Raw genomic sequence first — 50,161 nt, 5'->3', positions numbered from 1 at the left:
CCCCTTGCGGGGCGCTCGACTTGCATGTGTTAAGCCTGCCGCCAGCGTTCGTTCTGAGCCAGGATCAAACTCTCAAGTTGAGAATTCAATCATTGGCATAGTCACGTCATTCTGAATCGACGAGAACTCACACCCATCTTCAATCAATGCCATCCGACATCGAGAAGACTGGTGTTAGTCTCTTGATAAAACGTGACCGCCAAAGTCTCTTTCACAAAGAACCAGTTAAGGTTCCTCACGAGCTCCGCCGCCCACGTTTCTCTTTCTCTATATTCAACTGTCAAAGAACAGACGGTCAAACCGTCAAAACTTCCCGCCGAAACTCGCGTCCCGACCAATCAGCATCCGCCAATCAAGGAAACCTTAAAACGAAGGACATCGTCGCCAGCAGCGCCGCCGCCCTCGTCAGTGATCGGGCTTATAGACCCCACCCCTCACATACGTCAACAGGCAATCGCAAAAAATCGACTAGATCGAACAACACTCTGAAAATACACACGAATTGGAAGCGAGAGTTATCAACAGGGCGAGATGGGCGGTATCGCCTGGGCGAAAATACCGGATTTCCGGGATTCCTGCGGCAACCGGAGCGAAATCGTCACCCGCTGATGCAAAGCCAGGGGCATGCAGCGGGCAGATCGGTGGCCGCCGAGGCTCAAACACGACGCGAAATGCGGTTGCGTCTGCAATCGAGGACGATACTGTTCGAGAGCGGCGATCCCGGTCCGCCGCCCCAGGCAATCGCCGGGCCAACGCTCCACGAACGATACACATTGCGACACTCGCTGAAAGGGTTCGAAAGATGATGAAAGGTTCCGACGTTCTGATTGCTGCATTGGAGAACGAAGGGGTCGACTGCATCTTCGGCGTGCCCGGAGAGGAAAACCTGCATGTGGTGGAGTCGCTGCGTAAATCCCGCATCAAGCTGGTTTTGACCCGGCACGAACAGGCCGCAGCCTTCATGGCCGCGACGCATGGGCGCCTGACCGGCAAGCCGGGTGTCTGCATGGCGACGCTCGGCCCCGGCGCCCTCAATTTTTCGACCGGCGCCGCCTATGCCAATCTCGGCGCCATGCCGATGATCCTGATCACGGGGCAGAAGCCGATCAAGACGGCCCGCCAGGCCCGCTTCCAGATCGTCGATGTCGTTGCCTCGATGCGGCCCTTGACCAAGATGACGCGACAGATCGTCAGCGTCGGCAGCATTCCGGCTGCCGTTCGCGACGCTTTTCGCGTGGCCATGGAAGAGCGACCCGGTGCGGTGCACCTTGAATTGCCGGAGGATGTCGCCGGCGAAACCATCGGTGAGGCGCCGATCATTCCGGTTCACCCGCTCGACCGGCCGGTGGCGCCGTCTGCTGCCATCGACCGGGCGGTTGAGATCATCCTTGCGGCCAAGCGGCCGCTGATCATGATCGGCGCGGCCAGCAGCCGCCCGCGGCTCGTGGATGCGCTCTCCGCCTTTGTCCGCCGGATGCGCATCCCCTTCTTCAACACCCAGATGGGCAAGGGCGCGGTCAACGGCGGCTCCAACCTCTATGTCGGCACGGCCGCTCTTTCCGAGCGCGACTATGTGCATGATGCCATCGATCAGGCGGACCTGATCATTTCCGTCGGTCACGACACAGTGGAAAAGCCACCCTTCCTGATGCGCAGCGAAGGCGGGCCGAAGGTTCTGCACATCGGCTACAGCTCGGCCAATGTCGAGCAGGTCTATCATCCCGACGCAGAAGTGATCGGCGACATCGGCACGACGGTGACCGCGATCGCCGATCGGCTCGGTGGCAAGCTCGATCCGGAACCGCTGCTGCTCAGCCTGCGCCAGACCATTCTCGACAAGCTCAACGAAGGCGCAGACGAAGACCGGTTCCCGGTGACGCCGCAACGTATCGTCCATGACGTGCGCAAGGTGATGCCGGAAGACGGTGTCGTCTGCCTCGACAACGGCATGTACAAGATCTGGTTTGCCCGGCACTACCGCACCCATGTCGCCAACACGCTGTTGCTCGACAATGCGCTCGCCACCATGGGCGCCGGCCTGCCTTCTGCAATGATGGCGGCGATGCTCTATCCCGAGCGCCGCGTCATGGCGGTGTGCGGCGACGGCGGCTTCATGATGAACTCCCAGGAGATGGAGACCGCCGTTCGCCTCGGCCTCAATCTGGTGGTCGTCATCCTCAACGACAGTGCCTATGGCATGATCCGCTGGAAGCAGGCCGTTGACGATTTCCCGGATTTCGGCCTGACATTCGGCAATCCGGACTTCGTGCGCTACGCGGAAGCCTATGGTGCGACGGGCTCGCGGGTCTCGAGCGCGGACATGCTGGTGCCGACGCTCGAGGCTGCCTTTACCGGCGGCGGCGTGCATCTCGTCGATGTGCCGATCGACTATTCCGAAAACATGCGCGTGCTGGTCGATGAGCTGCGCACCCGCTCTTAAGACCTGCTTTCTCCAGGCGAGTAACATAGACCCGCCAGCCGTTGCCTTAATCGGGCGACCGGCCTGACGGGCCCGTATCCAAAGGACACCCCGGCCTTCGTCTCACCATGGATCCTAATGTTGCCAATCAAGGCGGCCCCATGGCCGTGATTGGCAACAAGCCTTGCGCTGCCATCTTTTGGACTTATATTGCACTGCACTCGGCGCCTGTTTTTGGCCGAGTTTTTCTTGGCTGCATGCCGCCTTCACGCGAAAAGCCTCGCTCTTCGCGCACAACCGAAGGACCACTTCATGACTGTTTCGATAAACAATCTTGATGCCTCCACCACGGGCGCTTTGGCCCATGTCGATATCGGCGATACCGTCAGACGTTCCCGTCAAGCGATCGGCTACAGCGTTGACGAACTTGCGCTCACCTGCGGGCTGACCGACATCGAAATCACCAACATCGAGCTTGGTGTCGACACCGATCCGGCCAAGCTCCGTCGGATCGCCGCCGCACTTCAGTTGCCCCTAACCACCTTCCTGCTCAGCTAGGCCCAATGGGCGTCGCGTCCACACGAGACGCGACACCCACCCGGCGTTCTTGGAGCGATGCCAATCAACCTGTAAAACCCTGCGATAGAATCTCCTTCAGTAGCGCAAGCGGCGTGGGGCGACTTGGCACGCGCTGATGCAGGAAAACAATCCTGCGCTCGTACGAGGCGGCATCGGGTACCTCGACCAGGCAAAATCCGTCCCGTCCCAGGCCCTGCCAGGCCGGAACGACGGAGTTTCCCATCCCGTTGGCCACGAGCATGGCTATGGTTTCGAGCGCGTCCATGTCGCAACGAATGTCCGGATCAAGCCCGGCATCGGCGAGATATTGTGACGACAGCCGCCCGCCCCAGGATCCCGGATCGTAGCGGATGAACGGCGCCTGCCGGATTTGCTCAGCGATATCGTCAGGTTCCGTCGCATCCCTGCTGATGAACACAAGCGGTTCGCGGCGAATGACATATGCCGCCAATCCCTTTGGCAGCAAGAATGGCGGTTCAACCAGAACCGCGGCATCGAGCTCGCCTGCAAGCAACTGTTCGTAGAGCTGCAACGACGAACCGGGGCGCAGTATCAGCTTCAGGCTCGGCGCCCGACGGGAGAGTTCGTCCAGAACCTCAGGGAAGATGCCTGTCAGCGCCGTCGAGATCGCCCCGATTTTCAACTCGGCGGCAAGACCGCCGCCTGCAACGTCGTATCTGAGGTTTTCGACTTCCCGGATTAAGAGACGCGCCCGCGGCAACAGCGAAAGACAGGCCTCCGTCGGCTGGGCCGAATGGGCGCCGCGGGCAAGCAAAATGCACCCAAGGGCCCGTTCGAGCGATTGAATGCGCTGGCTGACGGCGGCCGGCGTCAACTTTTCCCGGCGTGCAGCGGCTGCGATGGACCCCGTTTCCACCGTGGCGACTAGGCTTTGCAGGAAGCGAATATCCACCATGAATCCTTATTCTCAGAGAAAGAATTACATAGTTTTTCTTAGCCTCTCAAGACGCTATCCCTGTGTCAACCGGAGACACAGGAGTTCCAGATGAAGTCGCTTTTCCATCTCGCCTTTCACGTCACCGATCTCGATGAGGCCCGCAGGTTCTACGGCGACGTGCTTGGTTGCGAGGAAGGGCGCAGCACGGATACCTGGGTCGATTTCGATTTCTTTGGCCATCAACTGTCGCTGCATCTGGGCAAGCCCTTCGAAGTCACGCGGACCGGCAAGGTCGGCAACCACCTCGTACTGATGCCGCATATGGGCGTGGTGCTGCGCTTGGCGGATTGGTTCGTGCTGGCCGAGCGCCTGGAACAAAAGGGCGTGCGCTTCGACATTCCGCCGGTCGTGCGTTTCGAAGGCGAGCCCGGCGAGCAGCGGACGATGTTCTTCCTCGATCCGAGCGGCAATCCCATCGAGGTCAAGGGGTTTGCCGATTTCGACAGCCTGTTTGCACGCTGACACCGGAGGCGGATGTGAAGAAGCCTATCGCCTTGGTGACGCGCATCGACCGCGCCGACGAACAGGCCTGGGTGGCCATCCTGGCCAGGCTGTTGCCGGAGAGCGAAATCGTGCACTTCCACGAGATGGACGATGCGCAGCGCGACGCCGCCGAAATCGCCATCGTTGCCAATCCCGATCCTGGGCACGTGGCGGCCCTACCCAATCTCAAGTGGATACACAGTCTTTGGGCAGGGGTAGAGCGACTGGTCGCCGAGCTCGGCCAGGCAGCGCCCCCGATCGTCAGGCTTGAAGACCCCGAGCTGGCTCGGGTCATGGCGGAAGCGATCCTTGCCTGGACCTATTATCTTCACCGCGACATGCCCGCCTACCGCAGGCAGCAGGCGGCGGCAATCTGGCGGCAGCATCCGTACCGCCGGCCAGGCGATCTCACGGTCGGGATCCTGGGCATGGGGCTTCTCGGAAAAGCAGCGGCAGGAAAACTGACGGCAGCCGGCTTCCGGGTTACGGGCTGGGCACGGTCGCCGCAGCAGATAGACGGCGTCGATATGGTCAGCGCCGAGAGCGGCCTCGATCGGCTCTTGCGGACAAGCGACATAGTCGTCAGCCTGTTACCGCTGACATCAGAGACCCGCGGCCTGCTCGATGCCCGTCGCCTCTCATCCATGAAAACCGGCGCGCGCCTCATCAATTTTTCCCGCGGGCCGATCATCGTCGACGTCGACCTGATCGCGGCGTTGGACGCTGGGCATATCGCGCATGCGGTGCTCGATGTTTTCGACGCCGAGCCTTTGCCACCCACGTCGCCCTATTGGCGGCATGACAGCGTGACGGTATTGCCGCACATTTCCGCGCCGACCGACAGGAACACGGCCGCCGTGATCGTCGCTGATAATATCAAGCGGTATTATGCGACCGGCGCCCTGCCCGCAGCCATCGATATCAAGCGCGGGTACTAGCCGCGTCTTAGTGCCTCGAGCCCCGCGTTCAGCGCCACATCGTCACCATGCTCGAGGCCGAAGAGGACGTCCAGCAGCGGGAAGGTGCTGCGATAGAAGCGGATCTGGTCCTGCATCGCATCTATCCCGGGATAGTATGGGTGCATGAGCGCGAGGAAATCGTCGCCCAGGCCGGCGGAAAGGCTGGCGAGGTCATGAGCAGGGTCGCCGATCGAGCATCCCGCAAAGTCGATAACGCCGGAGACCTGGCCGTCGTCGACGAGAATGTTTCCCGTGCCAATGTCACCATGAATGATCGCCGTGGCGAGCGTGCGCCAATACTTGTCTTTTATAATCAAGTTTATCACGCGGCAAGCGTGTTCCTGCGAAAACACATCGCATAGGAGTGTCACAGTGCCAAGCCGCAGGGGGTTGTGCGCCCGATGCCCTAGCCGTTTCGGAAGCTGGCGCCCACGAAGCTCAGCGCTTCGGGCAAACCGCTGCGCCAATAGGCCCAGTCATGGCCGCCCTCCCGTGCGATGAAGCGGTGCTCCACGCCAAGCTTTTGAAGCTTCAAATGGAGCTCGGAGTTGCCAGCGAAGAAATCGTCACTCGAACCGCAATCCATATAGAGCGCTGTCTTGCCGATTTGCTCGGCAGGGATCGTCTCGACCAGATCGAGTACGCTGTTGTCGTGATAGGCGGCATTCAAGCGGCCCTTGCCGGCAAGCCCCAACCCCCACGCCTTGCCATAGCGACGGTCGTATCCCGACTGGTCCATCTCGACGACCTGACCGTCTGTTCGAAATGCCGCGCTCAGCGCCGCAGCGGCGGAGAACATCTCAGGCCGTTTGAATGAGAAGGCGATGGCCGCATAGCCGCCCATGGAAAGGCCGAGAATCCCGCGCCCTTCCTTCTCCGGCACCGTCCGGTAGGTGTGGTCGATGTAGGTTACGAACTCCTGAAGGAACATGTCCTGCCAGCGGTAACCGCCGTCAGCGTCGTTCATGTAGTAGGTGTTGAATCTGTTCTCCTTGTCCCGGCGCCCTTCCGGCGTGACTGCGATGAAGGCCGGCACCTCCCCGCTTTCGATCATCCGGTCGAACACCCGGTCGGCTCCGCCGAAACGATACCAGTCGGTATTTTTGCCTTTGCCCCCGCCATGCATGAGATAGATGACGGGGTAGGAGCGGTTCCCGGCCTCGTATTTCGGCGGGAGATAGACGGTATATTCGACATCCTTGCCGAGAATCCTGCTGGGCATCTTTTGCCCTTCGAGCACCGTGCCCGCGTTGGCCGCCCAGGAATTGGCCAAGGAAACGAGCGCGAGAAAGCCGGCAAGAACGGTCGTTTTGAACATCGAGTTCCTCCTGTCTGCAGGCTTGGCAAATAGGCGGAAGGAAGTCGTTGTCAAACAAAGCCCCTCACCCGAAAGCGAGGGACATTGACCGCAAGCCATGAAAGCGGCGGTGCGAGCCGCGCTATCTTGCGTCGTGAAAGATGATGCCGACAGTGTGGCGCAGGCCTGACCTGACACGGCTGACGCCATGGCGCAGGTTGACGCGATAATTGCCCTTCGTGCCTTGAACCGGCCGGTTGTGAACGGCAAAAGCCACGGCATCACCTTGGCGGAGGGGAACGACCTCGACCCGGCTTTGCATGCGCGGACGCTGCTCCGTCAGCACGAATTCACCGCCCGTGAAATCCTTTCCCGGTTCGGAAAGAAGGATCGCGACCTGTATCGGAAAGGCAAGATCACCATAGAGGTCCTGGTGCAGGCAATTGAAATCGCCGGGCACATATTGCAGCAGCAGCGGTGTTGGCCGTGTCTGGCCCGCATCGTGGCACTGCCTCAGGAATTCCCGGTGCTCCGCCGGATATCTCGTCTCGATCCCCATGCGACCGTTCCATTGGTTGGCAACGTCGGCGAGGCGCGGATAGAGCGCAGTGCGAAGACCGCCAAGCAGATCCGGCAACGGATACTTGAAGTAGCGATATTCCCCCTTGCCGAAACCGTGCCTGGCCATGTGGATATGGCTGCGGAAATGCTGCTCGTCCTTGTAGAGCGCCGAAATCCGTCGGCAGTCGTCCGCCGACAGAAGCTTTTCCATGACCGCGCAGCCATAGCCGTTCAACGCGTCCGAAATCGCCTGCCAATCGTAAGCTGCGACATGCGTCTCCACAGCCTGTTCGGTCCGATCTGCAATAGCCATTGAAATGCGCGGATTCATAGCATCGCCTCCTTGGCGATCAGCGTGCGCTTGCGCTCTATGCCCCAACGGTAGCCGGCGAGTTCACCGCTGCTGCGCACGACACGGTGGCATGGAATGGCCAAAGCGATGACATTGGCGGCGCAGGCGTTGGCAACGGCGCGCGCGGATGTCGGTGCGCCAACGCGGACCGCCAGCTCGGCGTAAGTGATCGTCGTCCCCGCCGGGATCGCGCGAAGCGCCTGCCAGACACGGCGCTGGAGTGTTGTCCCGCGGAGGGCAAGCGGGAGATCCAGACCCTCGCCAGGGTTATCGATGAAGCGAAGGACCTTCGCCAGCTCGGTGCGAAGTCCGGCTTCGTTCCGGTTCAATGCACGGCCAGGAAAACGATCCGCAAGATCTCGCTCCAGTTGCTCCGCGTCAGCACCGATCAGGATCGCACAAACACCGCCGACGCTGCGCGCGATCAGAACACAGCCCAACTCTGCTTGTGCAACGCCATACTCCACGGTTGTGCGGTTAGCGACGTCGACGGCTTGCCGCGGTCGCGGGGTGTGCGTCCGGTTGTCGATGAGGTTCATGAGACTAACTCCTTGTTCCGTTCCGTTCTCTTCACCGACCCTAGAGATGCGTCGCCTTGGCCGAACTCCGCTCCTTGCTTTCAAATCGAAAAGACTTGTCTCCTGCAGCGCCGCCCGCATCGCATCGATGGTCCCTTATTGGGCGCGGCGGAAGGTCAGATTGATGCGCATGCGGCCAAGGGTCTCGTGTTCGCCGTCCTTCAACTCTGTGACCCCGTGATAGAATAGGCGCGACCGCCCACCCCAGACGACGACATCGCCGTGACGCAACGCGTATTTGCGGATTGGGTCGGTGCGGTTTGGTCCGCCAAACTGGAATGTGGCGGGGAGCCCGAGCGAAACCGAAACGATGGGGTGCGAGAAATCGCGCTCGTCCTTGTCCTGATGAAGCGAAAGCCGTGTGCCCGGTTCGTACCGGTTGATCAGGCAGGCATCGGGTCTGAAATCCGGATAGCCTGCTTCGGTCGCCGCCGCGATGGCAAGGTCGAGGAAGGACGATGGCAGCGGCGGCCACGGCTTGCCGCTCTCCGGGTCTAGCCGGTCGTAGCGGTACCCGCTCCGGTCCGTGACCCATCCGGCCGCCCCGCAATTGGTCATCGCAACCGACATCGTGTAGCCGCCCGGTGTCACCATGTGCCGGAACGGTGCCTCAGCAATGACCGATCGCAGTCCCGGCAGGATTTGCCCCTCAAGCGACAGCGCAAAGCCGCGAAGCAGCGTCGCGCCTTCGGCCATGCTCTCGCGTGACGGTTCGACGGCAAGCTTGGCGAATAGGTCAGTCATGGCGTCTTTCCGGAGAGAAAATTGGTGATGTCGGGATGAAGGACAGGGCGGTAACCGGCCCGAAGAACCCTGACGGTCGAAGGCGGCGTCAGAATTCCCTCAGCGATGATGCCCATTTCCGGGCTCAGGTAACCCGCCTCGGTCCAGCGGAAACAGCGCCCGGATGCGAGCGTGAAGGCAAAGCCGGATGCCACCACCATCGTCCCGTCTGGTAGATCCCTGACTGGCGACGGCAACGGATGGATGCGCTTCTGTCCGCGTAGAACTCGTTCGCTATGGAGCACCGCATCGAGTTCGCCCGCCGAAGGCGACGCCATCAAGCCGCCAGTCCAGGCGACTCTGAAGACTAGAGCGGCCTCCCGTCTGCAGAAGAAGCACGGGCGGTGCCCCGCCGCCAGCGCCACGGCCTCGTCGAGGAAGAAAAGCTCGGTCCAGCTTCGGCCGGCCATGACGTCGCGCCGGCGATCCCCGTATTCGCAGGTGCAGATCAGCCACGCCTTGGACGTCCACCGCCGCCGCAATAGGGTTTTCGTCTCGGGGTCGTGGATGATGCCGCGGTTGCCGGTGAACAGGCCGCGCTGCGCGATAGCGATAATGTCGCCGAATGGCGTCACGCGATTCTGGAGGGGCTGGCGAACGCTATTCATACAGGCGGATCTCCCCGGGCCGCATTACGTCGGAAATGATATCATCGAACGGGCGGGCGATATGCAGCCCGACGCACCGCTTCGTCGCCGTGAAGATAACCATTTGGGCGCGACACCGCGCGGCGGCACCCATTAAGCGGCTCCACGGGCCGCCTCGCGGTCGAGCAAGGCGCGCTTGCGTTCGACGCCCCAGGCATAACCCGACAGCGCTCCATCATTCCGCACCACCCGATGGCACGGGATGACAACGGCGAGGCTATTCGCCGCGCATGCGCCAGCGACGGCACGAACCGCCTTCGGCTGCCCGATGCGACGGGCAATTTCCGCGTAGGACACCGTCCTGCCGACCGGAATTTCCTGCAGGGCCTGCCAGACCCGCTGCTGGAATGCTGTCCCGCGAACATCGAACGGTAGGTCGAGGCCGATGCCCGGGGCTTCGACGAAGCCGACCACCTGTGCGACAAGCGCCTCGTAGTCGGCATCGGCGCCAATCAGCTCCGCCTTCGGAAAACGGTCCTGAAGGTCGCGCACAAGCGCCTCCGGATCGTCTCCGAGCAGGATAGACGCGACACCTTTCCGGCTTGATGCGACGAGGATCGCGCCGAGCGAAGTCTGGCCGACGGCAAATCGGATTTCCTCATCCGCGCCGCCTGCGCGGTAGCGTGCCGGCGTCATGCCGAGAATATCAGTCGAGTTCTCGTAGAAACGACCGCTCGAGTTGAAGCCCGCTTCATAGATCGCCTCCGTTACGCTGTTGCCCGCTTCCAGCCCACGACGAACCTTGGCAGCTCGATGAGCAGCCGCATAGTCCTTTGGCGTCAAGCCGATCGCTGCCTTGAACAGCCGATGGAAATAGCTCTGGCTCTTGCCGACGGCAGCGGCCAGATCGCCCAAGGCCAGCTCTTCATCGCTGTCTTCGATCAGCCGGCAAGCCCTAACGACGATGGCAGCGTTTGCCTCATCGCTGGATGGGCCGTCCGGGTTGCACCGCCGACACGGGCGAAAGCCCGTCGCCTTCGCGCCTTCAAGCGTGTCGTGCAATTGGACATTCTTGGGATTGGCGATGCGTGAAGGGCATGAGGGGCGGCAATAGACGCCGGTGGTCGTGACCGAATACCAGAAATGCCCGTCGGAAGCCTTGTCGCGGCTGACGATGGCGACCCAGCGCGGGTCGCGCGCGACTGGGACCCTGGTCGCGGCAGCTGCGGTTGGGAATGTCGTCGCCATATTCATCGTCGGACGCTCCTCATTCCGGTCGCGCCTGGGAGGTATCCGGGTCGCGGCCTTCAAGCTCAAGATTGACCACCACTCGGGCGATCTGCTGCTCCAAGAAGCTTCGCCAAAAAGGCTGGGCCACGCCACCCGTTTCCTGTGCGTGGCGTGGCACCCAATCGATCAGGCCGCTTTCATCAATCCGAGTTGCGTCAGGGCCGCAACCCCGTCGTCGAGACCGATCTCCTCGACGATCTTGCCGTTGATGACCTTCAGAACCGTCGTCCCCGTGAAGCGCATCTTGCGGCCACTTCCTGCCGGCAGACTGCCGGCCAGGAAGTCGTCGAAGGCAGCGCCGGTATGGGTGCCGCCGCCTTCCCATTGGCCGACGACATAGTCGCCTTCGGCGATGAGGTCGGCCGTGCCCCAGAAGTTCAGATCCGGGAACGCGGCACGGAAATCGGTCATGAAGGCTTTGATATCATCATGGCCGCGGCGCGGTTCATGCAGGGAATATTTCAACAGCATGTCTGCAGACGCGATCTCGTTGACGATGGAAAGATCTACGTCGCGACCCCAAAACTCTGTGAACCATCTGCTGACCACCGCCTTGTTGTCTTCTTCCTTGCTCATTGGCTTTCTCCTCGAATTGACACGGGCTCGACCGTCGATAACGCCGGTTGCCTGCGCATAAAGGTAGCCTGAGCTACGGCGCCCAAAACTCCGGTTCTTACCCTTCAATCGAAACCAGTTCGCAATTCCGAGCGCCGGCTCAGCCCCGCGCGATCAGACGAACGCTGTGGTCGTCCCGAAGCGCAATCAATTGCGAAGACGGCGGCAGGCTGTAGACGTCATGCTTTCCGAATTCTCTGGGGTAGTAGTCATAGCCCGGCGGCGGTTCCGGTGTTTCACGAGGATCCACCGGGCTTTGGCCCGTCAGCTCGGTGACCGGATCGAGGATCGCCCCGATCAGGCGGCGGGTATAGGGATGCTGTGGTTCGCTGAAGACCCGGTCCCAGCTGCCGGTCTCGACGATCTGGCCGAAATACATCACCGCCACGCGGTCGCTCATATGTTCGACCACGCTCAGGTCATGGCTGATCATGATGTAGGACAGATCCAGCCGCTCCTTGAGTTCCAGCAGCAGGTTGATGATCTGGGCGCGGATCGAGACGTCGAGCGCCGACACCGGCTCGTCCAGCACCACGACCTTAGGGTTGAGGATCAAAGCGCGGGCAATGCCGATGCGCTGGCGCTGGCCGCCGGAAAATTCGTGCGGGAAACGCCCCGCCCGCTCCGGTTTCAATCCGACCAACTGCATCATCTCTTCGATGCGTCGCGCGATCTCCTTGCGGTCGGAAATCCCGTGCAATCTCAGCGGTGCCGCCAGCGACGTGTAGATCGTCTGACGGGGGTTGAGCGACGCGTACGGGTCCTGAAACACCATCTGCGCCATGCCGGCACGCTCGAGCCGGGAGGGCCGCGCCTTGCCGGTGATCGATCGCCCTTCGAAATAGATCTCGCCCGCGGTCGGCTCCTGAAGTCCGAGGATCGAAAGCGCAAGCGTCGACTTTCCGCAACCGGATTCGCCGACGATCGACAGGCATTCGCCCCGGTTCAGCGTCAGGCTCAGGTCGTTGACCGCGCGCAGAGTGCGCTTCGAGCGGCCGAAGACGCCGTTGCGCACCGGGAAATGCACGCTCAGGCCGTCGACTCTGACCAGTGGTTCGTTGTTATCACTCATGGTTGAAACACTTCACGAAGCCATCATGGCTGAGGCCGGTTGGCGGTGGAATTTCGGCGCTGCAGATGGACGTCGCCCTGTGGCAACGCGGCTGAAAGCGACAGCCCGGCGGAAAACTGGCGATGGAGGGAACCGTGCCTTCGATCTCCTGAAGGCGCTTGCGCCCTTCCAGCCGGCGCGAGCCCAGATGCGGCAGCGATCGCAACAGGCCGTCGGTATAAGGATGGGCCGGAAGGAGGAACAGGTCGGCGACCGGCCTCTCCTCGACCAGGCGCCCGGCATACATGATGCCGACCCGGTTGCACATATTGGCAATCACGCCGAGATCGTGGCTGATCATCAGCACTGATGTGCCGCGTGCAGCGCAAAGCTCCTTCACGAGTTTGAGGATCTCCGCCTGCACCGTCACGTCGAGCGCCGTCGTCGGCTCGTCGGCGATCAGCAGATCCGGATTGCAGGCAAGCGCAATGGCGATCATCACCCGCTGCCGCATGCCGCCGGACATCTGGTGCGGATAGTTCTTCACCCGCTCCTCCGGCGCCGGGACCTGTACGTTGCCGAGTGCCTCGATCGCCAGTCTTTCGGCTTCCTTCCAGGTGGCACCCTTGTGCAGGACAAACATCTCGGCAATCTGCCGGCCGACCGGAGACAACGGGTTGAGCGCGGTCATCGGTTCCTGGAAGATCATGGCGATGCGCTCGCCCCGAAGCCGCCGCAACTCGCGTTTCGAAAGCTCCCTCAGGTCCCGACCGTTGAACTTCAGCGAACCGCCCGTGACGGCGAGCGGCGCACGCAACAGGCCGATGATCGAAAGCGCAGTGATGCTCTTGCCGCAGCCCGATTCGCCCACGAGGCCATAGGCCTCGCCGCGCCCGATCGAGAACGACACGTTGTCGACGACGTTGTGGCTGACCCGGCCCGATACGATATCGAGGCGCAGATCCCTGACGTTCAGCAAGTTCTCGGTCATAGCTGCCGCGCCCTCATATGCGGGTCCAGCCAATCGCGTAGACCGTCGCCGAAAAGATTGAGACCGAGAACCGTCACGAAGATCGCCAGCCCCGGAAAGATCGCCGCCCAGGGCGCAATGACGATGAGTTCGCGTGCATCCGTCAGCATGTTGCCCCAGCTCGGGAACGGCGGCTTGATGCCCAGTCCGAGATAGGAGAGTGCTGCCTCGGCAAGGATCGCATCGCCCATGCCCAGCGTTCCGATCACCAGGATCGGGCCGATCATGTTGGGCAGGATCTGCGTGATCATGATGCGGATGTCGCCGTAACCGAGCGTCTTTGCCGCCTGGACATAGCCCTGCTTCTTCAAGGACAGCGCCGAGCTTCGCGCGATGCGACAGGTCCATGACCAGTTGGTCAAGCCTAGCGCGATCAGCAGGCTGGAAAGGCCGGGCCCAAGGATCGCCATGATGGCGAGCGCGAAGATCAGGCTCGGGATCGCCAGCATCAGGTTGGTGAGCCCGGTGACAAGATCGTCCCACCAGCCGCCGAAATAGCCGGCCGAAATGCCGAGCGCCAGGCCAATCAGCGTGTTGATGACCTGCGAGCCGATACCGACGGCAAGCGAGATGCGGGCGCCGTAGAGGATGCGGCTGAGAACGTCACGCCCTTGCGCGTCGGTGCCGAACCAGAACTGTGCGTCCGGCGGCAGCTCCGCATTCATCAGGTCCGCGTCGAGCACTGGATCGGTCGGCGCCAGCCAGGGCGCAAGCAGCGCCGCTGAGATGATGACGAGACAGAGGACGCCACCGATGAGGAGATTGAGCCGTATTCTCATGGATCTATCCGTGGCTGATGCGCGGATCGATGACCGCGTAAAGAATATCGACGATGGTGTTGATGAGCAGGAACCACAGGACGATGACGAGGATCGCACCCTGAACCACCGGGATGTCGCGCAGGCTGACGCTGTCGATCAGCAGAGATCCCAGCCCCGGCCAGGAGAACAGTTTTTCGACCACCACCGCCTGACCCATCATCGAACCGAACTGCAGGCCGATGGTGGTGATGATCAGCACAAGCACGTTGCGAACGACATGCCAGGTGACGAGGCGAAAGCCGTTCATGCCTTTGGCTCGGGCGGTGCGGATGAAATCGGCGTTCATCACGTCAAGGACGGCGGCGCGCGTCGTGCGCGCCAGGAGTGCCATCGGCGCCACGCCGAGCGTCAAGGCCGGCAGGATCAGGTTCATCGGCCCGCCGTCGCCGTAGCCGAAGCTCGGCAACCAGCCGAGCGTCAGCGCGAACAGATACATGCCGAGCAGCCCGAGCCAGAACTGCGGCAGGGACAGGCCCGAGATCGCGCCGATCATCGTCAACGTGTCGATGATGCTGCCCGGCTTCAAGGCGGCGATGAAACCGAGCGGTACACCGACGAACATCGCGATCGCCATCGCCGCGAATGCGAGCTTCAAGGTCGGCCACATGCGCTCGCCGATCAGATGGGCCACCGGCTGGCGGCTGCGGAACGATGTTCCGAGATCGAACCTTGCGAGATCGGAGAGATAGGCGCCGAACCGCACATAGAGCGGTTGGTCGAGACCGAATTCACGTGTCATCTTCTCGACGATCTTTGGGTCGCCGCCGCCCTTGCCATTGGCTGTCAGGCTGGTGGCGATGCTGCCCGGCACCACGCTGAAGATCACGAAGATCAACAGCGATATCGCGATGACTGTCGGGATCACCTGCAAGATGCGGCGCACGACGAACTGAAGCATTCATTTCCTCCCTCGCGGCGCCCATCAACGGATGCGCGGGCGATAGTCCTCCGGCACATGCCACCGAGCGATAGGCCACTCGGGCCAGATCATTCCGGCGGGTTGCCGCATCGTAAGCGCTGACTTACGTTATCGACAGCATAGGTGCCCAGATACCAGTGGAAAGGTCCCCGATACCGCGACGACGATATCGGGGCGCCTCCATCAACGTCCGGCTGGGACGGTTTCGTCCACCCAGAGCTTTTCATAGGACTGGATCGCCAGCTCGGCGGAGTTTGGCTGCAGCCCATGCAGCCAGGGCTGGTAGGCCATCACAGCCTTGTTGTAGTTGAAGAACCAGACCGGCGCTTCTTCCTGAACGAGGTTGTTGGCCTTGCGTAGCAGCTCGTTCTTTTCCTCGTCGGTCTTGGCGACCTTGGCGGCCTCGAACAGCTTGTCGAAGTCCGCGTTTGCGAACTTCTGGTAGTTGCACGCAGCCTGCGACGTCTTGGAATAGAAGCACTGCATCGCCGTCAGGGCGTCCGGGCCGCTCTCCGACGACCACATGAAGGACTGGAAATCGCCTGATGGCACGACTTCGGAAAGCACCGAAGCCTCGACCGGTTTTGCCTTCACCCGGATACCGACTTTTTCCAGCATCGGGATGATCGCCTCGACGATCGTCAGGCCCCAGCTTTCGTTCTGCGTCGCTGTCAGCTCGACGTCGAAGCCATCGGCATAACCGGCCTCAGCCAGCAGTGCCTTCGCCTTCTCCGGGTCGTAGGCGTAGGGTTGCGCGTCCTTGTCATAGGCCGGCGACGATGTCGGCAGCCAGCCGCTCGCGCGGTAGGCCTTGTCCTTCGCCAGCCGTTTGATGATCAGGTCGGCATTGATGGCATAGTTGAACGCCTGGCGAACACGCTTGTCCTTGAACGGTTCGAAATCGAGGTTGAAGCCGACATAGCGCGTATAGACTTCAGCGACTTCGAGAAGGCCCTTGGACAGTTCCGGATCGGCCTGATAGGCGACGTATTGCGACGGCCCGAGCACGGAGACGTCGACCTCCTTGTTGCGGAAGGCGACGTCACGCGCCGAGGCATCCCCCATGATCAGGATATTGATCTTGTCGGCGTAGGGCTTGTCTTTTTCGTAGTACTTTTCCCACTTTTCGACCGTCAGGCGCGAGCCGGGCACATATTCGGCAAACTTGTAGGGCCCGAGGCCGATCGGGTGGCTCTGGAAGCCTTCCTTGTCGGCTTCCCCAGCCGGGTAGATCGCCGTGTTGTTGCGCATGAACAGGAACGCCGGATCGACCGGGTCTGTCAGGGTCACTTCCAGCGTGAAATCGTCGACCTTCTTCAGGCCCGAAATCGCCTCTGCCTTGCCGGCCATGTAGTCGGCGCCGCCCTTGATGTTGGCGATGTAGCGCGAAGGTGGATAGGCCTTGGCCGGATCGGCCATGCGGGTGAAGCTCGAGATGATGTCGTCGGCCGTCATCTGCTTGCCGTTGTGGAAATAGGCGTCCTGCCGCAGCTTGTAGGTATAGACCAGCTTGTCGGCGGAGACGTCGACGTCGGTCGCAAGCGCCAGCACCGGAACGTTCTTGTCCGCGTCCCAATCATAAAGGGTGCGATGGATCGCCTTGGCGTAGAACTCGTCCTGCGTCTGCGGCGACGCCTGGATGTCGAGCGTCGAGAAGCTGTCCCCATAGGGCGCCACGAAGTTGACCGTTCCGCCGGCCCGCGGCGTGTCGGCCGCCTGCACCGAAGCCACCCCTGCCAGCAACGCTGCGGTCAATGTCGAAAGTAATGCTATTTTCTTCATCATTCCCATATCCTCCCCACTTGTTGTTCTGCGTATGGATGAACAAAACCGCGATCTCATCCGACCTCCCGGATCGGTTGAGATGCATTGAGCCGCTCTTGCGGCTCCCTCTCGCCCTTCGTCAGGCGTTCTGTCGCTCGAAGACCACCTCGCCGCCCCGGATTGCCAGGGTGCAGCGCGTGTCGTTGAGGATGTCTTCGGGGCTCGCCGTCAGCATGTTCCTGGAGAACACCGCGATATCGGCAAGCTGTCCCGGGATCAGTCGTCCCTTGACGGTTTCGAGCTTCTGCGAGAACGCGCCGTATTCGGTATAGACCTGCAAAGCCTCCTCGATGGAGACCCGCTCGCGAGCGTCCATCACCGTGCCCTTGGCGGTCTTGCGCGTCAGCATGCTGTAGATATTGGGGAACGGGTTGGGATGACAGACCGGCGCATCGCTGCCGGTCGCAGGCTTCAGCCCCAGGTCCTTCCAGGTCTTCAATGGATAGCTCGACAGCGCCCGCTCCTCGCCGAGCACCGAGACGTAAGCGTCGCCGAAATCGTAGATGAACACCTGTTGCGGACACGGATATATCCCAGCCTTCACCATGCGCTGGTGCTGCGCGTCGCTGGAGAAGCCACAATGCTCGATCCGGTGACGGCGATCCGCATCCGGGATCGCCTCAAGTGCCTTCTCGTAGGCGGTGATCAACTGACCGATCGCAGCATCGCCGATCGCATGGCAGGCCAGTTGATATCCCTTGGTATGCGCGTCGAGTACGAGCGCCTCAAGTTCCACATCCGAAAGGATCTGGACGCCGGTATTGTTGTCATCGCCGAGATAGGGGCTGCTCATCCAGGCGGTGCGGCCACCGGCCGAGCCATCGAGGAAGATCTTGACGGCACCGACTTTCAGCATGTCGTCGCCGACACCCGAAACGAGACCGGCCTCGTAACTCTGCGGCACGATCGAAACGTTGGGATCGCCGAGAAGAACGAGCCAGGTGCGCACTGGCAGCCTGTTGTTCAGCTTCGCCAGATTATAGGCCCTGATCTCGTCGAAGCCTGCGACCTGACCGACGGCCGCGTCCATGATGCTGGTAATGCCGTAGGATAGAAGCAGATTTCCGGCGCTTTCGATCGCATCGATCATGTCGTCGGTCGAGGCTTTCGGGATCGCCGCACGAACCAGCCCTTGCGCATTTTCCGCGACCAGGCCCGTCAGGACGCCTGCGACCTGTTCGATCAGGCCGCCTTCCGGCACGGTAGTCTTCTCGTCGACGCCGGCAAGGCGGAATGCTTCCGAATTGAAGATCGACACATGCCCGCAGGCGCGCACCACCATGACGGGATGGTGCGGCGCAACCGCATCGAGTTCCGCGCGAAGCGGATGGCGACCGGTGTCGAGCTTGGTCTGGTCATAACCCCGCGCCCGGATCCAGGTACCGGCCGGCGTGCTTTCGGCCTGATGTTTGATCGCGCCGAGCAGGCTTTCGAGAGTGGGGGCAGCCTGCGGCGTCGCGTCGACCCAATTCAACGTCAGGCCGACGGAGATCAGGTGCAGATGCGCATCGTTGAGACCGGGGGTCGCGAATTGCCCTTGAAGGTCGAGTAGCTGCGTGCCAGCGCCGCGATAGGTTTCCATTTCCTGCCTGGTGCCCGTCGCCAGGACCTTGCCCTGCCAGATTGCCAGGGCATCGACGACGCCCTCGGCCATACCGCACCAGATCACACCATTGTGCACGATCATGTCGGCGTGAAAACTCTGTCCCGCTGGCATCTAAGGCTCCTCCCCTCCGCCGTCACTGCAACGTAGAGTCAGGTTTGATGACAAACCGGCTCTCGGCACGACCCATGTCTCCCGCCCGCATCGGTTGCGTGCCGAAGCTGGATCGTTATCCATTCCGGTGCGGCGTTCCGATGGGCCACAAGTCGTGCAGTCGGGGATGCTAGAGAAAAGGAAAGCGGCCCGCCAATGCATAGAATTTCAGGCGCTATGAAATAATTGCATAACAGCCCTGGGTAGATCCGTTGAACGTCCTCAAGCCTGAAGGACCTTCGCCCCTCGGCCGCACCGATGAAACACTTCGCTGTGGAGACCTTGAGAACGGTTCGTTGCGCGCGAACGTCGATGCTGAGACGGGAAAGTGTCCAGCGTGTCGTTTTGCATGCCAAGGCGGCATCACGCCTTTGCCGAACGACAGCGGCGCGCGTCAAAGATGACGCGCGCCGCTGTAATGTGCTTCAGTCGTGGTTACGAGCGCTTTTGCAGCGTCGCATAGACTACGTTGCGGTTCTCCCCGAACGTCACGTGCGACTCGAAGTTGGTGCCGTCGACGCTTTCGTTGACGATGCGCCACATGTCCGATTGCGAGCGCAACAGCAGCGCCCAGTTCATGAACGTCTCCATATAGCCGTCGACGCCGATGTCGGTCGCGAAATTGGCGAAGAGGAAGACGCCGTTGGGTTTCAGCATCTGCAGGCATCGGCGGGTGAGCTTCACTGCCACGTTGTGAGGCAGGTAGTCGTAAAGCCCCGCCGCATAGACGAAGTCGAACTTGCCGAGCTTGTGAGCCCGGGTGAGAATGCCACGGACGGAACCGTCGATCGCTTCAACGCTGGTTCCTCGAAAATCCCTGGTGATCGATCCGACACTGAGCGGGTCCTGGTCGAGCGCGACCCAGCGCTTTATCCGCCCTTCCTGCAGCGCAACCGACCGGTTTGCCTCGCGCAGATGCCCGGCGGCAATCGTCAGGATCTCTGCCTCCCCGTCGCGTGTCGCCGCGATCTCATCGACATGTTGGGTCAGCAGGTCCCGCCGTTCGCGCACAGCAACCGACGACGAAGCGTCCTTGGTATAGTCGTAAAGCGCCTTGCCCACCGGCGACGCCTTGGCGATCTCGCCGGCAACGCTTGGATGGCCGTAGATGAAGTCGAGCAGTTGGGCGTCGCCGGAATAACCCCGCGGCTTTTCGCTGGACCAGCGGGTAAAAGGGTCCTGCAGGAAAAACTCCGACACCGGATGCTTTTGTGCGATCGGAATCAGTTCCTGCCATACGCTCGGATGAAACTTCGCGCGCGTCTCGTGAAGTGCGGCCGCCAAGCGATGTATTATCTTCCTGGGGTCCAGTTCCTGGGCAAATTGCTGCTGTGCAATTTGGAGAATCAGGGCGAGTTCGGCTTTTCCTGTTGCAAACTGCTCATCATAAAACTCACTTTTTGACGAAGTGAACTCGGTTGCGATTGATTGGGGAGTAATAAGACTTTCGCCATCGAATACGATTTGAAGCTGGCTCACGCAAAACCCATCCGTTAATGCTTTGTTAACAATGTGGGCAAGAATGCGCGAACTGCGTCTCGAATTGCAAGTTTTTGTAGAGTATATGGTAAATACTGGCGGACAGTACCCATTTGGATACACCCCTGCACCGGCCGTCAGTCTCGGCTAATTTATCAAAATTTAATGGGCGTCTTCTACTATGTCGTTGAGGCCGCTTGTGCTTGTTGTGGTATCCAGTGAATGGCAAGCGTGGAGCGTCTGAAGCAACGTCCAGAGATGGAAAGACGAGACCAGATTTCCGTTGAGCGCGACGCAATTCCCCGGACCGGTGCATGAAGCAAACCTTGGCCGACGTCGTTGAGATAGATCTGCACAAGCAGCCACTCAGGCCGCTGCCGGCGGAGCTGCGCTTGCTCTATCGCCAGGAAGGTGAAACGACCCGCAGGGAAGCGACGAGAAAAGGGCTCTGGATCGCCGTCGCGGTCTATCTGCTGTTTTCGATTACCGACCTGCTGCTGATCTCGGATGTCGCCCGCTACACGATTGCCTCGCGCTTTGTCGTCGGTGCAGTTGCGCTTGCCGTTCTGGAAATCCAGGTCCACTTCAACGTCAAGACGGACTGGCTGGACAGGACCTGTTCGGGCGCGCTTGTTTTCGGTTATCTCGGCTGGCTCATTCCGGCAATGATGACCGCATACACGCAGGACATGTCCTACTACATGATCTTCGGTGCGATCTTCATGATGGGCGCCAACCTGTTCTTCATCTTCCAGTTCCGCCTTTCGGTGATCTCATCGAGCATCATCCTTGGCGCATTTTTCCTCGATCTCCTCTATTTCTCGCCGCAGAACCCGTCCTACCAGCTGGCGTTCGGCACGTTCTACGTCTCCTGTTTCGTGTTCACCTCCTACGTAAACTGGAAGCTCAACCGCGAACGCTACAAGGTCTTCCTCAATGCGTTCGAGGCGAGGGTCCAGCAGCGGGAGGCGACCGAGCGCGGCAAGGCGCTGCTCAGGCTCTCCAACACCGATTCCCTAACCGGTCTCGACAATCGTCGGGCGGTAGACCAGAAGCTGCGGGAATACTGGAGCGACTGGCAGAAGTTCGGCGACCGTTTCGCCGCGATCCTGATCGACGTCGACTTCTTCAAGAAATACAACGACTGCTATGGCCACCAGGAAGGTGACCGCTGCCTCATTCTCGTGGCCAACACGTTGAGGGAATCGATCGAGCAGTTCGACGCGTCCATCGGCCGATACGGCGGCGAGGAGTTCATCATTCTTGCGCGCATGGACACGCGCGAAGAGGCCGCCGATCTGGCCGACGCCATCTGCCGCACAGTGCAAGACCTTGCGCTGGTGCACGGGCAACGACGGGATGGCACGTCCATCGTCACGGTCAGCGTCGGTGCCGCGTTCACCAGGCATCAGACGGGCTCGAAGCTCGAACGGATCATCCACGAGGCGGACCGGGCGCTTTACGCCGCAAAGGCAAGCGGTCGCAACTGCGCCAAGGTGTTTGATCCGAACGACCCGCAAACCAGCGACGAGAGCGAGAACATCGCGGCGCTGTTGAAGATAGCGACCGACCAGGATCTCGTCTCCCTCGTCTATCAGCCGATCAAGAATGTTGCGACAGGCCGCGTCGAGGCCGTCGAAGCGCTGATGCGGCTGAGAATGCTCGATGGGACCGCCGTTCCGCCCAGCCTTTTCATTCCCGTTGCCGAGCGTACCGGCGCCATCATCGACCTCGGACGCTGGGCGATCCGCACGGTCTGCCGCGAGCTTCTCGCCAACGATCATGTGCCTGTCGTCAGCGTCAATGTCTCACCGATCCAGCTCAAGACGCCGGGCTTCGCCACATCGGTTGCCGCCATCCTTGGTGAAACGGGAGTGGCCGGCGGCCGGCTCGCTTTCGAAATTACCGAGGGCCTCGAGATGGAGATGCACTCGGACGTGCTGCGCTGCATCAGCGACCTCGAAACGCTGGGCATCCGGATCTGGCTCGATGATTTCGGCACCGGCTTTGCCGGCCTTTCCTGGCTCCGGCTGATCGATTTCGATACGGTCAAGATCGACCGCTCGTTCCTTCATGACTGCGGCACGCCAAGGGGCAAGGCGATGCTGAAGGATATCATCGGCCTGGTCCGGAACCGTGGCCACAAGATCCTGGTGGAAGGTGTCGAAACCGAGGAGCAAATGGCGCTGGTGCGAGAGTTCCGCATCGACCATGTTCAGGGTTTCCATGTCGGCCGCCCGGCTTCCGCCGCGAGCTATCGCACGGCGGCGGATACCGGATCGCGCCCGGCGAGCCTCGTCAGACCGGGATAAAGCATGTCGCCCGAAAGTGCGCAGCGGTTTCGGGACAACGACACGCAAAAGAACAAGAACGTAAAGTGCAGAAAGCGAACCCTAAGGATCGCGACGCGCTTTGCTGCATGTTTTTATCCTTAAATCGCATTCGATTTAAGGATAAAAACATGCAGCCATTCAAAGTGCTACAGCGACCTTACCGCGTCTAAAAAGACGCGCGGCACTTTAGCGATCGATTCGCTCGGCTGACCAAAAACCGCCCGCCTCCTCGTCGAACACGCCGGCACCGCGCTCAAAACAGCGATTGCTGGGCGGGCTCCGGCGGACCGAGGCGCACGCCTTCGAGCTCCAGCATGCGGATCTTCGATGTCGAGCCGCCCGGAGCCGAGAAACCGCCAACCTTGCCGCCGGCGGCCAGCACCCGGTGGCAGGGAATGATCAGTGCCACCGGGTTCCTTGCCATCGCCTGGCCGACATCGCGCGCGGCTTCAGGGCCGACGCCGAGTTCCTTTGCCAGGGCACCATAGGTGGTGGTCTGTCCCCAGCCGAGCCTGCGCGCGGCAGCATAAATCTGCTTGAAGAATGGGTCCTGCCCTTCGAGGTCGAGCTGGATACCGGAGAAATCGACCTGTTCACCATTGAAGTAGCGTCGAACCGCGGCAACCGCTTCGGCAACTTCCGGCGTCGGCGTGCCCGGTTCGCCGGCAGCAAGCCGGCGCAGAAGCAAGCGCTCGGTATCCTCAGCCTTCTTGGTCGGCAGTTGGAAACGGGTGATGCCGTCGCCGTTCCAGGCGATGCCGCAGAAGCCGGCAGCGGTTTCGAAGATAAGATAGTTGTGAACTGTCTGCGCCATCTGACCGTCCTCGCATTTTCATACTCGATGAAAATCGTGCGGAAGGCGTTCGAATTCAACCCGTTTCCTGCGCGCAGCCGTGGTCGCCAACAGATTGCGCGCCATGCCGGCGCCGGATAATCCTCCCGCAGATGGCCAAGGGCAGCAGCGCTATTTGGCTTCTATCATCTTCGCCCAGCTTGCAGCGCGCTCAGCGGACTCGATCAGCACCGCTTTCGGCGCCTTGTACCATTCGTTTTCCGGCAGACCGCGCCGGTTGCGCACGAAGGCGATCGCCGCATCCAGCGTCGGAAACTCGGTCGGCAAGGTCAGGTGCAAAAACAGCGACACGACAATGACCGAACGCGAGCGTCCGCCGCGGCAGTTGATGAGAATGTTGCCCATCTCCCGGCGCGGATAGGACGGCTTTTCCGGCAGCACCTGCTCCAGTGCCGCACGCAGGATATAGTGAGCGGCCAGCATCTGCGTGTCGGGATTACCGCCACCATCGATCAATCCGATCTTGTAATAACGGATCTCGCCCGGGCCATAGACGCTGCCCTCGTGATCGGACACCAGCTGCGCCTGCCGGACGAAATTGAAATCGAGATTGACGGCGCAGTTGACGACGGTGGTGATGCCGTTCTGTCGGAGCAGATTGAGATCGCTCGTGCCCTCCTTGCCGGCGATGTAGATATCGACGCCATAAAGCGGGTGCTGTTGGTAGACGAGGCTGAGCTTGGCAAGTTCGGCAGACGGTTGCGCCTTCGTCTCGGGTTCCTGGCTGATGTTCAACTGCTGTCTCCGCTGTCTTTTCAGTTTGCCGCCGCGGCAATGCGTTTTTCCGAGATCGCCCGCGCAACGCGCCGCAATGTCGGATAGTTGGCGCCGGCGCCCGTCGCAATGTAGCCCGGGCACATGAAGTCGGGCGCATCCGCCGGCACCTTGCCCAAGGTCAGCGGCTCATATCGGCCGCCGGCGTTCTTCAGGATCAATGTCGCCGCCGCCACGTCCCAGGAGTTGACGCCAAAGCCGGTCGCAGCATCCGCCCAGCCCGCAGCCACATGGGCGATGCTGAGAGCGGCACTTCCCGGCCGCCGAAGGGTCGAAAACGTCTCGACGAATTCCCCGAGATTGGCGAGTGCCATTTCCCGGCCGTCGAGGCGAAAGTCACGGGAGACGGGATAGCCGGTGATCAGCGTTGCCCGGTTCTCTTCCTCGACCGCTTGCGAGGAGATACTTGCTCCATTGAGATAGGCTTGTTCGAGATCGGCAGAAAACATCAGGTCAGCGACCGGGTCATAAACGACGCCGGCCACGACGCCACCCCTTTCGACGGCGGCGATAGACACGCACCAGAAGGCCAGTCCGCGCGCGAAATTCGAGGTCCCGTCGATCGGATCGACATACCACTGGATGTCGCCATCGCCCACCTGTCCGCCCTCTTCGCCGAGCATGGACGAATTGGGCTCGTGCGCAAAAATGAAATCGCGAATGGTGACTTCGGCGCGCTTGTCATGGATGGTCACGACATCATGCAGGTCGCGCTTGTAGTCGACGACCATGTCCGACCGGAACGCGCTCAGCAGCGGTTCGCGCACGGCATTGGCCGCTCCACGGGCAATCTCGACGAGGCGCTTCGACCGCTCCAGTCGTTGTTCGGGGTCAGCCGCCGGTGAGGTCGCTGCGGGAAGGCGCTTTTCCATGTCGTGCGTATCCATTCTTATCGAGAAAGTGCCGGCGCGCCACCCGGTGGCGCACCGGCTTTTGTTCACTTGGTGTAGTTCACACGCCAGAAATCCTGCCACTCCTCGCGTCGGTCAAAGTCCTCAAGACCGGTCGAGGAATTGTAGCCGAACAGGCGGTCGGCGACCGTCATCAGGCCGGACGGCTCGTCGGCCGGCATCTTGATGTCGATGTTGGTCGGCAGCTTGCCGTCCTTCATCTGCGGCGCGATGCCTTCTTCCGTCAGGATGTAGTGGATGAACAGCTTTGCCGCGTTCGGGCTCTGCGTCTTCGTCGCAATCAGGCCAAGCTTGACGTAGCTCCAGCCGACCCAGGGATTGAGATCCTTGCAGATGCCGAGCTTGTACCCCTTGCCCTCGTTGTCGCGGAATTTTGCCGACGAGAGCAGGCCGAAGAAGGGCTCCTTCTGGCCGGCAGCACCAACGGCTTCGGCCACTGGATCATCGCCATCGGTGACGAGCGGCGCGTTCTGCGCCAGTGCCTTGATCCAGGCGGCCGACGCGCTCTTCTCCTCGGTCGCAAGGTCCTTGCCGAAATGGCTCTTGTAGGCACCGGCAACCTTGTCGTCGGCGTGTTTCTCCATCTGGTTGAACCAGTCGGTATAGGTGCCCTTGGTCAGCGGATCGACGAGAGCAACCTTGCCTTTCCACTTCGGTTCCGTCAGCTCCCAGATATTGGCGACCGGGCATTTGTCGTAGGCTTCGGTGTTATAGGCCCAGACGTTGGCGTTGGTCGAAATCGCCAGCGGATTCTGGAACTCCGCCGGGATTTTCGCGATCATGTCGGCCGGCAGGTAGCTTTCGACGAACTCCTGCGGCAACAACTGCGCGAGTGCTGCCGGCGCGTCAGTGATCAAGGCGACATCGCCCTGAACGTTGCCCGCCTGGCTCTCGCGGATGATCATTTCCAACTGGCTGTTCGCCGACACTTTGACGCCCGTCGCCTTGATACCGTATTTGGCCGTAAAGCCTTCGGCCATCTCGACGATCTTGCCGGTGCTGTCATAGACGTTGATCGGCTTTTCCGTCTTGGCCGCGGCAATCAGCGCGTCGAGATCGAGGCCGTCGGCGGCATGGGCTTGCGCCGAAAGCAGGCCGGCCGCAACTGCGACCGCTGCCATCGTCATATCACGCACTCTCTTTTTTTCCGTTTTCATCGCTTCCCCTCCCAAGGAAACAGCACTCGGTGATCGGCACCGCCCGTCGCGTCATTTTCGGTGGTTTATTCTCCAAAGGTCCTGCCAGGCCTCGCGCTTGTCGAGGTCGTCGCCGGCGGTCGCGGCATCGAAGGCCATCAATTGATCGAGATACTTCGCGACGCCCGAGGGTTCATCGGCCGGCAGGCCGATCGTCGAATTGCCGGAGATCTTTCCGTCTTCGGTCTGGGGTGCAATGCCCTCTGCCGTCATCAGGTAACGGACAAACAGCTTGGCGGCATTCGGGCTCTTGGTCTGGCCCGCGATCAGGCCGAAGCCCGGATAGAGAAATCCGGAAAACGGCTCGACGCCGGCGCAGATACCGAGTTTAAGGCCCTTCGTGAGGTTGTCGCGATACTTGGCCGTCGAGGTGATGACGAAGAACGGCTCGGCTTGTCCCGGGGCGCCGGCGGCGTTGGCGACCGTTGTCGAATCCGCCAGAAGCGGCCCGTTTTCCGCAAAGGCCTTGACCCAGGCAGCTGTGGCACTTTGGCCGTTCGTCTCCAGCTTCTTGCCGTAAAGGCTTTCATAGGCCCGCGCGACATCGGCGTCGCGATGCGTCTCGATCTGATTGAACCAGTCGGCATATAGCGGCTTGTCGAAGAGATCGAGCATCGCCAGCTTGCCGCGCCACTGCGGCTCGGTCAGCTGCCAGATGTTGGTCACGGGGCACTTGTCGTATTTCTCGGTGTTGTAGGTAAAGACGTGAGGGTCCGAGACAACAACAAGAGGATTGCGCTGCGCTTGCGGAATATCCTTGGCGAGATCCGGAGGCGTCCAGCTGGTGGCGATACCTTCCGGCAACAGCTGTCCGATTGCCGATGCCACGTCAGTCGCGACGCTCACGTCGCCGAGGATATTGCCGGCCTGGTGCTCGCGGATCATCAGCTCCACCTGCGTGGCTTCGTTGACCTTCTTGCCCGTCGCCTGCACGCCGTATTTTTCCGAGAACTCCTTGGCCGTATCGACGATCTTACCGGTGACGGCATAGACGGTGATCGGCGGCTCCTTCTTTGCCGCCTCGATCAGGGCGCCGAGGTTGAAGGCTTCTTCAGCCTTCGCCGGCCCACAGGTCAGTGTCATGGCAGCAAGGCTACCTGCGACCGCCCAGGCTAATGGGCGGTCGCGCAACGCGCTGCGTTTCATTTCCATCATGTCGTCACTCTCCCGGCTGAGCCATCACTTCTGGTAGTTCACCCGCCAGAAATCCTGCCAGGTTTCGCGCGCATCCCAGTCGTCGAGGCTCGTGTCCATCTGGTAGGGCAGAACCTGGTCGAGAACCTTGCCGATGCCCGAGGGTTCGTCAGCCGGAAGTGCCACATCGGTATTGGTCGACATCTTGCCATCGACCGCCTGCGGCGCGATGCCTTCCTCCGTCATGACGTAGTGGATGAAGAGCTTGGCGGCGTTCGGGCTGTTGGTGCCCTTGGTGATCAGGCCGACGCCCGGATACATCCACCCGAGCCATGGCTTCAGATCCGTGCAGAGCCCGAGCTTCATGCCCTTCTCCGCATTGTCGCGGAACTTTGCCGAACTCATCAGGCCCATGAACGGCTGCGACTGGCCCGGCGCTCCGACGGCATCGGCTGCCGCGGCGTCGGCATCGGTCAGCAGCGGCGCGTTGGCGGCAAGCGCCTTCACCCAGGCCGCCGTCGCGCTGCCATCGTCGAGTTCCAGGTCCTTGCCGTAGAGCTCCTTGTAGGCGGCGGCGACCTTGTCGTCGCCGTGCTTTGCCATCTGGTTGAACCAGTCGACATAGGACGCCTTGCCGAGCGGGTCCTGCATGGCGACCTTGCCCTTCCACTCCGGGCCGGTCAGCTGCCAGATGTTGGTCACCGGGCACTTGTCGTAAAGCTCGGTGTTGTAGGCCCAGACGTTCGCGCTGGTCACGACCGTCAGCGGGCTCTGGTACTGCTGCGGGATCTTCGACGCCATGTCCGGCGGCAGCCAGCTCTCGGCAAAGCCCTGCGGGATCAGCTGCGCCATCGCTGCCGGTGCATCGCTGATGATCGAGACGTCGCCCTGGATATTGTTGGCGCGCGCCTCGCGGATGATCATTTCCAACTGCGCCGTCGCCTTGACCTTGGAGCCTTCGGCGGCGACGCCGTACTTGGTCGAAAAGGCCTTGGCCATCTCGACGATCTTGCCGGTGCTGTCATAGACTGTAATCGGCGCTTCCTTCTTGGCCGCCTCGATGAGGGCGTTGAGGTCGAAGGCGTCCTCAGCCATCGCCTGCCCGGTCAAAAGCCAGGCAAATCCCGTGGTCCACAACAGGCAGCGCCTTTTATAGTCTGCCCTTCCATTTTTCCGAAAATGCATCGACTGCTCCTCCTCAGTAAGCGGTGTTCGTCTTTCGGTTGACGCGATCAGTGATATCGTCAGTTGAGCTTCGCGTTGCGCAGCAGCTTGTCGGCTTCGGCAATGCGCTGGCCGTCCTTGTCGAAAACGTGCAGCGCCTCCGGCGGCGCAAAGAAGCGGACCTTTTCGCCCAGTTCCAGTCGCGGCAGCGCGTGCGTCGTCAGGAACAGCGTGTGGCTGTCGCTCTTCAGCTCCAGGATCCAGCTGCCGCCGGTCGGCAGTATGCCGGTGACCACCATCTTGCCGCTGAAGCTGCCCTGCGGAATGTCCTCCTTCTTCGTGGCATAGCTCAGCGCTTCCGGGCGGATGCCGACGGAGCCGATGCCGCGCAGGCTCGGATAACGGCTCGCCAGGTAAGCTTCCGCCTCCTTGGCGACGTCGGACGTACCTTTCTTGTCGAAGGACAGGATGTTGATCGGCGGGCTGCCGACGAATTCGGCGACAAAGCGGTTGGCCGGGCGGTCATAGATGTCGTTCGGCGTGCCCATCTGCTGCAGCGTGCCTTCGTTCATGACGGCGATCGTCGTTGCCAGCGTCATCGCTTCCCACTGGTCGTGGGTGACGAAGACGATCGTCGTCTTGAATTCCTTGTGCAGGCGCTTGAGTTCGGCGCGCATTTCGAGCCGCAGCCGCGCATCAAGGTTCGACAGCGGCTCGTCGAGAAGCAGCACGCCGGGATTGACCGCGAGCATGCGGGCAAGTGCCACGCGCTGCTGCTGGCCACCCGAAAGCTGCGACGGATAGCGGTCGCGGTACTTGGCGATGTCGAGCGCCTGCATGACCTTTTCGACACGGGCCTCGCGTTCCGCCCTCGGCAGCTTGCGCAGCCGCAGACCAAAGTCGGTGTTGCGCTCTATGGTCAGATGCGGCCAGAGCGCGTAGCTCTGAAACACCAGGCCCATTTCGCGCTTTTCCGGTGGCACGAAGACGCCGTCAAAGATCGAATCGACCACCCGGTCACCGATGCGGATCTCGCCGCCCGACAGGTTTTCCAGCCCCGCGATCATCCGCAATGTCGTCGTCTTGCCGCACCCCGATGGGCCGAGCAGGCACATGAACTCGCCGTCGCGGATTTCCAGATCGAGGTTGGAGACGGCATTGGCGGAATTGACGCCATAATTCTTCTGGGCGCCGCGCAGATTGATAGTGGGCATCAGCTTCCGAGTCCTTCTGCAAGATTGGTCTTGGTCAGCTTCTGGGCTGCCAGAGTTCCGAGATAGGCGATGGCGGCGATGATCAGCACGACCGCGTTTGCCGCCTGGGTGTAGTGGTAGTCGACGAGCCGCAGCGAATAGGTCGTGAGAACGTCGGTGCTGGGCACGGCGAGGATGACGAACAGGCTGAGGCCCTTGATGCCGGAGATGAACGGCAGCAGCACACCGGTGACGAGCGAGCCCTTCTGGATCGGGATGACGATCGACATCATGCGGCGGAACCAGCCGGCACCGGCGATCTGGGCCGCCTCTTCCGGATCCTTGCCGAGCTGGGTCATGGCCGAGATCCCGGCGCGCGAGGCGTAGGGCATCTGGTCTGCCATCAGCGCCAGCACCAGGATGGTGACGGTGCCGTAAAGTGCCGGCATCGGGCCTCTCGGAACCGCAAAGAGCGAGAGATAGGCGGCAGCAAAGGCAATGCCCGGCACCAGATAGGGCAGGAACGTCACCTGGCGCAGATAGACAGACAGGGCTCTGACCGGCGTGCGGATGACGACATAACCGACGAGCAGGCCGAGAATGCCCGAGGCGATCGAGGCGAGGCCGACGATCATCAGCGTGTTCTTGGCGGCCGCCCAGAGATCGGGGCTCAGGAGCACGCCGGTCTGCAGCGCTACGGTATGAAGGTCTCGGCCGATCCAGTAGTCGAGCGTGAAGTTGTCGAGGGTGAACTGTGCCGGCAGCTTCATGACCGTCGACAGGAACAGGGTCAGCAGAGGCAGACCGACGCTCAGCATGAAGATCGTCGCGGCGAAACCCGTTGCCGGAAGCCTGAGCTTGCCGAGGCGGCTTTGCCGGTTCATCGAGCCCTTGGAGCCGATGGTGACGAAGCGGCGCGCTTCACGCACCAGCCGCGCGTCGATCATCAGGGTGATGATGCCAATCAGCATGATGGAGGCGGCGACGACACCGGCGACACCCGTCTGGCGCGAGGCGATGCTGCGGAAGAGCGAGGTGGAGAGCACCTCGAACTTGACGGGCAGGCCGAGCACATAGGGCACGCCGAATTCGCCGAGGCACTTTGCGAAGATCAGGATCATCGACGACATCAGCGCCGGGCGCATCAGCGGCAGGATGATCTGCATTGCCACCTGGTAGCGCTTGGCGCCGAGGATGCGGGCGGAATCCTCCAGCTGGGAATCGAAGCGCCTAAGCGCCGAGCCGAACAGCAGAATGACGAAAGGCGTATAGTGCAGGGCGAGAATGATGGTGATCGGAAAACGGCCATAGGCGACCCAGTCCGGCGGCGTCCAGCCGAGAGCCTCGAACCAGCCGGGCTGGCCGCCGACAGTGCGGTTCTTGAACAGCGTGGTCCAGGCGAGCGCGAACGTCCATGCAGGCAGCATGTAAGGCACGATCAGGGCGGTCGCGAACCAGCGCCTTCCGAACATGTCGGTGCGGCTGATCAGCCAGGCGAGAACGGTCCCGATCAATAGCGACAACAGGATCGCACCGACAGCAACCGACAGCGTATTGAACAGCGGCCGCCAGAAGAGATCGACGGAGACAGGCGAGGTGAACGTCCGGTCGAGATAATAGAGCGTCAGGTCGCCAAAATCCTTGCCGAGCCGTCGCTCGTGCCCGAATTGCACCTGCACGGCATCAAGCACGATGGAGATGATCGGCACGACGATCAGATAGGTAAAGAGCAGTGCCGTCAGAACCCCGATCAATGTCGTCGGCTCACGGGAGGCGACCTTCAACCGGTATCGCCAGACCTGCCAGGCCGAAGGCACAGCGGCCTCACCGCCCGCGGCCCGAGGCGCCTTCGCTGAATCACTTAGAAAAGCCATGCTCTTTCCCCTTGAGACCTCGCCTCGCAACACGATCCGGCTATGCGCCGGCGCCTTGCGGACGAGCAAACATGCGAACGGGGAGATCAGGGAAAGCCGCGCAGGCAGCCGCCCCTGCTCCATGTCGAGCAAGGCAACCCGCCGCGAGAACGCGATATCTCGTCATCGATCCAATCCTCCCTGTTCGCGACCGACCCCGATCAACGATCCTGTCCGGATCGGGCCCGACGGCATCCGGCCACTCCTCAGAAGCCGGCGCCATCATCACGAACATAGACGGAACAAAAATTCCATTTCGTCACCGCCTATGGAATGCATGATCCATTGAGAGGTCGCGCTTGTCAACAAAAAAATGCACACGTGCGCAACGATTTATCGCTTTGATTTTATTGCTTATTTTTCTCCGATGGATCCGCTTTTTTCGAACACGTGGTCATTGCCTCGCGACTGGCCAGCGAAGACGCTCCGGCCGCATAGGGAATGGCGAACTAAAACAGCCGGATTTCCGGCGGGCGCGCAGCACTCAGGCCAATCACCTGCAGAGCCAAAGGATACTTTTTCGTTGGAATGAACCGGCATTTGTGGCCCAGATAGCCGCGAGCTGATTCTTTGGGGGAAACCATGGCACGAGGGTTCGTCACGGCCGAGGAGGTCGCAAAACGCGCGGGTGTTTCACGCTCGGCCGTCTCGCGCACGTTCACGCCGGGTGCCAGCGTCTCGCAGCCTGTCCGGCGCAAGGTACTGAAGGCGGCGCGCGAACTCGGCTATCGAGTAAATCGGCTGGCCCAGGGGCTGAACAACGACCGCTCGAACCTGATCGGCGTCGTGGGCACCAACCTCAGTGCGCCCTTCATTTCCAAGCAGCTCGATCTCTTGAGCATCGGCCTGCTCCGGCGCGGGCTCCAGTGCCTGCTGTTGAACGCCGCCGATGCGCGCAAGGATATCGCGCCGCTGATCGAGCTGCTGTTTGAATTCCGCGCCCAGGCGATCGTCGTGCTTTCGGGCGAGCCGCCGTCCTCGATCGTCGATGAGTGTATCGCCAATGGCGTCCGGCTGATCCTGGTCAATCAACGGCTCGATCGCACCGATACCAACATGGTGCTGAGTGACGATTCGCACGGGGCGGACCTGGCCGCACTCCGGTTGATCGCGGCCAAATGCAAGAAGGTTGCGGTCGTCTCCAGTGCCAGCCAGACGCCGGCACAGGTTCGGCGAGCGACTGCGTTTACGCAGCGGATGCAGACCGCCGGGATCGAGGTGGTCGCCTGGTCGGACGGGCCGACGAGCTACGAAAGCGGCTATCAGGCCGGTTGTGACCTCTTGCGCGACAAGCGGATTGACGGAGCATTTTGCGTCACTGATCTGCTGGCGCTGGGTTTCCTCGATGCCGCTCGCATCGAAATGCATCGCCGTGTGCCGCAGGATGTGTCTGTCGTTGGCTTCGACGATATTCCCCAGGCGAGCTGGAAGAGCTATGAGCTGACCACCATCGAGCAGTCTCTATCGACATTGACCGCGAACGTCCTGACGGCGCTCGAAACCGATGAGCCCGCGACCCGGCTGCAGGTGGTGCCCGTGTCGATGATCGAGCGCAAGACGGTGCGTTAGTCCCTCCTCCAGGCGCGCCTCTCGAAATCAGCCGGCCTGTCGGATGCGGCTTTCGATCAACAGGCCGCTGTCGTCGAGGATCGGGTGCGCGACCGATGCGATATGGGCGTTGATGCGTTTGAGGTCGCGCAGCATATCGAGGTGCAGCGAACTGGTTTCGATGCTTTCCGCCCGCCCCTCGCGCAGGCGCTGCAGGTGCCGCTCGGCCGATTGGCGCTCAAGGCGACGGACGTCTTCCTTGACCTCCACCAGCCGCCGCGCCAAAGCCGCATCGCGGGTGGCAAACACCGTCTGCGCCATGCGCAGGTTGTCGAGCGTGATCGCAAACAGCCGTGTCAGCTCCTCGTGGCCATCCCTCGAAAAGGTCAGGCCCAACGCAATCTTCTTTGCGAGTTCGGCCAGCAGGCCCTTCTCGATGATATCGCCGATATGTTCGAGATTGATAGCGTAGTCGACGACATCCATTGCTCGCCGGCGGTTGTCTTCGCCGATATCCGCATGACCAAGGCGCGAGACATAGACCTTGATCTGATGCTGCAGCCGATCGACCCGGCCTTCGAGCGTGCTGATGCCCGCGAGCTTCGCAGGATCCGCATGCTGCAGCGCATCGCTTGCCTGCGCCAGCATGCTTTCGATCAGATCTCCGACGCTTAGGACTTCGCGGCTGGCGCCGGCAAGGGCTGCCACCGGCATCGAAAGCTTGTCCTCGTCGAGATAGCTCGGCGCGTCCGGCGTCTGCTTCGGCTCCGGCAACAGCCGCGCGGTCATCCGGGCGAGCGGTCGCGACAGCGGCCATGCAAGCACCGCCAGCGCCAGATTGAAGACGAGATGCGCATCCACAGGCAGCTTGTCATGCGACAGCGGCAGGATATCGAGCAACTGTGCCGAATAGCCGGCAAGCGGCAGCGCCACCAAGCAGCCGATGGCGCGCACGATGAGATTACCGATCGTCACGCGTCTCGCGCTGATCGGCGCATGCAGCGTCGCCAGGACCGGCGGCACGGCGCCGCCGAGATTGGCACCGAGGACCAGGACGATGATCAGCCCGGTCGAAATGCCGCCCGTTGCCGCGAGCGACAGGATGAGGACGACGATGGCGAGGCTCGAGGATGCCAGGATCGCCAGCATGGCCGCGAAAATGAGTGCGACCGGCCAGGCATTGTCGAGCATCGCCAAAAAGGCCGAGAGCGCCGCAGATGTGCGCACCGGTTCCGTCGCAAGACCGATCAGATGCAGCGACAACAGCATGAGCCCGACGCCGACAAGGGCGGCGCCACCGCCTTTTCGCCCATTCGACGTTCCCCGTGAAAGGATGACGCCGACGAGGATCAGCAGCGGTGAGAGCCAGCCGATGCCAATCGACACGATCCACGCCGTCATCGCCGTTCCGACATTGGCGCCCAGAAGCACGATCTGCGCCATGCGCGGCGCAACGAGATTGCGTTCGGCGAAGGATGCGATCATCAGTGCCGTCGCAGTCGAGCTTTGCAGTGCGATCGTCGCAACCAGTCCGGCGAGGAAGGATCGCAAACCGTCGCGCGTGCCGGCGGCCAAGCCGGCCTTCAGCCGGGCGCCGAAGGCGCGCTGCACGCCATCCTTGACCTGCGAAAGCCCGAACAGCAGCAGCGCCACGGCGCCAACGAGATTGATGCTGACGATGGCCGATTCCATGGGTGCACTCCGGTCGGACGGTCCTTCGGTTCGTTACTGCTCGAAGCCCAGTTTCATTGTCTGCCGCGGCGCAGTTCCTCGCGGAACAACTGTTGGAATGCGGCGTATTTCTCAAAGCCCAGATCGCTGATCAGCCGCATGACCGTGGTGGTCGAAACGCCGGCCCGCTCAGCCACTTCCCGTGCGCTCGCAAAGGCGATGTCATAGGGATGGGATAGCGCGAACTTCGCGACTTCGAGCCGCCCGCCCTTGAGCCCGCGGGCACCGAGGCGAAACGCCTCCTTCAACTCCGGGACGCTTGCCGGCGGTTTCACCCCTCGACCGGGTAATACAAAAGACTGCTGGTCCATGGTCAAACAACCTCCTTCGCTTCTCGCTGCAAGGTGATCTCGATCTGCCGCGCACCCACTTCCGCTCGGTCGAGAAAGGCGGCAAACGCGCCCAGGAAGATCGACAGGAAACCGGCGACAGAGCGGTCCCACCCCTCATCCGGCTCTCGGCCGAAGCGCTCGGAAAGGGCGCGGTAAAGACGCAGCCGCTCGGGCGATATCGCAGGCAGCGCCAAGTGACCCGCCTGGCGCAGGCAGTACCAGTCGGCGATGACATCGATCATGCGGCAGGCAGCAACTTGTTCGGCCGAAAATCCGGACTTTTTTGCAAGCGCGTGCAATGCTTGCACCACCACGTCGGCATCAAGAAGTTCCGCGCAGATACCTGAGAGCGTGGCGCCCGAGACGCGGCTCACCACATCCTGCGGCCACTCCTTGGGAAAATAGCGGTGGCGAACCAAAGCCAGCTTATGAGCCCGCAGGAAAGCGCCGTAATCCTCGGCATTGAAGGCGGCATCGTCCGTCTCCCCTAGCCGCTCCGTCTCGCGGCGATAGGCCTGCGCCAGACGCGGATCCACCGTCTTCGCCGACAGCTCGACGGTATCGACGACAATACCGCCGTTCACCGTCTGAATGATCTTGAAGGCTGGAGGATAGGCGACGAGCGAGGGCACTGCCACATTGGTCAACTGGCGCTCGCCGCGGGTGCGTCGCGTTACACCCTCGACATGAAGGTGGCCGCTGAAATGCACGGTCAGCCCGGCGCCCAGCAAGGCATCGGTGACAGCTTGGCGCGGCGTGCGGCGGGCGATGTTGGTTTCCCCGAAGAGCACTCGCTCGGCACCGGTCGCGCCGTCGAATGGATCGAGCGCCGGGTAATGCGAGAAGGCGAGCACGGTCTTGCCCAGCGCCTCTGCCCGCGCGCAGACGTCTGTGATCCACGAGACGATGAAGGGTTTCAGGCGCAGCATGGCGTTCCAGCCGGCGGCGGTGCTGTCGACAAAGGCTGCTTCCTCGCCGCCTACGAACGTGCCATCCCGTGGCTCGAACACATTGGCGTCGATCATCAACAGCCAGATTCCCGGTTCCGGCTCGACCAGATAGGAGGCATCCATCAACGAATATCGGTTGCTTCCATCCGGCGAAACCACCTCGTAACGCCGACTTTCGATATCGTCGGACAGGCCGAACGGCGTCTCCCAATGGAGATATTCCGGCTTGCGGAAATAGCCGCAGGCAGCCATCGGGCCGAGGCCGGTGGGATATCCCTCGCAATACATGCGCGGAGTGACGATCGCGCCCGCCGCCGTCGACGCAGGATCGCTGGTCACCCAGACGCTGGCGCCATCCTGGTCGAGGAACTCCTTGGTGTGGTGGCGCCCCGTCGGACCGAAAATGTCGTGATTGCCGGGAAGGGCATAGAAGGCGGTGCCGTATGCGTTGGCGTGCCGGTCGAGGATCCGGCGCAGGCTTGCGGTCGTCTGCCGCTGACCGTCATCGGTGTAATCACCGAGCAGGACGACGTGCCGGATGCCCCGATCCCGCACCTCGTCCAATGCCACTGAAAGTGCCTTGGCGCTCTCGTTAAAAACACGGGTCGACTGCCGCGTTTCGGCCCAGCTGCGAACCATCATCCGCTGCCCGTCGATGCTCATGCCGGGGAAATCGAAATCGCCTTCGAGATCGTGGAAATGCGCGTCGGCGATGACGGCGATACTGGCTTGGCTGCGCTTCAACATCAGTCCCGCCCGGATGTCTTGCCGGCGATCATGTCGATCCATTCAGACGCCCGGCGTGCCGCCTCGTAAAGCATCGGCTTCGGTGTCTCGAACCACTCGTCGGGACGCAGTTCGCGGTATTCACGAATGTGGGCGACCGCGGCGTCAAGCGTCGGGAAAAGCTCCGGCTGCTGTTTGTGCAGGAACAGGGCCACGAGCGAGACGGATCGGCTGCGTCCGCCGCGGCAGTTGACCAGCACATTGCCGCCATCGGCGAAGGGATAGGTTTCGCGCTTCGGCATCGCCTGGCGCAATGCTCCGTCCAGGATGTAGTAGGCGCCGAGCATCATCGTATCCGGACTGCCTTCGCCGTCGATCAGGCCGAGCTTGTAGTAGCGAATGTCGGCATAGCCGCTCGGCCGCAGATCGCCACCATCGTCAGCCTCCCTCTCGCGCACCCAGTTGATATCGAGATTGATCGCGCAGTTGACCACCACCGAAATGCCGTGGTGCTTCAGCAATTCGAGATCGCGTGCGCCGTCGCTGCCGCCGATATAGAGATCGGATTTGTGCGGACCGATCCCGCTTGCGATCAGACTGATCGCCGGGCGCGCATAAACAGGTGCATCCATGCCGTTTCCTTTCCAGATCGGGCGACGCCGAAAGGCATGCCACCCAGAATTCGCATTGTCGGCGCCCTTGGCAGAGCCGCTCAGGCGAGCTGCAGTTCGGCAACGACGTCGCCTGCCGAGGCGATCGGTATCCGCGATGCCCGGCTTATCCCACCGGCGATGCCTGGCGCGGATGCCAGAACCGGCCCGCCGCCGCGAAGGCTACCGATCTCCATGAAGGGACAGACATCACCGCCGGCCTCGGCGACAAGCAGCAATCCCGCCACGCAGTCCCAGGAGTTCATGTGCAGTTCGATATAGGCATCCGAACGACCGTCAGCGACATAGGCAAGCGCCAGCGCGCCCGAGCCTGCCCTGCGGACATTGGTGCCGAGCGCCAGCAGATCGCGGATCGTTTCGAGATAAATCTCGTTCGACACGCGGCCGGACCAGCCCATTTCCACCGACGCCGTCTCAAACGCCGTGGTGGCGGCGACGGCGATCGGCTGACCGTTGCGGGTCGCGCCTGAACCGCGCCGGGCGAAGTAGAGCTCATCCAGTGCGGGATTGTAGATGGCGCCGATCTCCGCCCGACCATCCTCGATATAGGCGATCGAGATGCAGAAATGCGGGATGCTGCGGGCAAAATTGGCGGTGCCGTCGACCGGATCGACCACCCAGAGACGATTACTGATCGATCCGCCGCCCTCCTCGCCGAAGAAGGCGTCGTCAGGAAAGTGCTCGGCGATCGCCTTGCGGATATGCGCCTCGGAGGCGGCATCCGTCTCGGTCAGAAAGTCCTGCGGCCCCTTCATCGAGAAGGCGCGCGTCGCGCTGTCTTCAAAGCCACGGAGCACAAGCGCTCCGGCCGACAGGATAATGTCTCGGCAAAGGCTCGCCCGACCCTCAAGATCGTTCGAATAGAATGGTCTTTCCAGGTTCATTCGGGCACGACTCCTTTGCACACGCGAGCATCTTTGCACACGCGTTCAATGGTGACAAGCCTCATTCTGGACCAGCTCGTGCGACGAATGCCCTGCTCGCCGCCAACGAACGGTTTCGAACAATGCAGGCGGGATGCAGGCGATATCGGCGGCTGTCTTCGATCCTCTTGACCGTGCGGCGAATGCGAGCCGGAAGCGAGCCGCCGCGTCGCACGGCCCGGAACGATGCCGGCGAGGCGCATCCGATGCGCGCCCTCGGCGCTTGTCCTCAAAGGTGAGTTTACAAAAGTATTATTATATGATTTTTTGAAACTGCTGCGAGGAGAGCAGCTTTCTTTGGGAGGAAATCATGAAATTCGCCAAAGCACTCGCGAGTGCAACGATCCTTGCTGCCTGCACGTTTGGCAGCGCATCTGCCGCAGATCTCGTTGTCGGTTTTTCGCAGATCGGCTCGGAGTCCGGCTGGCGCGCTGCAGAGACGACGCTGACGAAGCAGCAGGCTGAAGAGCGCGGCATCGACCTGAAATTCGCCGATGCCCAGCAGAAACAGGAAAACCAGATCAAGGCGCTACGCTCGTTCATCGCCCAGGGTGTCAACGCCATCCTGCTTGCCCCCGTCGTCGCCACCGGTTGGGACGAGGTTCTCGAGGAAGCCAAGGACGCGGAAATCCCCGTCATCCTGCTCGACCGAACCGTCGATGCGTCCGACGAGCTGTACATGACCGCCGTCACGTCTGACCTCGTGCATGAAGGCAATGTCGCCGGCAAATGGCTTACCGACACGGTTGCCGGCAAGCCGTGCAACATCGTCGAACTCCAGGGCACGACAGGGTCTTCACCGGCGATCGATCGCAAGAAGGGCTTCGAGCAGGCGCTTTCCGGCCACGACAACCTGAAGATCGTCCGCAGCCAGACCGGCGACTTCACCCGCACAAAGGGCAAGGAAGTCATGGAAAGCTTCCTCAAGGCCGAAGACGGCGGCAAGAATATCTGCGCGCTCTACGCCCACAACGACGATATGGCGGTCGGCGCCATCCAGGCGATCAAGGAAGCCGGCCTGAAGCCGGGCAGCGACATCCTCGTCGTTTCGATCGATGCCGTGCCGGATATCTTCCAGGCGATGGCCGCGGGCGAAGCCAACGCCACCGTCGAACTGACCCCGAACATGGCAGGCCCCGCTTTCGACGCGCTCGCCGCGTTCCAGAAGGACGGAACAAAGCCGCCGAAGTGGATCCAGACGGAATCGAAGCTCTACACCCAGGCCGACGATCCGATGAAGATCTACGAAGCGAAGAAGGGTCTCGGTTACTGATCCCAGGCGCGACCGGCGTCGACGCGAACCGTCGGCGCCTGTTGTCACAAGCCAGACGATCGATACTGCGGAGTTGGACGACGGAACGGGCTCGCCCGCCTCGTTGTCGCCGCGGGCTCGATGTCCGGTCGGCATGCTTCGCTCGAGCACGAGGATCGAGGTGAAGCATGCTGATTTTCGGAACACTGAAGTAATGCGGCGTGCTCGACTGAGTGCGCCGCGTTCCAGTCAGGGAGGGATCATGCAGACCATCGGCGACAACCTGCTTTCGGCGACCCGGATCGACAAGGTCTTTCCCGGTGCGAGAGCCCTGGACAAGGTTGACTTTCATTTGCGCAGAGGCGAGGTCCATGCGCTTCTCGGCGAGAACGGCGCCGGCAAGTCGACGCTGGTCAAATGCCTCACCGGCGCGTACCGGCGCGACGGGGGCATGATCCTGCTCGACGGCGTCGAGATCGATCCGCGCGATACGTTCAATGCGCAGAAGCTCGGCATCGGCACCGTCTATCAGGAGGTCAACCTGCTGCCGAACCTGACGGTAGCGGAAAACCTTTTCCTCGGCCGACAGCCGCGCCGGTTGGGTTTCGTCGATGTCCGCGCCATGAACCGTCAGGCGCGCGCACTGCTTGAAAACTACGAGCTCGACCTCGACGTCACCCGCGCGCTCGACAGCTATTCCGTCGCCATACAGCAGGTCGTCGCGATCGCCCGCGCCGTCGATCTCTCCGGCAAGGTGCTGATCCTCGACGAGCCGACGGCAAGTCTCGACGCCCACGAAGTCGAGATACTGTTTCGCATCATCCGGCGACTGAAGGCGCGTGGCCTCGGCATTGTCTTCATCACCCATTTCCTCGAACAGGTGTACGAAATCTCCGACCGCATCACTGTGCTTCGCAACGGCCAGCTGGTTGGCACCCGAGACACGGCGTCACTCGAGCGGCGCGACCTGATTTCGATGATGATCGGCCGCGAGCTTGCAGCGGAAATCCGCTCTGCGCGCGAAGGAGCGGATCTCACCGGATCGGTGCGCTATCGCTTCCGCAATTTTGGCCGCAAGGGCCACGTCTCCCCCTTCGACCTCGATGTGAGGGCGGGCGAAGTTGTCGGCATTGCCGGGCTTCTCGGCTCCGGCCGCACGGAGACGGCCGAGATCCTCTTTGGTGCCCATCGCGCCGACAGCGGCACGGCTGAAGTCGACGGCAAGACCGTCCAGCTATCGTCGCCGCGCCAGGCGATCGCGCGACGGTTCGGCTTCTGCCCCGAGGACCGCAAGACCGCGGGCATCGTCGGAGATCTCTCGGTGCGCGAAAACATCGTGCTCGCCCTTCAGGCGCGACGCGGCTGGACCCGTCCGATCTCCCGTACCGAGCAGAACCGCCTGGCGGACCACTATATCAGGGCGCTCGACATCCGCACGGCCGATCGCGAAAAGCCGATCCGACTGCTTTCCGGCGGCAACCAGCAGAAAGCCATTCTTGCCCGTTGGCTAGCAACGGAACCCGAATTCCTGATCCTCGACGAGCCGACGCGCGGCATCGACGTTGGCGCGCATGCCGAGATCGTCCGGCTCATCGAGGGTCTGCGCGAGAAAGGCATGTCGCTGATGGTCATATCGTCGGAGATCGAGGAACTCGTTGCCTACAGCACGCGCATCGTGGTGCTGCGCGACCGCCAGCACGTCGCCTCGCTCGAAGGCGATCGGATCACGGCGGACCAGATCATCGAGGCCATCGCATCGGCGAATGAACGGGGAGCGGCATGACAGCAATACTTAGGGGCTATGCGATCAGGCTCCTACCGCAGCTGATAGCGCTGGCGGTCATTCTCCTGATGGTATCCTTCGTGTTCCCGAGCTTCTTCCGCCTCGAAATCCAGAACGGCCGCCTCTATGGCAGTCTCATCGACATCCTCAACCGCGGCGCCCCTGTGGTTCTGCTCGCGATCGGCATGACCGTCGTTATCGCCACCAAGGGCATCGATCTTTCTGTCGGCGCCGTGATGGCGATCTGCGGGGCAGTCGCCGCCTCGTCGATCACGTCGGGCCACTCGCTGGCGATGACGCTTCTGATCACCCTTGGCACCGGCATTCTCTGCGGTCTCTGGAACGGTATCCTCGTCGCCATTCTCGATATCCAGCCCATCATCGCAACGCTGGTTCTGATGGTCGCCGGGCGCGGCATCGCTCAGCTCGTCACCGAAGGCGCGATCCTCACCTTCAACGATGAGGGGCTGATTTTTCTTGGCAGCGGCTCATTCGCTTGGCTGCCCCTGCCCGTGATCATCTGGCTGATCTTCGGCATCCTGGTAGCGCTGATCGTGCGAAAGACGGCGCTTGGCATGCTGATCGAGGCGATCGGCGTCAACCGCCAGGCAAGCACGCTATCCGGTGTGCTGACGCCGGTGCTGCTGATCGCTGCCTATATGCTATCAGGCCTTTGTGCCGCGATTGCCGGCATTATCGCCGCCGCCGACATCAAGGGCGCCGACGCCAACAATGCCGGGCTCTGGCTCGAACTCGACGCCATTCTTGCCGTCGTCATCGGCGGCACCTCGCTTCTCGGCGGCCGCTTCAGCATCGCCGCCTCCGTGCTCGGCGCCATCATCATCCAGTCGATCAACACCGGCATCCTGCTTTCCGGCTTTCCGCCGGAATTCAACCTGATCATCAAGGCGGCGATCATCGTCTTCATTCTCGTGCTGCAGTCGCCACCGGTTCGAAACGCCTTCACCTTTGTCGCGCTTCTGCGCGCCAGCAGAAAACCGACGGAGCGGCAAGCGCGATGAAACCCAAATACCTGCCGCTGACCGCAACCATCGTCATCTTCGTCTTGAGCTATGCGCTTTGCGTGGCGCAGTATCCCAACATCCTGTCGACGCGGGTCATCGGCAACCTGCTGACCGACAACGCCTTCCTCGGCATCGCCGCCGTCGGCATGACCTTCGTGATCCTGTCCGGCGGCATCGACCTTTCGATCGGCTCGGTGATCGCCTTCACCGGTGTGTTCCTGGCCGTCGTGCTGGAGAATAGCGGCGCCCATCCGCTCGCCGTCTTCGCCATGGTGCTGTTGATCACGACGTTCTTCGGAGCGGTAATGGGCGCCATCATCCACTATCTGGAGATGCCGGCCTTCATCGTCACGCTCGCCGGCATGTTTCTGGCCCGCGGCATGGCCTTCGTGCTGTCGATCGATTCCATCGCCATCAAGCATCCGTTCTACAGCACGTTGAAGGGTTTTTATTACAAGCTTCCCGGCGGCGGCAGGATCACGCTCATCGGTGGGCTGATGCTGCTCGTCTTTGCCATCGGCATCCTCATTGCCCACCGCACCCGCTTCGGCACCGACGTCTATGCCCTCGGCGGCGGCACCGCCACCGCCAAGCTGATGGGCGTACCGGTCGGACGCACCACCATCATGATCTACGCATTGTCAGGTTTGCTCGCGGGCCTTTCCGGCATCGTGTTCTCGCTTTACACCTCGGCCGGCTACTCGCTTGCGGCCGTCGGCGTCGAACTCGATGCGATCACTGCGGTGGTGATCGGCGGCACGCTTTTGACCGGCGGCTCCGGCTTTGTTGCCGGGACCTTCATCGGTATCCTCATCCAGGGCTTGATCCAGACCTACATCACCTTCGACGGCTCGCTTTCCAGCTGGTGGACGAAGATCCTGATCGGCCTGTTGCTGTTCGTCTTCATCCTCATGCAGAAGGGCATCGTATACGTGTCCCGCAACGAACAGCGGCACGTCTAGGAAGGGCATGGGTGCACCTCATGCTGCCAGGAACCTTCGCAAAGCAACCTGTGAAACGCTCAAGCCACGGCCATGTCGTGGACGAGCTCGGGCGCGCGGTGGTCGGCGGAGAGTTCTTAGCCGGCGATATTCTGCCTGGTGACGTCGAGCTGGCGGCACGCTTCAAGGTGTCGCGCACCGTGCTGCGCGAGGCAATGAAGACGCTCGCGGCCAAAGGTCTGGTGTTCCCGCGCGCGCGCATCGGGACGCGGGTCATGCCGCGGGCGCATTGGAACCTGTTCGACAGCGACGTGCTTTCCTGGCATTTCAGCGTTGGCGTCGACGAGGAGTTTTTGAATCACCTGAGCGAAATCAGGCTGGCGCTCGAACCCTTTGCGGCAGCGCTTGCGGCTGAGCGCGCCACCGACGCCGACATCGCCCAGATGATGCGGCTCGCCGTTGCCATGGGCAATGAAGACCACAGCGCCGAAACGCTGGCCCATGCCGACCTCGAATTCCACCTGCATCTGCTCGAAGCGTCCCTCAACCCGTTCATGCGCACGGTCGGCAGCCTGATCGAGGCGGCACTGATCGGCGTCTTCAAACTCACCAATCCTTCCGCCGACCGCAGCGAAATCGACCGCGTCGCCGTGACCCATATCCGCATCGTCGAGGAAATTCGCCGCGGTGACGCCGAAGGCGCACGACATGCGATGGAAGACGTGATCCGGGCTGGCCAACAGCGGCTGATATCGGACCTGACGATGCGACAAACCAGGTCATCATAGCGCGCAGGGGATACCGAGTTCGGTGTCCCCGACCCCTGCTTACTCGTCGCCGCCCCATTTGCGAAACCTTTAAGATTCTGGCGCATAACGTCCCGCAGAATCCAGGAGTTGACGGTGGAAGCGCTACATACCCCGACGATCATGATCAGCTCCTTCGCGACGTTGGTGGTCTTTGCAGTCTTCTTCGCACTCGCGTCACGCCAGGAGCGCAACAGCCTGGAACTGAGGCTGTGGTCCTGCGCATTTCTGGTCGCCGCACTTGGATTTACCCTGCTTGCCTTCCGAGGTCCGGGTTATTCCTTCGTCCCGGTGACGCTGGGCAACGCCCTGACGGTTCTGGGCTTGGCGCTCATCTGGCTCGGCCTGCGCGCCTTCGACAATCAACCGCTGAAGATCGCGTCCGCATTGGCCGGGCCGGTGTTGTGGTTGCTGGTCACCGGTTTTTCCGATTATGTCCAGAACAATGTCACCAGCAGGATCGTGCTGTTTTCCGCGCTGATCTTCGTCTATTCGGCGATGATCGCGGTCGAGATTTTCCGCTCCGACAATTTCCGCAGGCTTCCAAGCTCTTACATCGTCGCATTTCTCTTCGCCACGCATGGCCTGTTCTATCTCGTGCGCATCCCGCTGATCTTCGTCTGGCCGCTTTTCGGCAACACGGCGTCGGGCGCCGAACAGCCGATATGGTATCAGCTGCTGACCTTCGAACTCTTCATCCACAGTCTTGCGGGCGGGTTCTCGTTCTTCGCGCTGATCAAAGAAAGAACGCAGTACAGATACAAGCTGGCGTCGGAAACCGACGCCCTCACCGGTGTGCAGAACCGGCGCGCTTTCATGGCGAGCGTCGACGCCTATCTGGCGACAAGACCCGATGATGGAGCGTTGATGTACATGGACATCGACCACTTCAAGGCGATCAACGATCGCCATGGACACGCTGTCGGCGACAAGGTGCTCATCGAGTGCGCGGCGGTCATCTCGCAAGCCGTTGGCGGCAAGGGCTTCCTCTCGCGCATGGGCGGCGAAGAGTTTGCGGCCTGCTTCCCCGGGGTCGACCGATCGCAGGCCGCAGCCATCGCCGAGGACATCCGCAGTGCCTTCGAGCAGGCGCGGGTCAGGGCCGGAAACACGACGCTTTCGGCGACCGTCAGCGTCGGTGTTGCCTTTGTCGCAAGGCAACAGGAGGCAAGCGAGCTTCTGTCTTCCGCCGATCGAGCGCTCTATGCGGCAAAGGCGGCAGGGCGAAACGCGGTCTGGATCGCCGGCAAGGACAGCGCTCCCCAGTTCGCATCGGGGCTGGCGGCCCAACCGAACGAGAGAGCGCCTTCCCCGGGGAGGACCGAGAGAGGTCCGATGGCTAACTGCGCCTGAGCCGTCGCTATCGTCGTACCGGCAACTGAGGCGCAAGCAGCCGCCGGCAACACGCCTCGCCTCAAGCCTTCTGCATCAAGGCAATGGTGCGGTCGAGCGCGGTTGCAAACCCCTTGAGCGAGATCGAGAAACTGACCTCCTTCTCGGTGTCGCTGGCAAAGGCGACGAGCTTCAGCACCTTGCCGCCACGCAGCAGCTTGATCGTCTCCTCATTGAACGTCAGCGCGACGATGCATCCGACCGGCATGCAGGTTCGAAACCGCGAGGGTTTGCTACCCGTGGCATCATCGACCCCAAGAGAGACGCCCTTGTCCAGGTAGAGACCGAAAGGCAGCGCGAGCTGTCCCTGGAGGCCAGCGCCGTCGACCGGTTCAAGTTCCAGCGTCAGCACGCGCTGTCCGCTCTGGTGAACCTGGCGCTGCGAAAGAACACACCTGCGATTGCCGTCTGTCACCGCGCAGGCGACGCTCCAGTCGTCGTAGGTCTCGGCGAGCGAAGAGGGGGCCGTCGCGTCCTTCGGCGCCTCCTGCGCATAGAGCGGGTTGGTGGCGACGATCGTCGCCATCAACGTTGCGGTGATCCAGCGTAAAAGCCGCATCAGAAGCGCACATCAAGCTTGGCATCGACGGCATTCTGCGTCGTGCCTGAGCCGAACTGGCCGGTGTAGGTGATGCCGAGGCTCGCAGTGTCGGTCAGCGCGAAATCAATGCCGGCCTCGATGATCGCCGCATCCTCGGCGATCGGCGTACCGGCAACCGAGAAGGCACTGCCCGTGCCGAAAGCCATCGTCGAGAAAGGCGTCGTATCGCCAAAGGCGTGTTGCCAACCAAGCATGCCGCGCACCTTGGCATTGGTGGCCCCCAGACTGAGAGGGGCCGACGCACGAAGACCGAGCGTCGTGAAGGTCGTATCGGTCGTGTTGCTCCTGCTCGACAGAGCCGCCGCAGCACCACTCTCAGTGAAACCGTCGGTGTGAAGGCTGACATAGGCGAGGTTCGCGAAGGGCTCGAGCGCTACGCTCGGCAGGTCGATACGGTATCCGACTTCGCCGAACGCCTGGAATGTGCCGGCATCATAGTCGGCCTTCAACGCGTCCCGGAAACCTGGGAAGACGACCGCTCTCTCCGTCTCGATCGAATGCCAGGTATAGGCAAGGCCGGACCGCAACGCGACATCGCCCCAACGGCCGCCACCGTAGACGCCGAGATGGTAGTTGTCGCTGTCGCCGCTCGAAGCACGGCTGTCGACGTCGAAATTCGTCCGGCTGTAGCCGGCCATGATGCCAACCAACGCATTGTCCGAGACCGCCGCATCGAAGCCGGTGATGAAGCCACCCGTCGACTGATCGAGTTGGCCGGTATTGCCGTTGCCATCGGTGTTGGTCCAGGAGCCGAAAACCTGTCCCCAGCCGACCATTGGCGGCGGCGGGACGGCGACCGCGTCGATCGCGGCGACTGCACCGGTCGTGATCTTGTCCTCCGGCCCGTAGGCCAGAACCGGGACATTCGCAGCAGCAACGTCGCCGAAAGCGTCGCGAATGCGGTCGTTCGCCGCGTTGCGCAGCAAGCTGCTGTCATTGATCAGCGCTGTCTGTGCCGAAGCATGAACCTCGCCGGACAGGCGGTCGAAGGCACCACGCGCATTGGCGGCGTCGAGCCTCAGGAGAATGTTGTAGAGCGCAAGCGATGGCCCGCTCTGCGCAAGCGTGTTGAGGGCGAGCGCCGTGTTCCTCTGATTGCCGCTGATGGCCACGCGTTCGAACTTGGCCGACGTGCCCGGCGTGCCCGGGTTCGGGTTTCCAGGGTTGGGATTGCCAGGGTTCGGGTTGCCGGGATTTGGATTACCGGGGTTCGGGTTGCCAGGATTGGGATTACCAGGATTAGGTGTACCCGTATCCTTGATCGCGATCTTGAGATCGACCTGCTTGTCCTTCTGCTCCAGCGTGACATCGAGAAAGGCGGACTTCGAAATCGCCTGGGCAAACTGACCGTCGACACCGTTTTCCGCGGTCAGAATGGTATAGGTGTGGCCGTTCTGGTAGCTGGTATTGGCATCGAGCGCGGTCACCTCGACATTGACGCCATTGCCGATCGTCGCGACGCCATCGCCCCGCACGCCGTTCTGCAGGCCCTTGACGGCGATCCTGTCGGAGCGACCGTCGCCGGCGATGTCGGCCTCGTAGATCGAGCCGTCGCTCATTTCCAGTTGCCCCATGATCGTCAGCGTGCCGGTCGAATTGTTTCCCGGTGCAATGACCGCTCTCTTGTCGACCGCGGTGGTGCCAATAGTGCCGGATCCGCCAAGGCGGCCGAAAGCCGTCGAGGCCGGATTGCCAATGCGGTTCAGCGTTTCCCCCCAGACGACGACGGAATTGGTGTAGGTCTTTCCGTCAAGAAAAGTTGTCTGCACTCTTCCCGCTTCGCCATCGACGATCAGGGTTCCATCCTTCACGTCGAACCGGGTCGTGCTGTAGTCCAAGGGGCCCGTGTCCGCGTCGTTATCGATTGTGTCGAGGTTGCTCTTGAGAACCAGCTTACCGCCGGAGACGTTCACCTTGCCGTGGAACTTCGTCAGGTCGCCGCTCACGACCGTTTCGCCCGAGAAATTGTTGATCGACCCTTGGCCACCGATCGTGTTGGCAAATTCATAGCCAGTGTTCGTGTGGTTGAAATTGACGTGCCCCTTCCTTGGGCCGAAATCGATCTTCGAGGAGGGATCGACCGTGCCGGCCGCCTGCGCCTGCCGAGCGATCGGACCGCCGACACGATCCATATCGACCTTGCCGCCGATCGAAAGACTGCCCATGCCTTCCCGGATCGCACCACCGACGCCAGAAAGGACGATACCACCGCCCGCTGACAGCTTTGCGCCGTTGGCGACCGAAAGGTTGACGTCTCCGGCCTCGCCAATCGTCAGCTTGTCATTGACCTTGAACTCGCTGCCAGCGCCGTCGACAGACACTTGAATGGTGTCGACGCTCTCATCCTCCCGGAGGGTCGCGGTGTTGGTCGAGACCACGGCGCCCTTCTCGATCGTGAAGCTGTCGCCGATCGTAAAGTCGCCGGCGTTGATCCAGCGCGAATTCTCGCCGCTCACCAGAACCGTGCCGTTCTCGAAAATGGCCTTGTTGGAGTTGATGACGCCACCGTCCTCGATCCTGACCGCGCCAGTGTTGAGCGTCAGTGCGCCGAAGGCGACGCCCAGAAAATCGGTGCTGAGCATGGATCCGGCACCGCGAACCACGAGCGTTCCGTCGCCTTCCTGCAAGGCACCGATGTAGGTCTCCTTCGCCGAGACTTTGCCGCCATTCTCGACGATCAGCGTGCCCTTGCCGCCGTAGATGCCGCCCTCGAAACCCCCGACGAAAAGCACGCGGTAGCCGCGCGGATCTGGATCGACGATATCCCAGGTCGAGCCGGGACCGGAAACGACGACCGTTCCGACCGAGCCCTTGCCGTCAGCGATGTAGCCGCCCTTGCTTTCGACGGAGGCGCCGTCCTTGATCGTCAGAGTAGCGCCACTGGGACCGCCGCGGATCACGAGATTGCCGTTGATCGTCTGGTCGGTGGTCCAGGTCGTGTCGTTTGGAACGAGCAATCCGGCCGCCTTCGCCGGCGACGGGACGAACGGCACGGCCGCCAGCATGATCGAGACAAGACCGGCGCGTCCAAGCGCAGTCGAGCTCAGAAGGTTGATCCTCAAAACGTCCGCCTTCACACAGGTATTCAATGTCTGCCCCTTTTCATTTGCGTTCGTCAGCGCACAACCCCCAGGCGAATACGAGCCAGGGGGCGGCGGGTCATCGGGCGCTATAGCAAGCCGGGGAAAGGGGAGAATTCTGCTTTCTGCAAACGGCAAATTGCAGCGCCCAAAGGTTGGGGCTTTCTGCGAACGGCTCGATTTCGCCGACGAACGGCAATCGACAACCATCTCGGCTTGAGGGATAAACCCACATGGCACGAGGAGATGACACGGCTTCGCCGGAAGAGACTCAGTATACCGCAGGTGTTCGCCGTGCGACCCTTTCCTACGGCTTCCTCTATCAATTCATGCAGGGCGTCATCACCAGCGTACTATGGGCAGTCCTCGGATATGACCCAATAGAAGTTGCGCCGATCACCTTGATCCTGGTGTTGAACGGCACGCTGATGTCCTATGCGATGGCAGCCACGCTCTTCAGGTGCAGGGAGCGTTCCATTCTCTTCAAGCTCCTGGTCGGCTCCGCCTTGTCGCTCGTCGCGGCAGTGATCAACGCCGGCGTCGACCTCGCTTGCCACTTTCTTATCGCGCATGGCGATCCGGCCGACG

Annotated in this window: 44 protein-coding genes and 1 rRNA gene (1 of these 45 running past the window's edge); 13 read left to right on the top strand and 32 right to left on the bottom strand. The window is 61.7% G+C overall.

The features are described 5' to 3' along the window. Positions 1-80 (bottom strand): 16S ribosomal RNA (locus BKP54_RS25470); the annotation flags it as partial. Positions 81-802: 722 nt separating this feature from the next. On the opposite strand from BKP54_RS25470, the gene BKP54_RS25465 reads away from it, so the two are divergent. Continuing rightward, positions 803-2,440, top strand: coding sequence for an acetolactate synthase large subunit (locus tag BKP54_RS25465; protein WP_057224447.1), 1,638 nt, complete (start codon positions 803-805; stop codon positions 2,438-2,440). 291 nt (positions 2,441-2,731) lie between these two features. Continuing rightward, on the top strand, positions 2,732-2,977 hold the full coding sequence (locus BKP54_RS25460; protein WP_025429968.1) for a helix-turn-helix domain-containing protein: 246 nt from the start codon (positions 2,732-2,734) through the stop codon (positions 2,975-2,977). Positions 2,978-3,041: 64 nt separating this feature from the next. On the opposite strand, the gene BKP54_RS25455 is transcribed toward BKP54_RS25460, so the two are convergent. Continuing rightward, a complete protein-coding gene (locus BKP54_RS25455) occupies positions 3,042-3,914 on the bottom strand; it encodes a LysR family transcriptional regulator (RefSeq protein WP_198956875.1) in 873 nt (290 codons plus the stop codon). 90 nt (positions 3,915-4,004) lie between these two features. Here BKP54_RS25455 and BKP54_RS25450 point away from each other — a divergent pair, with 90 nt between their 5' ends. Beyond that, complete coding sequence (locus BKP54_RS25450) at positions 4,005-4,418, top strand: VOC family protein (RefSeq protein ID WP_025429966.1); 414 nt, start codon at positions 4,005-4,007, stop codon at positions 4,416-4,418. 14 nt (positions 4,419-4,432) lie between these two features. After that, on the top strand, positions 4,433-5,377 hold the full coding sequence (locus tag BKP54_RS25445) for a glyoxylate/hydroxypyruvate reductase A (RefSeq protein ID WP_057206118.1): 945 nt from the start codon (positions 4,433-4,435) through the stop codon (positions 5,375-5,377). Here the strand turns inward: BKP54_RS25445 and BKP54_RS25440 are convergent. The 15 genes from BKP54_RS25440 to BKP54_RS25370 all read right to left on the bottom strand — a co-directional run bounded on the left by BKP54_RS25440 (position 5,374) and on the right by BKP54_RS25370 (position 20,341). Then, on the bottom strand, positions 5,374-5,724 hold the full coding sequence (locus BKP54_RS25440) for a phosphotransferase (protein ID WP_158071724.1): 351 nt from the start codon (positions 5,722-5,724) through the stop codon (positions 5,374-5,376). The two genes, BKP54_RS25445 and BKP54_RS25440, sit on opposite strands and share 4 nt — an antisense overlap. Before the next feature lie 80 nt (positions 5,725-5,804). After that, a complete protein-coding gene (locus BKP54_RS25435) occupies positions 5,805-6,716 on the bottom strand; it encodes an alpha/beta hydrolase-fold protein (protein ID WP_025429962.1) in 912 nt (303 codons plus the stop codon). Between the two features lie 121 nt (positions 6,717-6,837). Continuing rightward, on the bottom strand, positions 6,838-7,587 hold the full coding sequence (locus tag BKP54_RS25430) for a 2OG-Fe(II) oxygenase (RefSeq protein WP_192434017.1): 750 nt from the start codon (positions 7,585-7,587) through the stop codon (positions 6,838-6,840). Next, a complete protein-coding gene (locus BKP54_RS25425) occupies positions 7,584-8,147 on the bottom strand; it encodes a methylated-DNA--[protein]-cysteine S-methyltransferase (protein WP_082523489.1) in 564 nt (187 codons plus the stop codon). The genes BKP54_RS25430 and BKP54_RS25425 overlap by 4 nt, the downstream gene beginning before the upstream one ends. A gap of 135 nt (positions 8,148-8,282) precedes the next feature. Further along, a complete protein-coding gene (gene alkB, locus BKP54_RS25420; RefSeq protein WP_084815082.1) occupies positions 8,283-8,930 on the bottom strand; it encodes a DNA oxidative demethylase AlkB in 648 nt (215 codons plus the stop codon). Further along, the gene (locus BKP54_RS25415) at positions 8,927-9,577 is read right to left on the bottom strand and encodes a hypothetical protein (RefSeq protein WP_025429958.1); all 651 of its coding nucleotides are present in this window, start codon (positions 9,575-9,577) and stop codon (positions 8,927-8,929) included. The genes alkB and BKP54_RS25415 overlap by 4 nt, the downstream gene beginning before the upstream one ends. 132 nt (positions 9,578-9,709) lie before the next feature. Next, the gene (ada, locus tag BKP54_RS25410) at positions 9,710-10,804 is read right to left on the bottom strand and encodes a bifunctional DNA-binding transcriptional regulator/O6-methylguanine-DNA methyltransferase Ada (protein WP_038578736.1); all 1,095 of its coding nucleotides are present in this window, start codon (positions 10,802-10,804) and stop codon (positions 9,710-9,712) included. A gap of 168 nt (positions 10,805-10,972) precedes the next feature. Further along, positions 10,973-11,422, bottom strand: coding sequence for an ester cyclase (locus BKP54_RS25405; protein WP_025429956.1), 450 nt, complete (start codon positions 11,420-11,422; stop codon positions 10,973-10,975). 139 nt (positions 11,423-11,561) lie between these two features. Further along, entirely contained in the window at positions 11,562-12,533 is a 972-nt protein-coding gene (locus tag BKP54_RS25400) for an ATP-binding cassette domain-containing protein (RefSeq protein WP_057224454.1), read from the bottom strand. Then, positions 12,526-13,503 (bottom strand): ABC transporter ATP-binding protein, encoded by a 978-nt coding sequence (locus BKP54_RS25395; protein WP_084815081.1) that lies wholly within the window; start codon positions 13,501-13,503, stop codon positions 12,526-12,528. Before BKP54_RS25395 ends, BKP54_RS25400 begins: the two co-directional genes overlap by 8 nt. Then, the gene (locus BKP54_RS25390) at positions 13,500-14,321 is read right to left on the bottom strand and encodes an ABC transporter permease (RefSeq protein ID WP_025429953.1); all 822 of its coding nucleotides are present in this window, start codon (positions 14,319-14,321) and stop codon (positions 13,500-13,502) included. The genes BKP54_RS25395 and BKP54_RS25390 overlap by 4 nt, the downstream gene beginning before the upstream one ends. Before the next feature lie 4 nt (positions 14,322-14,325). After that, positions 14,326-15,261: an ABC transporter permease gene (locus BKP54_RS25385; protein WP_084815080.1), complete on the bottom strand. Its 936-nt coding sequence runs from the start codon at positions 15,259-15,261 to the stop codon at positions 14,326-14,328. 204 nt (positions 15,262-15,465) lie between these two features. Then, the gene (locus BKP54_RS25380) at positions 15,466-17,064 is read right to left on the bottom strand and encodes an ABC transporter substrate-binding protein (RefSeq protein WP_025429951.1); all 1,599 of its coding nucleotides are present in this window, start codon (positions 17,062-17,064) and stop codon (positions 15,466-15,468) included. Between the two features lie 121 nt (positions 17,065-17,185). Continuing rightward, on the bottom strand, positions 17,186-18,823 hold the full coding sequence (locus BKP54_RS25375; protein WP_025429950.1) for an amidohydrolase: 1,638 nt from the start codon (positions 18,821-18,823) through the stop codon (positions 17,186-17,188). Positions 18,824-19,297: 474 nt separating this feature from the next. Then, entirely contained in the window at positions 19,298-20,341 is a 1,044-nt protein-coding gene (locus BKP54_RS25370) for a class I SAM-dependent methyltransferase (protein ID WP_084815079.1), read from the bottom strand. A gap of 314 nt (positions 20,342-20,655) precedes the next feature. On the opposite strand from BKP54_RS25370, the gene BKP54_RS25365 reads away from it, so the two are divergent. Next, entirely contained in the window at positions 20,656-22,653 is a 1,998-nt protein-coding gene (locus BKP54_RS25365; protein WP_025429948.1) for an EAL domain-containing protein, read from the top strand. 274 nt (positions 22,654-22,927) lie between these two features. Here BKP54_RS25365 and BKP54_RS25360 read toward each other — a convergent pair whose 3' ends face one another. The 8 genes from BKP54_RS25360 to BKP54_RS25325 all read right to left on the bottom strand — a co-directional run bounded on the left by BKP54_RS25360 (position 22,928) and on the right by BKP54_RS25325 (position 31,773). Continuing rightward, positions 22,928-23,488 carry a methylated-DNA--[protein]-cysteine S-methyltransferase gene (locus BKP54_RS25360; protein ID WP_084815078.1) on the bottom strand — a complete coding sequence of 187 codons (561 nt, stop codon included), beginning with the start codon at positions 23,486-23,488 and terminating at the stop codon, positions 22,928-22,930. Positions 23,489-23,638: 150 nt separating this feature from the next. Then, the gene (locus BKP54_RS25355) at positions 23,639-24,262 is read right to left on the bottom strand and encodes a dual specificity protein phosphatase (protein WP_057206096.1); all 624 of its coding nucleotides are present in this window, start codon (positions 24,260-24,262) and stop codon (positions 23,639-23,641) included. Between the two features lie 20 nt (positions 24,263-24,282). After that, positions 24,283-25,173 (bottom strand): inositol monophosphatase family protein, encoded by an 891-nt coding sequence (locus BKP54_RS25350; protein WP_082523488.1) that lies wholly within the window; start codon positions 25,171-25,173, stop codon positions 24,283-24,285. A gap of 65 nt (positions 25,174-25,238) precedes the next feature. Continuing rightward, positions 25,239-26,333, bottom strand: a complete 1,095-nt coding sequence (locus tag BKP54_RS25345; protein ID WP_057206180.1) for an ABC transporter substrate-binding protein — start codon at positions 26,331-26,333, stop codon at positions 25,239-25,241. Between the two features lie 87 nt (positions 26,334-26,420). After that, the gene (locus tag BKP54_RS25340) at positions 26,421-27,491 is read right to left on the bottom strand and encodes an ABC transporter substrate-binding protein (RefSeq protein ID WP_057206178.1); all 1,071 of its coding nucleotides are present in this window, start codon (positions 27,489-27,491) and stop codon (positions 26,421-26,423) included. A 96-nt stretch (positions 27,492-27,587) separates the two neighbouring features. Beyond that, the gene (locus BKP54_RS25335) at positions 27,588-28,679 is read right to left on the bottom strand and encodes an ABC transporter substrate-binding protein (RefSeq protein ID WP_244494210.1); all 1,092 of its coding nucleotides are present in this window, start codon (positions 28,677-28,679) and stop codon (positions 27,588-27,590) included. 107 nt (positions 28,680-28,786) lie between these two features. Continuing rightward, positions 28,787-29,920, bottom strand: coding sequence for an ABC transporter ATP-binding protein (locus BKP54_RS25330; protein ID WP_084815077.1), 1,134 nt, complete (start codon positions 29,918-29,920; stop codon positions 28,787-28,789). Continuing rightward, a complete protein-coding gene (locus tag BKP54_RS25325; RefSeq protein WP_057224465.1) occupies positions 29,920-31,773 on the bottom strand; it encodes an iron ABC transporter permease in 1,854 nt (617 codons plus the stop codon). Before BKP54_RS25325 ends, BKP54_RS25330 begins: the two co-directional genes overlap by 1 nt. A 621-nt stretch (positions 31,774-32,394) precedes the next feature. Between BKP54_RS25325 and BKP54_RS25320 the strand changes: the two genes are divergently transcribed. Continuing rightward, positions 32,395-33,381: a LacI family DNA-binding transcriptional regulator gene (locus BKP54_RS25320; RefSeq protein ID WP_057206086.1), complete on the top strand. Its 987-nt coding sequence runs from the start codon at positions 32,395-32,397 to the stop codon at positions 33,379-33,381. A 27-nt stretch (positions 33,382-33,408) separates the two neighbouring features. Here BKP54_RS25320 and BKP54_RS25315 read toward each other — a convergent pair whose 3' ends face one another. From BKP54_RS25315 to BKP54_RS25295, 5 genes are all read right to left on the bottom strand, one after another. Beyond that, on the bottom strand, positions 33,409-35,052 hold the full coding sequence (locus BKP54_RS25315; protein WP_084815076.1) for a Na/Pi cotransporter family protein: 1,644 nt from the start codon (positions 35,050-35,052) through the stop codon (positions 33,409-33,411). 53 nt (positions 35,053-35,105) lie between these two features. Beyond that, positions 35,106-35,402, bottom strand: coding sequence for a MurR/RpiR family transcriptional regulator (locus BKP54_RS25310; protein ID WP_057213248.1), 297 nt, complete (start codon positions 35,400-35,402; stop codon positions 35,106-35,108). Positions 35,403-35,404: 2 nt separating this feature from the next. Continuing rightward, a complete protein-coding gene (locus BKP54_RS25305; RefSeq protein ID WP_084815075.1) occupies positions 35,405-37,120 on the bottom strand; it encodes a metallophosphoesterase in 1,716 nt (571 codons plus the stop codon). Further along, a complete protein-coding gene (locus tag BKP54_RS25300) occupies positions 37,120-37,731 on the bottom strand; it encodes a dual specificity protein phosphatase (protein WP_057206080.1) in 612 nt (203 codons plus the stop codon). Before BKP54_RS25300 ends, BKP54_RS25305 begins: the two co-directional genes overlap by 1 nt. 80 nt (positions 37,732-37,811) lie before the next feature. Continuing rightward, positions 37,812-38,654, bottom strand: coding sequence for an inositol monophosphatase (locus BKP54_RS25295; RefSeq protein ID WP_107028381.1), 843 nt, complete (start codon positions 38,652-38,654; stop codon positions 37,812-37,814). A gap of 349 nt (positions 38,655-39,003) precedes the next feature. On the opposite strand from BKP54_RS25295, the gene ytfQ reads away from it, so the two are divergent. The 6 genes from ytfQ (at position 39,004) to BKP54_RS25260 (ending at position 45,853) form a co-directional block, all read left to right on the top strand. Beyond that, the gene (gene ytfQ, locus BKP54_RS25285) at positions 39,004-39,966 is read left to right on the top strand and encodes a galactofuranose ABC transporter, galactofuranose-binding protein YtfQ (RefSeq protein WP_084815074.1); all 963 of its coding nucleotides are present in this window, start codon (positions 39,004-39,006) and stop codon (positions 39,964-39,966) included. A gap of 241 nt (positions 39,967-40,207) precedes the next feature. After that, positions 40,208-41,728: a galactofuranose ABC transporter, ATP-binding protein YtfR gene (gene ytfR, locus BKP54_RS25280; protein ID WP_084815073.1), complete on the top strand. Its 1,521-nt coding sequence runs from the start codon at positions 40,208-40,210 to the stop codon at positions 41,726-41,728. Continuing rightward, positions 41,725-42,750, top strand: coding sequence for an ABC transporter permease (locus tag BKP54_RS25275; RefSeq protein WP_084815072.1), 1,026 nt, complete (start codon positions 41,725-41,727; stop codon positions 42,748-42,750). Before ytfR ends, BKP54_RS25275 begins: the two co-directional genes overlap by 4 nt. Then, positions 42,747-43,715: a galactofuranose ABC transporter, permease protein YjfF gene (gene yjfF / locus BKP54_RS25270; protein WP_057213257.1), complete on the top strand. Its 969-nt coding sequence runs from the start codon at positions 42,747-42,749 to the stop codon at positions 43,713-43,715. Before BKP54_RS25275 ends, yjfF begins: the two co-directional genes overlap by 4 nt. A 23-nt stretch (positions 43,716-43,738) precedes the next feature. Further along, positions 43,739-44,482 carry a FadR/GntR family transcriptional regulator gene (locus BKP54_RS25265; protein ID WP_082557293.1) on the top strand — a complete coding sequence of 248 codons (744 nt, stop codon included), beginning with the start codon at positions 43,739-43,741 and terminating at the stop codon, positions 44,480-44,482. 114 nt (positions 44,483-44,596) lie between these two features. Next, positions 44,597-45,853: a GGDEF domain-containing protein gene (locus BKP54_RS25260; protein WP_128090490.1), complete on the top strand. Its 1,257-nt coding sequence runs from the start codon at positions 44,597-44,599 to the stop codon at positions 45,851-45,853. Between the two features lie 61 nt (positions 45,854-45,914). Here BKP54_RS25260 and BKP54_RS25255 read toward each other — a convergent pair whose 3' ends face one another. Both BKP54_RS25255 and BKP54_RS25250 read right to left on the bottom strand, forming a co-directional pair. Continuing rightward, complete coding sequence (locus BKP54_RS25255) at positions 45,915-46,451, bottom strand: invasion associated locus B family protein (protein WP_057206068.1); 537 nt, start codon at positions 46,449-46,451, stop codon at positions 45,915-45,917. Next, positions 46,451-49,555, bottom strand: coding sequence for an autotransporter domain-containing protein (locus BKP54_RS25250; protein WP_158071723.1), 3,105 nt, complete (start codon positions 49,553-49,555; stop codon positions 46,451-46,453). The genes BKP54_RS25255 and BKP54_RS25250 overlap by 1 nt, the downstream gene beginning before the upstream one ends. A 251-nt stretch (positions 49,556-49,806) precedes the next feature. Here BKP54_RS25250 and BKP54_RS25245 point away from each other — a divergent pair, with 251 nt between their 5' ends. Continuing rightward, positions 49,807-50,161, top strand: the start of a protein-coding gene (locus tag BKP54_RS25245) for a histidine kinase (RefSeq protein WP_025429926.1). Its footprint extends 740 nt past the window's final position; 355 of the gene's 1,095 nt are visible here — the first part of the coding sequence; it begins with the start codon at positions 49,807-49,809; the stop codon falls past the right edge of the window.

Source organism: Ensifer sp. 1H6, assembly GCF_001976035.1.
In the GTDB taxonomy this organism is placed as follows: domain Bacteria; phylum Pseudomonadota; class Alphaproteobacteria; order Rhizobiales; family Rhizobiaceae; genus Ensifer; species Ensifer canadensis.
This window is presented reverse-complemented; position numbering and strand designations above follow the sequence as displayed.

What these genes read in the sequence shown, in the direction of transcription:
- BKP54_RS25315 (WP_084815076.1), bottom strand. Translation starts at nt 35,052, where the DNA reads ATGGAATCGGCCATCGTCAGCATCAATCTCGTTGGCGCCGTGGCGCTG.
- BKP54_RS25345 (WP_057206180.1), bottom strand. Translation starts at nt 26,333, where the DNA reads ATGGCAGCGGTCGCAGTTGCGGCCGGCCTGCTTTCGGCGCAAGCCCAT.
- BKP54_RS25360 (WP_084815078.1), bottom strand. Translation starts at nt 23,488, where the DNA reads ATGGCGCAGACAGTTCACAACTATCTTATCTTCGAAACCGCTGCCGGC.
- BKP54_RS25385 (WP_084815080.1), bottom strand. Translation starts at nt 15,261, where the DNA reads ATGCTTCAGTTCGTCGTGCGCCGCATCTTGCAGGTGATCCCGACAGTC.
- BKP54_RS25295 (WP_107028381.1), bottom strand. Translation starts at nt 38,654, where the DNA reads ATGAACCTGGAAAGACCATTCTATTCGAACGATCTTGAGGGTCGGGCG.
- BKP54_RS25300 (WP_057206080.1), bottom strand. Translation starts at nt 37,731, where the DNA reads ATGGATGCACCTGTTTATGCGCGCCCGGCGATCAGTCTGATCGCAAGC.
- BKP54_RS25390 (WP_025429953.1), bottom strand. Translation starts at nt 14,321, where the DNA reads ATGAGAATACGGCTCAATCTCCTCATCGGTGGCGTCCTCTGTCTCGTC.
- BKP54_RS25365 (WP_025429948.1), top strand. Translation starts at nt 20,656, where the DNA reads ATGAAGCAAACCTTGGCCGACGTCGTTGAGATAGATCTGCACAAGCAG.
- BKP54_RS25405 (WP_025429956.1), bottom strand. Translation starts at nt 11,422, where the DNA reads ATGAGCAAGGAAGAAGACAACAAGGCGGTGGTCAGCAGATGGTTCACA.
- BKP54_RS25430 (WP_192434017.1), bottom strand. Translation starts at nt 7,587, where the DNA reads ATGAATCCGCGCATTTCAATGGCTATTGCAGATCGGACCGAACAGGCT.
- BKP54_RS25320 (WP_057206086.1), top strand. Translation starts at nt 32,395, where the DNA reads ATGGCACGAGGGTTCGTCACGGCCGAGGAGGTCGCAAAACGCGCGGGT.
- BKP54_RS25375 (WP_025429950.1), bottom strand. Translation starts at nt 18,823, where the DNA reads ATGCCAGCGGGACAGAGTTTTCACGCCGACATGATCGTGCACAATGGT.
- BKP54_RS25460 (WP_025429968.1), top strand. Translation starts at nt 2,732, where the DNA reads ATGACTGTTTCGATAAACAATCTTGATGCCTCCACCACGGGCGCTTTG.
- BKP54_RS25350 (WP_082523488.1), bottom strand. Translation starts at nt 25,173, where the DNA reads ATGGAAAAGCGCCTTCCCGCAGCGACCTCACCGGCGGCTGACCCCGAA.
- ytfQ (WP_084815074.1), top strand. Translation starts at nt 39,004, where the DNA reads ATGAAATTCGCCAAAGCACTCGCGAGTGCAACGATCCTTGCTGCCTGC.
- BKP54_RS25465 (WP_057224447.1), top strand. Translation starts at nt 803, where the DNA reads ATGATGAAAGGTTCCGACGTTCTGATTGCTGCATTGGAGAACGAAGGG.
- BKP54_RS25425 (WP_082523489.1), bottom strand. Translation starts at nt 8,147, where the DNA reads ATGAACCTCATCGACAACCGGACGCACACCCCGCGACCGCGGCAAGCC.
- BKP54_RS25310 (WP_057213248.1), bottom strand. Translation starts at nt 35,402, where the DNA reads ATGGACCAGCAGTCTTTTGTATTACCCGGTCGAGGGGTGAAACCGCCG.
- BKP54_RS25380 (WP_025429951.1), bottom strand. Translation starts at nt 17,064, where the DNA reads ATGAAGAAAATAGCATTACTTTCGACATTGACCGCAGCGTTGCTGGCA.
- yjfF (WP_057213257.1), top strand. Translation starts at nt 42,747, where the DNA reads ATGAAACCCAAATACCTGCCGCTGACCGCAACCATCGTCATCTTCGTC.
- BKP54_RS25395 (WP_084815081.1), bottom strand. Translation starts at nt 13,503, where the DNA reads ATGACCGAGAACTTGCTGAACGTCAGGGATCTGCGCCTCGATATCGTA.
- BKP54_RS25455 (WP_198956875.1), bottom strand. Translation starts at nt 3,914, where the DNA reads ATGGTGGATATTCGCTTCCTGCAAAGCCTAGTCGCCACGGTGGAAACG.
- BKP54_RS25275 (WP_084815072.1), top strand. Translation starts at nt 41,725, where the DNA reads ATGACAGCAATACTTAGGGGCTATGCGATCAGGCTCCTACCGCAGCTG.
- ada (WP_038578736.1), bottom strand. Translation starts at nt 10,804, where the DNA reads ATGGCGACGACATTCCCAACCGCAGCTGCCGCGACCAGGGTCCCAGTC.
- BKP54_RS25255 (WP_057206068.1), bottom strand. Translation starts at nt 46,451, where the DNA reads ATGCGGCTTTTACGCTGGATCACCGCAACGTTGATGGCGACGATCGTC.
- BKP54_RS25325 (WP_057224465.1), bottom strand. Translation starts at nt 31,773, where the DNA reads ATGGCTTTTCTAAGTGATTCAGCGAAGGCGCCTCGGGCCGCGGGCGGT.
- BKP54_RS25435 (WP_025429962.1), bottom strand. Translation starts at nt 6,716, where the DNA reads ATGTTCAAAACGACCGTTCTTGCCGGCTTTCTCGCGCTCGTTTCCTTG.
- BKP54_RS25305 (WP_084815075.1), bottom strand. Translation starts at nt 37,120, where the DNA reads ATGTTGAAGCGCAGCCAAGCCAGTATCGCCGTCATCGCCGACGCGCAT.
- BKP54_RS25400 (WP_057224454.1), bottom strand. Translation starts at nt 12,533, where the DNA reads ATGAGTGATAACAACGAACCACTGGTCAGAGTCGACGGCCTGAGCGTG.
- BKP54_RS25415 (WP_025429958.1), bottom strand. Translation starts at nt 9,577, where the DNA reads ATGAATAGCGTTCGCCAGCCCCTCCAGAATCGCGTGACGCCATTCGGC.
- BKP54_RS25330 (WP_084815077.1), bottom strand. Translation starts at nt 29,920, where the DNA reads ATGCCCACTATCAATCTGCGCGGCGCCCAGAAGAATTATGGCGTCAAT.
- ytfR (WP_084815073.1), top strand. Translation starts at nt 40,208, where the DNA reads ATGCAGACCATCGGCGACAACCTGCTTTCGGCGACCCGGATCGACAAG.
- alkB (WP_084815082.1), bottom strand. Translation starts at nt 8,930, where the DNA reads ATGACTGACCTATTCGCCAAGCTTGCCGTCGAACCGTCACGCGAGAGC.
- BKP54_RS25340 (WP_057206178.1), bottom strand. Translation starts at nt 27,491, where the DNA reads ATGACACTGACCTGTGGGCCGGCGAAGGCTGAAGAAGCCTTCAACCTC.
- BKP54_RS25450 (WP_025429966.1), top strand. Translation starts at nt 4,005, where the DNA reads ATGAAGTCGCTTTTCCATCTCGCCTTTCACGTCACCGATCTCGATGAG.